Raw genomic sequence first — 53177 nt, 5'->3', positions numbered from 1 at the left:
CTTCCCGTCCGCACGGTCCGATGCCGGTACCCGGCCGCGCCGGGTCTGGTTGCGCATGTTCCTGACCGGTGCCCTCCTGTGGGTGCTCGCCGTCGTCGTCACCTTTGTCACCGGCAACCCGAACTTGGTGCCCACCGTGGTGCTGCTCGGCAGCTTCCTCGTGCCCGTCACCTTCGTCGCCTGGGCGTTCGGGCGCCGACGGAGTGGGGAGGTGACCTCCGAACTCCTCTTCAGCACCTTCGTCGCCGGCGGTGTGCTCGGGGTGCTCGCCGCGTCGCTGCTCGAGTCCTACCTGCTGCATCCCTCCCCGTGGCTGTTCGTCGGTGTCGGGCTGATCGAAGAAGCCGTCAAGCTCGCCGTCCTGGCCGTGCTCACCCGGCACCTGCGGGTGAAGTTCGCCTCCGACGGGCTCGTGCTGGGCGCCGCCGTCGGGTTCGGGTTCGCCGCCTTCGAGTCGGCCGGGTACGCCTTCACCGCGCTGTTCACCGAACGCGGCCTTTCGCTCATGGACCTCGTCCAGACCGAGCTGCTGCGCGGCGTCCTCGCGCCGGTGGGGCACGGCCTGTGGACCGCCATCCTCGGTGGCGTGCTCTTCTCCGCCAGCGACCACCGCCACTTCGCCCTGACGCTCCGCCTGCTGCTCAGCTACCTCGGTGTCGCCCTCCTCCACGCGCTGTGGGACGCCATGCACGGCATCGCCCTCGTGCTCACCCTCCTGCTCACCGGCACGCCGTGGCAGTACGTCCAGCTCGAACAGGGCTACCAGCCGCAGCCGACCGCCCTGCAAGCCGACGTCTTCACCGTGCTCTCCTGGGGCGGCCTCGCCCTGGTCTCGGTGATCGGCATCGCGTGGCTGCTCGCCGTCCGGGCCCGGGCCCGGCGCGGGGAACGGGAGGCCGCCGTGCTGTGGCGGATCCCGGCCTCCCGGCCACGCTGACGCCGGGACACCGGCCCTCAGCCGCCGCGCCCGGTCGCCTTCTGCAGTTCGTCGATGCGGGCGGACGCCTCGGCCTTCGTCAGGTTGTCCGGCACCTCTTCGCCGGCTTCCTGGGCGAGCGTCTGCAGGTACGACTTCTGCGGGCCGGTCATCGGCTCGTCACCGGTCGTCCAGTCGCTCGGGTCCTTCTCGGGGTTGGGTTCCACCTGATCAGTCATGACTCCTCCAATCGAACATCTGTTCGTCTGCGTTCGACTGTAGCGCAGGGGTCCGACAATCGCCGGTCACGAGCCGGCGGGCGGCCTGCTCGGCGCGCCCGCCTCGTGACCCGGCCTGCCGTGCGTGCGGCGGTCGTCCTTCATTTGCTGTTCGTGCAGGTGGCGGCGGCCGTCGGTGAGGGCGGCCAGCAACTCGCGCTCGAAGTCGCGGCACGTCTTGTAGTAGCCGTCGTCGTACTCTTCGACGACCTGGAATGTCCACCGATCGGGTAACACGTTGAGCCCGATCAGCTCTTCGGAGATCCGCCGCGCCCAGTCCGTGTGGCCGGCCTTCTCCAGCTTCTCCACGGCCGCGCCGAGCGCCAGGTCCGCGCTGCCGGTCAGCTGGTGGAACGAGTAGAGGTGCCCGCGGGCGCGTTCGATCGTCTCGAGCGCCTCGGTGACCTCGCCGACGGCCTCGACCGTCGCGGCGTCGTAGTTGTCGACCATGCGCGGAAAGTGCCCCGTTCCGGGATTTCTACACCTCCCGGACCGGGGCACCCGCGCGAACTCAGGCCGTCGGCCGGGTCGCGCCCGCGTACTCGCTCAGCAGCGGCGAGATCTTGACGACGTCGCCGCTCGTCGGCGCGTGCACCATCTTGCCGTCGCCGATGTACATCCCGATGTGGGACACGGGGGAGTAGTAGGCGACCAGGTCACCCGGCTGCAGCTGGTCCCGCGACACCGGCGTGCCGAAGCCGGCCTGCGCCGACGACGTGCGGGGCAGGTTGATGCCCGCCTGCTTGTACGCCCACTGCATGAGGCCGGAGCAGTCGAACGTGCTCGGCCCGGTGGCGCCCCAGACGTAGGCGCTGCCGAGCTTGCTCAGCGCCGCGTTGACCGCGGTCTGCGCGGCCGCGGTGGGTGCCTTGACGGTGGGCGCCGAACCGCCAGTGTCCCGCTGGGCGGCCCGGTCGGCGCTGCTCAGGTTGCGGCTCTGGGCCTCGATCTGGTCGATCTGGGCCTGCAGGTCCTTCTTCTTGGCCTGGATGTCCGAGGTCAGCTTCGCCGCCGCGTCCCGGGCGTCCTGCGCCCGCTTCGCCGCGTCGGCCGCCGTCTTCTCCGCGACCGCGGCCTTGTCGGCCGCGGTGGTGAGGTTGTCCATCGCGGCGTTCTTGTCGGTCGCGATGACCTCGAGTGCCGCCGAGCGGTCCAGGAAGTCCTGCGTCGACGTGCCGGCCAGCAGGGCCGACAGCTTGTTCATCTGGACGCCGCTGGTGAACGACGCGCCGGCGAACTCGTCCACTTCGGACTGGTACTTCCGCTTCGCCTCGATGGCCTGCGCGCCACTGTTCTTCGCGGCGGTGACGTCGGCGTTGGCCTTGTCGAGCTGGGCCTGCTTCGCGGTCAGGTCGTCCTGCGCGCGGAGCAGGTCTTCGTTGAGCTTTTCCGCCTGTGCCGCGAGGTCGCGGTACTTGGCGAGGGCGTCCGACCCGGTGGGCGGCGCCTGGAGGACGGGGACGGGGGCGGCGGTGGCCGTCGGCTGGGCCACGGTGACGAGGGTGATCACCGAAGCCGCGGCGAGGGCACCTGACACCACGCGCTTGATCGGATGCGAACGCATTCTCGCGCGGGTCTCCTTTGCTGATCGGCCGCCGACGGGTACCGGCAGGGCGAGTCGGGGGCCTCGCCCGTCCCCGGCGCGCGCTGGACCGCAACAGGTGAGAGCGCGCAGTGGGGTGCGGTACCCGGCAGGGGGTATCGGCGGCGATCTCGCGTCGCCGTCTCGTGACGACCGGGGGCCGCGAGATCTCGAACAGGTTACGAAACGAACACGACAACGTCCAGCTCGGGAGCGCCCGAACTCTCCGTGACACTCGATGACACGCTTGGACCAGCGGAAACGTCCAACCGGTGTGGGCGGCATTACTTCTCGCCACAACGCTCTGGTGTCACCTGGCGACCGAGGGTGACCCGACGTGTCCTTTGTGGACGTCTACAAGAATCCCGTTGGGGCGGATCCGGTTTGTACGTCCCTTGTATCCGGTTGCGTGATCCTTTTCCCCGTAAGCGAAATCCAAGCATGGAGGACAAGGATGTTCACGAAGGCCGCCGTCTTGACGGCGCTCACCGCAGCCACGTTTGCTGTGGCCGCACCGGCTCAGGCCGAGACCGCGGTCACGACGGCGCTGCCGACGGCGAACATGGAGTCCGTCCTGAAGGCGGCCCAGATCGACCCGCGCCGCGCGGACGACACCCTGACGCCGGGCGCGCACGACAGCGTCCTGCTCGTCGAGCAGGCGCTGCAGGCGAAGGGCTTGCTGGCGAGCCAGTACGTCGACGGCTACTTCGGCAGCAGCACCATCGAGGCGTATGCGAAGTACCAGAAGTCGCTGGGCTACACCGGGCTCGACGCGTCCGGCCTGCCGGGCAAGACGTCGCTGGAGAAGCTGGGCGAAGGCCGGTACACGGTCACGAACCCGATTTCCGCCGGCAGCCAGGTGACCTACCACAGCAAGACCCTCAACACCCGCACCAAGGCGATGCTCGTGGCCGCGGAAGGGATCTACGGCTCGCAGGTCACCCTCACGCAGGGCTCGTACAACCCCGGTGGTGTCGACGCTTCGGCCGGCACGCACGACGGTGGCGGCGCGATGGACATCTCGGTGTCCGGCATTTCGTCGGCGAACCGCACGAAGCTCCTGACGGCGCTGCGGAAGGTCGGCTTCGCGGCCTGGCTCCGCACGCCGCCGAGTTTCGAGTACCACATCCACGCGATGGCGATCTCCGACCCGGACCTGTCGCCGGGTGCGCAGAACCAGACCGGCGACTACTACCTGGGCATGAACGGCCTCGCGCACCGTGACCCCGACGACGGCCCGCAGGTCACCAAGGTCACCTGGGAGGAGTACCAGCGCGGCTGACGCCGGGCGCGCGCCCGGCCGTGGTGGCACGGCCGGGCGCACCGGTGGTTTGCTCGAAGGACCAACACACCGGGGGTGTTTTCGATGACGGACAAGGCGTTCCGGTTCGGCGTGGTCGCGGGCGCGACCGAAGGGGCCGCGAAATGGCTCGCCACCGCCCGCCGCGCCGAAGAGCTCGGCTATTCGACGTTGCTGTGCCCGGACAACCTGAACATGCCGACGCCGACCGCGGCGCTCGCGGCCGCCGCCGCGGCGACGACCGAGCTGCGCGTCGGCTCGTTCGTCCTGGCGAGCCCGCTGCGCACCGCGCGGGCCGCGGCTTGGGAAGCGCACAGCCTGACCGTCGTCACCGGCGGCCGGTTCGAGCTCGGCCTCGGCACCGGGCGGCCGGAAATGCGGCAGCAGGCCGAAGAGCTCGGGCTGCCCTACGGCACCGGCCAGGAACGCCTCGACTCGATCTCCGAGACGATCGACCACGTGCGCCGGCTCGACGGCGACGCGCACACGCCGGTCATGATCGCCGCCGGCGGGCCGAAGGTGCGCCGCCTCGCCGGGTTGAAGGCCGACATCGTCACGCTGGCCGGTGGTGTGCTGACGACCCGCGAAGAAATGGCGGAGTACGTGGCGGAAATCCGCGCGGCGGCCGGCGAGCGCGACCTCGAGTTCGCGATGAACATCTGGGTCGTCGGCGACGAGATCCCGCCGTGGATCCGCGGCTTCATCGGCGTCGACGCCGAGACGCTGATCGAGCGCGACTCGCTGGGGATGCTGCGGGGCGACGTCGACGCCATGGTCGAGGAACTCGAACGTCGCCGTGAAGCCTTCGGCGTGTCCTACATCAGCGTCAACGGCGCGTTCATCGAGCAGTTCGCCCCGGTGGTGGCGCGGCTGGCGGGGAAGTGAGCGTCGCGGGGTCGGTGTTGGCGCCGCAGAGCACGACGGCGACCCGTTCGCCCGGCGTCGGCCGGTAGGCGCCGCCGAGCAGGGCCGCGAACGCCGTCGCCCCACCGGGTTCGACGGCGAGGCGGTAGCGGTCCCACAGCGCCGCGCGCGCCTCGAGGACGGCGGTGTCGTCGACCAGCACGGAACCGGCGCCGGTGCGGGTGGCCACCGCGAACGCGATGTCGCCGAGCCGGGGTGCGCCCAGCGAGTCGGCGGCGACGCCGGAGACCTCGACCGGCACCGGCGCTCCCGCGGCCAGCGCCGCGTTCAGCGCCGGGCACGTGCGCGGCTCGACGCCGACCACCCGCGCCCGGCCCTCGACCGCGGCGGCGATGCCGGCCAGCAGCCCGCCACCGCCGACCGCCACGAGGATCGTGTCCAGCTCGCCGGCCTGCTCCAGCAGCTCACGGCCGAGAGTTCCTTGCCCGGCACAGATGTCCGGCTGGTCGTAGGGGTGGCAGAAGAGCGCGCCGGAGTCCGCCGCGTGCTTCACGGCGGCGTCGTGGGCTTCCGCGTACTTCTCGCCGACCAGTTCGACGGCCGCGCCCAGCTGCCGCAGTTTCGCCACCTTCACCACGGGGGCGGTCTCCGGCACGAAAACCCGCGCGGTCACGCCGAATTCGCGGGCGGCGTAGGCGACGGCGAGACCGGCGTTGCCGCCCGAGGCGGCCACCACTCCGGCCGCCGAGAGCTCACCCGCGGCGATGATCCGGTTGAAGGCGCCGCGCGCCTTGAACGACCCCGTGTGCTGCAGCTGCTCCAGCTTGAAGCACACGCCGTCGTCCGCGGTGAACACCGGGGTCCGGCGGACGCGGCCCCGGATCCGCGCGGCCGCCTGCTCGACATCGACAGTGCTGATCATGGCCCCAGCATGCGCGCCGCGAGCCGTAAGCACCAGCGGCGTCTCCTATGCTCGCGTTAGCGTTGCTTACGGCTGGAGGCTGACGTGCTCGACGCCCACCGCCTGACCCTGCTCGCCGAGGTCGCGCACGCCGGTTCGATCGCCGGGGCGGCCCAGCGGCTTTCGTTCACGCCGTCCGCGGTCTCGCAGCAGCTGGCGAAGCTGGAGCGGGACGTCGGCGCGCCGGTGGTGAACCGCAACCCGCGCGGAGTGTCGCTGACGCCGGTCGGCGAGGCACTGCTCGCCCACGCGGAAACGATCGCCGGGGAGCTGCGCACCGCCGAACGGACGGTCCGCGCGCTGCTCGGCGAGGAGCCGGCGCAGCTCACCGTCGGCACGTTCGCCAGCGCGGGCATGACGCTGGTGCCCGCCGCGCTCGCGCGGTTCCGCCGCGACCACCCCGCGGTGGCGCTGCGGCTGCTGGACCTCGAACCGCCCGACGGCTACGGCCTGGTCAGCTCGCGTGACCTCGACCTGCTGATCACCCACCGCTACCCGGGGGCGCCGCTGCCCGACCCGCGCGGGCTGACGCGGTCGCTGCTGCGCTCGGAGCGGTTCCGGCTGATCCTGCCGCAGGGGCACGCGAAGGCCCGCGTCCGCCGGCTCACGCTGCGGGCGCTGGCCGGGGAGGACTGGATCTCCGGCAGCCCGGGCGTGCCCAACCGCGCCTGCCTGGAGCAGCTGGCCGGCACCGCGGGGGTGGCGTTGCGGGTCGCCTACGAAACGCGGGACTACCAGGTGATCCTGGCGCTGGTCGAAGCCGGGCTGGGGATCGCGTTCGTGCCGGAGAGCGTGCTCGGCCGGGTGGGCGCGGCCCGCGTCGAGGTGCGGGACGCGGTGGACGCGCGGCCGGTGCGGGAGATCTTCCTGGTCCACCACCGGCGCCCGGGCAAGCTGGTGACCGAGATGGCCGAGCGGCTCAGCCGGCCACCGCAGACGCCGACGTCTTGAACGACTCGTTCCTGTCGCCTGACGACAGGAACGAGTCGTTCAAGACATCCGGGTGTGGCTGCAGAGCTGCGGGGGTCAGCTGATCGGGCGCCCCGCGCTCACGAACCGTGCGGACGCCGCCCGCAGCGCGTCCAGGCAGGCGCGCACCGCGCCGTGGTCTTCCTCGCCCGCCCGGCAGATCGCGTGGATCGTCCGGGTCAAAGCCGGGCGCGTGGCCAGGATGCGGACGCCTTCGGGCACCCGGTCACGGGCCAGGCGGGGCACGAGTGCCGCGCCGACGTTGCCCGCGACGAGCGCCAGCTGCGTCGGGTAACCGCCGACCGTGCAGCTGATCCGCGGCTCCAGCCGCTGCTTGCGCAGCACCTGGACCAGCCAGTCGTAGCAGCCGGACCCGGCGCTCCAGCCGATCCACGGCACATCGTCCACTTCGGACAGATCGACCGTCCGGCGGCGGGCGAGCCGGTGCCCGGCGGGCAGGGCGAGGTCCGCGACGTCGGAGAAGAGCTCGACGCGCGTGGTCGAGGGCGGGATCACCGTCGGGCGGTCCGTCCAGCTCTCCACCACCGCGACGTCGAGGTCGCCGGCCGGCACCCGGGGCATCGTCTGCTCCGCCTCGCCCTCGTGCAGCGTCACCTCCAGCCGCGGGTGCCGTTCGGCGAGGGTGGCCAGCGCGGGCGGCAGCAGCGCGTGCACCGTCGTCGGGATCGCGCCGATCCGCAGCGGCCCGATGACGTCTTCCCGCAGCAGCTCCAGGTCCGCTTTCGCGTCGGCGACCTGGGCGAGGATCCGCTCGGCGTGCCCGGCCAGCACCTGGCCCGCTTTCGTCAGCCGGACGCCGCGGCCGCGGGGCTCCAGCAGGGGCTGGCCCGCCTCCCGTTCCAGCTTCGCCAGCTGCTGCGACACCCCCGACGGTGTGACGTGCAGGGCCGCGGCCGCCGCGGCGACCGAGCCCTGGGTGGCGACGGCGTGCAGCGCGCGCATCCGCTCGAGTCCGAACACGGTAGCGATCCTACCGAATTCCGCGCAGAAACATTCGCTTGTCGTTGACAGTCGGGGCCACCAGGCTGAAGGGGTGACCACGACCGCGCCCCACCCGGCTCCCTCGTTGACCCGGCGCCTCGACCCGCGCCTGCTCGCCGCGCTCGGCAGCTTCTGCATCTCGCTGTCGTCGGTCTTCATCAAGGTCTCGCACACCAGCGGCGCCACGAGTGCGTTCTGGCGCTGCCTGCTGGCCCTGCCGGTCCTGATCGCGCTCGCCGCGCGCGAACGGCGGAAGGCGGGCCCGGGGCAGCGCCGCCGTGTGCTGTTCCCCCTGCTGGCCGGTACCGGCCTCGGCCTGGACTTCGTGCTCTGGGGGGAGGCGATCCCGCGGGTCGGTGCCGGCATCGCGACGGTGCTCCTCGCCGTGCAGGTGGTGATCGTGCCGCTGCTGGCGTTCGCGTTCCTGGCGGAACGGCCGTCGAAGCGGTTCCTCGTCACCGCACCCGTCCTGCTGGGCGGCGTCGTGCTGGCCGGCGGGTTCGCCGGCACCGGCTCGTTCGGCCCGGACCCGGTCACCGGCGCCGTCGCCGCGCTGCTCGCCGGCGCCGGGTACGCCGGTTACCTGTTCCTGATCCGGCTCAGCGGCGGTAGGGGCACACAGGCGCACTCGCTGGTGCTGGCGACGGTGTCGGCCGGCGTGGTCGCCGTCGTGCTCGGCCTCCCGAGCGGCACGCTCGACCTGGCCCCCGGCTGGCCCGCGTTCGGCTGGCTGCTCGCGCTCGCCGGGGTCGGCCAGCTCGCCGGCTGGCTGCTCATCTCCGCCGCGCTGCCGCGGATGTCCGCCACCACCGGTGCGACGCTCATGCTGCTGCAGCCGGTCGGCGCGGTGCTGCTGGGCGTCGGTCTGCTCGGGGAGACGCCCGGGTGGGCGCAGCTGATCGGCTGTGCGGTGGTCGTCGCCGCGGTCTGCTTCGCCGGCCGCGGACGGCCTGCGGGCGAAGGCCGTCCCGGCTAACGTCGGGGGCATGCGGGTGCTGGTGGCCGGGGCGTCGGGGTTCGTCGGCGCCCGGTTGTGCCCCGCGCTGGAAGCGGCGGGGCACGAGGTGCTCGCCATGACCCGCCGGCCCGCGAAGTACCGCGGTGCCGGGAAAGCCGTCCGCGGCGACGTCGCGGACGTCGGTTCCCTGCGTGACGCGCTCAGGGGCGCCGATGCCGCCTACTACCTCGTGCATTCACTCGACAGTGCGGACTTCAAGCGCCGCGACGCGGACGCCGCGCGCGCGTTCGCCCGCGCGGCGGCGGACGCGCGCCTGCGCCGGATCGTCTACCTCGGCGGTCTCGGGGACGACGACGACTCGCTGTCGGATCACCTGGCCAGCCGCCGCGAGGTCGAGCGGCTGCTGGGCGAGACCGGCGTCCCGGTCACGGTGCTGCGCGCCGGGATCGTGATCGGCCACGGCGGCACGTCGTGGGAGCTGACGCGCCAGCTGGTGGAGCACCTGCCGGCGATGGTCACCCCGCGCTGGGTCGGCACCCGCACCCAGCCCATCGCGGTCGCCGACGTCGTCCGCTACCTGGTCGGCGTCCTGGACCACCCGGAGGCCGCAGGGCGGACGTTCGACATCGGCGGCCCGGAGGTGCTGGCGTACCGGGACATGCTGCAGCGTGTCGCGGCGATCGAGGGCAGGCCGCTGCTGATCCTGCCGGTGCCGCTGCTTTCCCCGCGGCTGTCGTCGTACTGGCTTTCGCTGGTGACGAGCATCGACGTCACGACCGGCCGGGCGCTGATCGACTCGATGACCAACGAGGTCGTCGTCCGCGACGACGCGATCCGCCGGATCGTCGAGTTCGAGCCGACGGGCTACGACGACGCCGTGCTGCAGGCACTGGGCGAGCGGGCGAAGAGCAGGCGGACGGTGTGAAGGCGGTCCTCGCCGGCGTGACGGCCGCCGGGTCCGGGCTGCTCGGCGCGTCGCTGGCCAGCCGTCCCGGGTCGCGCCGGTTCCCCGTCCTCACCGCCTCGGTCGCGGCGACGTGGCTGGCCGGCGCCCGCGCGGCCGGGCCGGTGCCGCGGGGCCGGCGGGACGTCGTCCAGCCGGTCGCCGCGGCCGCGGGCGCGTTCGGCGTGTTCTACGGCTGCGCCCTGGTGGCCCGGCGCATCCCGCCGCTGCGCCGCGCGATCGCCGGCGTGCTCGACCACGCCCACCGCGGCCCGACGGTCTCCGTGGCGGTGGCGACACTCGTCACGGGCGCCGCGGAGGAGGTGTTCTTCCGCGGCCCGCTCTACGACGCTCTCGGCGCGCGGGGGTCCACCGTGGTGTACGTGCTTTCGACCACGGCGACGAGGAATCCCGCGCTGGTGCTGGCGTCGGCGGTGATGGGGACGCTCTTCGCCGCGCAACGCCACCGGTCGGGCGGAGTGCAGGCACCGCTGCTGACGCACGTGACCTGGTCGGCGCTGATGCTCGGGTTCCTGCCGCGGCTCTTCCCGCCGTCGGACTGAAGCTCAGCAGCCGTCGATGTTTTCCCGGCAGGCTTCCGTGCCGGTCCGGGTCGCCGCCTGCTGCAGGAGCGCGTAGAGCGTCTCGCGCTGGTCGTGGCTGAGCGTCTGGAAGACCTCGTCCTCGACCGCGGCGAGCGCGAACTCGGCGCGCGCGAGCAGCTTCGCGCCGACGTCGGTGAGCTCGACGAGGTGACGGCGGCGGTCGGTGGGGGAGCGGCGCCGCTCGACCAGGCCCTCGGCCTCGAGCTCGTTGAGCAGGGTGACGACGTTGGTGCCGTCCATTTCCAGGAACTTCGCCAGGTCCTGCTGCGCGCTGCCGCCCCGGTCGCGCAGGACGGTGAGCGGGATGAGGTGCCGCGGCCGCAGCCCGAGGGGGGCCAGCACGGATTCGCTGCGCAGCCGGAGCCGGCGGGCGAGGTGGTCGACCAGGGCACCGCACCGGTGGGGCGGCTGGTTGACGACCGGCAGCGAGCTCATCCGTCCAGTATATGGGCACGGCAATAGTCGATGTGCTATTAATAGTTTGCCCTACATCAACGATATATGGACGGCTAACGACATGGCGCATCTCCTCCACATCGACTCGAGCATCCAGGGCGACGGTTCGGTGAGCCGCCGGCTCACCGCGCGGGCCGCGGCGGCGTGGCGGGCCGCGCACCCGGACGGCACGGTCACCTACCGCGACCTGGGCGCGAACCCGTTGCCCCACCTCGACGCGGCCGGCGGCCTTGCCGACCGGATCCCGCCGGAGCAGCACACCCCGGAGCAGGCGGCGAGGTGGGCCCGGACCGTCGAGCTCGTCGGCGAGGTGAAGGCGGCCGACACGGTGCTGCTGGGCCTGCCGCTGTACAACTTCGGGGCGCCGAGCAGCGTCAAGACGTGGGTCGACCACCTCATCGCCCCGGGGCTGTCGGTCGACCACGAGACCTACACCGGCCTGCTCGGCGGCCGCGAGTTCATCGTGCTGGCCTCCCGCGGCGGCGGGTACGGCGACGGCACGCCCCGCGAAGGCTGGGACCACGCCCAGCAGTGGCTGCCCCACGGCGTCTCGCTGACCGGCCTGGAGCCGCGGTTCATCACGGCGGAGCTGACGCTGGCGCCGGTCCGCCCGGGGATGGCGGAACTCATCCCCCTGGCCGAGGAGAGCCTCGCGGCGGCGGAACGCGCCATCGACGAGCTGTGGGTCCCGGCCCGCGTCTGACCGGCTTCAAACGCCCCAATGTGGCGTTGGTTGCGTCCAACGCACCGAACGCCACATTGGGTGCGCTGGACGCACCGAACGCCACATTGGGGCGCTCGGGGCGCGGCGGTCAGGAGTCCGCGGCGCTCGGCCCGATGTCCAGGAGCTGCTCGAAGAACCCGCCGATGCCCAGCTCCCGGTCCACGAGGTGCACCTCGAGGATCCAGTGGGACGCGTGCCCGGCCGAGTCCGGGCGCCGCATCGGGCCGTCGCTGCCGGGGGCGATGTAGGACTCGATGCGGGCGCCGTCGATCGTCTCGTGCGGGAACTGCCCGACCAGGTGGCCCGCGATCTCGCCGCCGAACTCCCAGCCCGCCTCCCGCGCCAGCTCCACCATGTGCGCGTACAGCTCGGCACCCGTGATGTCCGGCCGCGCGGCGAAGTACGCGCGGCCGGCGTCGAACACCCGTGGCAAGGCGTCACGCAGCCGGTGCTTGACGGGGTCGCCGCCCAGCACGAACGTCCGGCCGAAGTCCGCTTCCCAGTCCTCGAAGATCGGGCCGAAGTCGGCGAACGCGATGTCGTCTTCGCCGAGGACGCGGTCCGGCGGGTTCTCGCGGTACGGCCGCAGCGTGTTGACCCCGGCCCGGACGATCCGCTTGTGCCAGTAGCGGCGGATGCCGAGCAGGTCACCGGCCAGGTCGCGGATCGCGTCGCTCGCCTCCGTCTCCCGGACACCCGGGGCGAGGATGCCGCGTTCGGCGACCTCCGCGAACAGCTCGACCGCCTTCGCCTGCGCGTCGAGCAGCCGTTCGGTGCGTAGTGCCTCGTCCTCGGCCGGCTCACCCATGGCCCCGACGGTAGCAACGCCCGGCCCGGGCGGTACCGTGCCGCGGCGGGCGGACTGACACGGCGCGGCACAGGCCGCACCTGGGCGAGGAAGGTCGGGTTTGAGCGCGCACACCTCCCAGATGGACGACATCCGGCTCGTCGCGCAGCCCAGCGCGCTGCCGGTGACGGAACTGTTCGTCCGCCTGATTCTCACCGACTGGTCACTCCTGCCGATGCTGGAGCAGGTGACCGGCACCGCGAAACGGCTGGTCGGGGCCGTGATCGAGGCCAGTGACCCGAAGGCGCCCGCGTTCGTCACGCTGCGGCTGCGGCTGCACGCCGAGGTGCTCTCGATCGAGGTCGACGACGACGTGCCCGGACGGCCGGAACCGCAGGCCCGGCTCGGCGAGCGGGTGGGCGTCTCGCCCGCCGACGGCGGCGGCCGCACCACGTGGTGCGAACTGCCGCTCCCGGGCGGGATGACCGCGCGGCAGGTGCGCCTGCCGCGGCGGCAGGACCGCCGGACCCTGGTCGACGAGCCGGTCTCCGGCGAGCCGGTGGCCGCGGACCCGCAGGTGCTCGAGCGCCTGCTGACCCGGCTGAGCGGCTGGTCCGCGGACAGCTGAACGGTTCCGTCCCCGCGTCCGTGCATCCAGGCAGGGGAGACCACGTGGACGCGAGGAGGCAGCCGCCGTGCGCATCGTGATCGCGGAGGACGACGCCCTGCTGCGGGAGGGGCTGGTGCTGCTCCTGAGCAGCGAGGGCTTCGACGTCGTCGCCGCTGTGGACCACCCCGGCGAGCTGGTGGCTTCGGTCGAGGCGGAGGCGCCGGACCTGGCCGTCGTCGACGTCCGGATGCCGCCGACGTTCACCGACGAAGGACTCCGCGCCGCCCTCGAGGCACGCCGCCGGATGCCGGGGCTGGCGATCCTCGCGCTTTCGGCGTTCGTCGAAGACGGCTACGCGGGTGACCTCCTGGCCGCCGGCGGCGGGGGAGCGGGTTACCTGCTGAAGGAGCGGGTCGGCAAGCCCGACGAGTTCCTCGACGCGCTGCGGCGCGTCGCCGCCGGAGGCACGGTGCTGGACCGGGACGTCGTCGCGGTCCAGCTGTCCCGGCCACGGCCCGGCGACCCGGTGGCGACGCTCACCGAGCGCGAACGCGAGGTCGTGGCGCTGCTGGCCGAAGGCCATTCGGTGCCGACGATCGGACGGCTGCTCGGCATCGGCACCGAAGCCGCGCGGCGGCACGCCGGGGACGTCAGCGCGAAGCTGCGCGTCCCCGACGAAACCCAGTCGATGCTCAGTTACCTGCGCGCGTGAGGAGTTCGGCCTGCCGCTCGCGGTACCGGGCCACGTTCGCCAGCTTGACGTCCTCGTAGCCGCGCACGACGTCCGGGAGTTCGGCGAGCGCCAGCACCCGCTCCCGGTCGACGTCCTTCAGGGCCTTCAGGACGACGCTGCGGTAGTCGTCGATCAGCTCGCGCTCGACCCGCCGCACGTGCGCCCGGCCGAACGGGTCGAAGCGGGTGCCGCGCAGCCGCCGCAGCGCGTGCAGCAGCCGGAAAGCCGGCCGGAACCACGGGCCGAGGCCGACCTTGCGCCGCATCCCGAGCGCCCGCAGCACCGGCGGGTGCAGCCGGAAGGCGTACCGCGTGCCGTCGCCGAACTCCTCCTCGAGCCCGGCGGTGAACGCCGGGTCCAGCGAAAGCCGGGCGACCTCGTACTCGTCCTTGTACGCCATCAGCTTGTACAGGTGCTTCGCGACGGCTTCGGTGATCTCCGTCGGCCCGTCCTCCAGCACTCGCACCTGCTCGACGAATTCGGCGTACGCGCGGGCGTAGGCCTCGTCCTGGTAGGTGACCAGGTCGGGGACCCGGATGTCGAGCAGCCGCGCCAGTTCGGAGCCGGCCTCGGCGTGCACCAGCGCCCGCGCGGCGGGCTGCGCGACCGGACGCGGTGGTGCGGGGCGGGTCGTCAGCGCTTCCGGGGCGGCGACGAGCTGACGCCCTCGGCGGAACGCCTGCAGGTTCGCCGCGACCGCGGTGCCGTTGAGCTCGATCGCCCGCTCGATGGCGGCGGCCGGGAGCGGGATGGCCCCGGTCTGGTAGGCGGCGCCCAGCTGCAGCACGTTGGCGAACTGGTCGTCGTCGAAGAGCGTCTCGGCCAGGCCGCGGGCGTCCAGCGAAACCGTGCGCGAGGCGGCGGCGTCGATGGGCGCGAGGACGCTGCCGGGGTCGGGGAAGGACACCGTCGTGTCGACGACCATGCGGCCGGTCGGGACCTCGGTGGTGGAGACGACCGCGGTCGTGCGGGCCGGATCGGCCACGGCGAGGTTCGCCGCGTCCGCCCCGACGAGCGCGTCGCACGCCAGGTAGAGGTCGCATTCCGCGGTGGCGAGCTTCGGGGCCTGCTCGAGGAGTTCCGCCGTCACCTTCAGGTCGGAGACGACCGCGCCGCCCTTCTGCGCGAGCCCGGTCTGGTCGAGCGTGCGGACGTGCCGTCCGTCGAGCACCGCGGCGGTGGCGAGGATCTGCGTCACGGTGACCACGCCCGTGCCGCCGATACCGGTGATCCGGACGGTGAAGTCCTGCTTCTCCATCGGCGGCGCCGGGACGGCGTCGGCGGCCAGGTCGGCGAGCTTCCGGCGCTGCTTGCGCCCGGTCGGCACGACGGTGACGAACGACGGGCAGTCGCCGGCGAGGCACGAGTAGTCGACGTTGCACGACGACTGGTGGATCGCGGTCTTGCGGCCGAACTCGGTCGTCACCGGCTGCACGGACAGGCAGTTCGACTTGGTGCCGCAGTCGCCGCAGCCCTCGCAGACGCGCTCGTTGATCACCACGCGCGTCGCGGGCGCGGCCTGCTTGCCGCGACGGCGTTTCCGGCGCTTCTCGGCCGCGCACTCCTGCTCGTGGATGAGCACGGTGACGCCCTTGATCGCGGCCAGTTCCTCTTGCGTGGCCAGCAGTTCCGAGCGGTCGCGGACCTCGACACCGGCGGGCAGCTTGCGGCGCTTCGCCGGGGCGTCGGTGGTGATCACGACCCGCTTCGCGCCTTCGACGAGCAGCAGTTCCGCGACCTTCTCGACCGGCAGCCCGCCGACGGCGTCCTGGCCGCCGGTCATCGCCACGGCGGAGTTGTAGAGCAGCTTGTACGTGACGTTGACCCCGGCGGCGACCGCCGCGCGCACGGCGAGACTGCCGGAGTGCGTGAACGTGCCGTCGCCGATGTTCTGGACGAAGTGCTCGGCCTCGACGAACGGCGCCATGCCGATCCACTGGGTGCCCTCGCCGCCCATCTGCGTCACGCCGAGGACGGTGCCGACCTGGTCCGGCTCCATGAACAAGGCCATGGTGTGGCAGCCGATGCCGCCGCCGACCAGCGTGCCTTCCGGGACCTTCGTCGACGAGTTGTGCGGGCAGCCCGAGCAGAAGTACGGCGTCCGCGCGAGCAGCGGCACCGAGATGCGCTCGCGGCGACGGCGTCCCCGGTACGCCTCGACCGGCGGAATGCCCGCGGGCAGGCGTTTGGCCAGGCCGGCGGCGATGCCGTCCGGGTCCAGCTCGCCGAGCTCGGTGAACAGCGTCCGGCCGTCGAGGTCCTTCTTGCCGGTGATCCTCGGCGCCCCGGGAACGCCGTAGAGGATCTCCTTGAGCGCGGTTTCGACGAACGCGCGCTTCTCCTCGACGACGACGATCTCCTCGAGGCCGTCGGCGAACTCGCGGACGATGGCCGGCTCGAGGGGGTGGATCGCACCGAGCTTGAGTACGCGGATGCCGTACTTCTTGAGCGTTTCCTCGTTCAGGCCGAGGGCGCGCAGGGCCTGCCGGACGTCCAAAAAGGACTTCCCGGCGGAGACGATGCCGATCCGGTCGGCGGGTCCGCGGGCGGTGATCCGGTTGATCTTGCTTGCCCGCAGGTACTCCGTGACCAGGGGCAGCCGGACGGTGAAGAGGCTGCGTTCCAGCTCGGCGAGGCTCTTGCCGAGCAGCCGCGACGTCGGCGTGTGCCGGTAGCCCTTGCCGATCTCCGGTGCGTTCCACTGTGGATTGACGGTCGCGGTGCCGGACGCGTCGGCGACGTTCGCGACGATCTTCAGTGACGTCCACAACCCGCTGGCCCGCGACAGCTCGACCGCGTGCATCCCGAGGTCGAGGACGTCGCTTGAGTCGGCGGGGAAGAAGACCGGGATCGCGAGATCGGCGAGGGCGAGCTCGGATGCGCAGGGCACGGTCGAGGACTTCGCGTTGGGGTCGTCGCCGACGAGCGCGACCGCGCCGCCGCGCGGGTCGGTGCCGGCCAGGTTGGCGTGGCGGAGGGCGTCGGTGGCCCGGTCGAGGCCGGGCGCCTTGCCGTACCAGAACCCGGTGACACCCCGTTTGCCGCCGGCGCCCGCGACGAGCTGGCTGCCCATGACCGACGTCGCGGCCAGCTCTTCGTTGAGCCCGGGCCGGTGCACGACGTCGTGCTTCTCGAGCAGCGTCGCGCGGCGGGCGAGTTCGAGGTCGTACCCGGCCAGCGGCGAGCCTTCGTAGCCCGAGACGAACACGGCGGGGTCGCCGCCGCGGGCGCGGTCGTGGCGGACGCGGTCGAACAGCAGCCGGACCAGGGCTTGGACCCCGGTCAGGTGCACGGTCCCCGCTTCCCGCAGGTAGCGGTCCTCCAGCGTGAACGTCTCCACGGCGCGGCTCCCTTCGCCTCGTTTCCGGCACGATGCGACGTGCGCCACAGCCGCGCAACAGGCCGTGTCGTTTTGGCGCTTCGGACGCAAACTTCTTTTGGCTACTATTGCGTTTGCCGCTTTTTTTTGCGTGCGACTACGCTGTGACGCATGCCTGAAGAGCTGCTCGACGCGACCGACCACGAGATCCTCGGCCTGCTACGTGAAGACGCCCGCCGGACGCTGTCCGACATCGCGGGCCGCGTCACGCTCTCGACGGCAGCGGTCAAGCGGCGCATCGACCGGCTTCGGGAGACCGGGGTGATCACCGGGTTCACGGTCCAGGTCGACCACGCGAAGCTGGGCTGGGGGATCGAGGCGTTCACCGAGCTGCGGTTCGTCGGCAACACGAAGGTCGACGAGATCCTGCACACGACCACCCGCATGCCGGAGGCGCAGGCGGTGTTCACGATCGCCGGCGACCCGGACGCGCTGGTGTGGCTGCGCGTCCGCGACATGGCGCACCTGCAGAAGACGATCGACGAGATCCGGCGGCACCACCAGGTGACCGGCACGAAGACGCTGATCGCCCTGGAATCCTGGTCGCGGGGGAGCTGACGTGCTCGTCACGCTGGCCCAGCGTCCTGACCTCGCCGAGGCCGTCTACGCGATCCCGTACCCGCCGGATTCCCCGCGGTTCATGGCAGGCAGCCTCACGAGCCTGCTGGTGCGCGGCCGCCGGGTGGCGCGCCGGTGGCCGCACCTGGTCGTGGCGTTGCTCGAGGGCGATGAGCCCGTCGCGCGGGGGATCATGGTGCCGTTCCGCTCGCGCTCGCCGTTCCCTGCCCGCGGGTGGGACGAGGTTGTCGTGTGGGCCGCCGAGGATGCGCTCGACGGTGTCGATCCGGATACGGCTTGTGCCTTGGAGATCGCCGTGCATCCGGACCATCTGGGTCGTGGGCACTCCCGCACTGTGCTCGAGGGGATGCGGCAGGCCGTCGCCGCTGCTGGGCTTGGGTCGCTCGTTATTCCCGTTCGGCCGCCGGACAAGGCTTCGGTGCCCTTGATGTCCATGTCTTCTTACGTCGCACGGACACGACCTGATGGCCTGCCTGTCGATCGCTGGCTGCGTACCCATGTCCGGGCCGGTGGGCGTATCTGTGGTGTTGCGCCTTGTTCGGCTACTGTTCAGGCGCCTCTCTCCGACTGGCGGCGGTGGACCGGGTTGCCCTTCGACCGTCCTGGTCCTGTCGAGGTCCCCGGGGCGCTGGCTCCTGTCCTCGTCTCTTCCGACTATGCCGTCTATGTCGAGGCCAACGTTTGGGTTTCGCATGCTGTTCCTGGGTTTTCAAGATGACGGCTTCGCTGTGGCGTGGGAAATCGGCGCTTTGCTGTGGTTGCTTGTGTTTGTGGTCGCCGGCGCCGATTCCCCACGCACCGAGTCTCTCTGCCGTCTTTCTCGTGGGGTGTTCTGTAGCGGTGGCGCTTCTGCTTGATTGGCACCTGATCGTGTGATGACAGGTGTTCGATTGTTGGTGATCATGGGGTTATGACCGGACGTGCGATGTGGCGGGACGAGGCGGTGGCTTTGGCTGACCGTGTCGGTTCGTTGCTGGCGGCTGTGCGGTCTGCGGAAGCGGAGTTGGGTGCGGTGTTGGTGGAGATTGAGCAGCGGGGTGTGTTGGAGTTGTTTGGTTACCGGTCCGTGCCTCGGTTGCTTGAGCATCTGGCGGATGTTCCGAGATCGTTGGCTGAGCGGATGGTGAGACGGGCCCGGGCGGTCAATCCCGGCCGCAATCTTGACGGCACCCCGATCCCGGCAGTGGCCGCGGCGACCGGGGTGGTGGCTCGGTCGGGGCGGCTGAGTAATCCGATGATCGATGTGATCGTCGGCGTGCTGCAAGACATCCCATCCGAACACCGCGACGGCGCCGAACAGCACCTGCTGGACTTCGCGGAGGAGGTCAGGCATCGGCAGGTCGCCGCCCTTGGGGCCCGGATCCTGGCCCACCTCGACCCCGATGGTCCCGAACCCGACGACACCGAACCCACCACCCCTGCCCTGGAACTCTCGCTGCGGCGTAAGCGGACCGGGATCTGGGAGGTCAGCGGCAGGCTGGATGACGAGGCCGGTGCCCGGGCCAGCGCTTTGCTGGACTCGCTTGCTCAGCGTCGCAGCAGCGGCGAGGGCCCGGATCTGCGGTCGCCGCGGGAACGCTACGGCGACGCCTTCTCCGACGCCATCGACCTGGCGTTGAAACACCCCGGACCTGCCCATGCAGGCCGGGGAACGAGCCCACGTCATGGTCGCGATCTCCCTCGCAGACTTGAAGTCGGGTCTCGGTACCGCGCTGCTGAGCGACACCGGAACGATCTCCGCGGCCGAAGCCGCAACAACCTCCACCAACCCCTGCCCTTCGCGGCATAACCGAACACGGGACAGGCCCGCAGCCACACGGCTACGGGCCTACACCCACGCCGGTCTGAACCTCCCCGAACCCGTCGAGGTTGAAGGGGACGGACTTCGTCTGCAGCATGGGAAGGGCGAAGAACACGTGCCGACCAACGAGGGGGGCTCGCCCGTGTCCAACCGCACCGTCGCTGACCCAAGCCCGGAAAACACCGGTCATCCGCCAGCCGGCACGGCAAGAGCCCTGATCAGCGGTGGAAAGTCCCCGGCATGACGGCGTCCGCTCCGCCGGCCCGCAAACCCGTCAACTCCCGGGTGGCCGCTCTGGCCGTCGGCGCCGGGGTGGCCGAGTTCGGCGATGTCCTGTTCTTCGTGGCGTTCGTCGCCGGCCTGTACGTCTCGACCGGGTCCGCTCGTACCGTCGGCTTCGTCCTCGTCGCCTTCAGCGTGGGGAACCTGGTCGGGGCGATCGCCGGTGGCACGCTGGTGGACTGGCTCCCCGCGCGGGCTTGGCTCGTCCTCGGCAACCTCGCCACCGCCGCGCTCGTCGTCGTCTTCGCCTACGCCACCGCGCTTCCGGCCGTTGCCGCGCTCGCGCTGGTCGTCGGGGCCAGCGGGCGGGCGCTGCTCGTCGGGCAGCAAGCCTGCATCCCGCTCACCGAACCCGGTTCGTTCCTGCGGGCCAACGCCGTCATCATGTCCACCCGGCGGCTCGGCCAGCTCGCCGCGCCCTTCCTCGCCGGCACTCTCGTCGCCCTCGGGCACACCCGTGGCGCCTACCTGATCGACGCCGCCACCTTCGTCTTTTCCGCCGCGGCGACGTTCGTGGCGCTGCCGGCGGGCAGCCGGGTTCATCGCGAGGAGACGGCGACGGCGACCGGCATCGTCGCCTACGCCCGGCGCACACCCGCCGTCCGCACGTCCTTCCTGGTGCAGTGCGTCATCGGCGTCATCCTCGGCACGAGCAACACCCTCGTGGTCGTCTACGCCACGGAATTCCTGCACAGCGGGCCGCGCGGCTACGGCATCCTCAGCACCTTCACCGCCGTCGGTGCCATTCTCGGCGGCTTCACCGTCGGCCTGCTCCGCCGCCGGGCCTCGGCGAAGTGGTCCACCGTCGCCTGCCACGCCGTCGCCGGGCTGGCGCTCGGCCTCCTGCCCGCCGTTCCCTGGCTCGCTCTCGCCGTCTTCCTGCGGGCCGCCGGGGGCTGGGCCTGGAACGTCCTCAACATCATCCTCCTGGCCACCCTCCACGAGGGCGCCCCACGCCACCTCCACGGCCGCCTCATCGGCGTCACCCGCAGCGGCCAGGACATCTGCATCATCGTCTTCACCGCACTCGCCGGCACCACCGCCGGCCTCATCGGCATCACCGGCGTCCTCCTCGGGGCCGGCGTCCTCGGCGTCGCGAGCGCCCTCGCCCTGGCGCTCGCTCGCCGCCCCTTCGACTGGCAGCCCGGCTAGCCGCGCAGCAGGACCCCGGACGTGCGTTCCCGCTCGAAGAACGTCTCCGGCCACTCCAGCGAGTCCGGCGGCGCGTCGATCGCGGTCGCCCGCCGGCGGAGTTCGTTCAGGTAATCGGTGTCGAGGAGCGTGCGGGCCGACATCGGTTCGCGCAGCAAGAGATCGACGGGACCTTGGTACAGGTACGCGTCCACGCCGGGGAAACCCTTGCTGCCGGGCGGGTACTCGCGGTTCGTCGGGAAGTACGCCGTGTCGAGCGTGCCCAGCCAGGAGCCCTTGATCGGCGTCAGCGACGGCCACGAACCCAGACGCTGTTCCAGGCGGGCGTTGTCCGAGGTGAACCCGTAGTGATCGGCGATGACGTACGCCGCACCCGGGTACTCGCGTTCCAGCTGCGCCACCGCGGCGCTGCCGCCGTCGTGCTTCAAGTGCCCCAGCCCGAACAACATCAGTGCCTTGCGGTGCTTCCGCAGCACCTGCGTCTTCACCACCGACGTGATCGACGCGTCGCGGTCGTGGAACGGTTCCATGTCCGCCGCGCTGTGGATCCGGCTCCAGTCGATGGGCGGGTCACCCGCCAGCACGCGGATCTTCCGCTCGGCCGGCAGCTTGGTGTCGACCTGCCGCACCAAAGCGAAGAGCTGTTCGTAGAACAGCGAGAACCCGCAGCTCGGCTGGGTCGTGTCCCGCCAGACGTGACTGATGTCCGGGACGTCGCCGCCCGCGATGTAGGTGTCCAGCATCGGCTGGAGAAGCGAATTCCCGCACTCCACGACGATGTCGTTCACGCGGCCCGGGAAGCGTGGGTCGCGGACGAGGTCGAAGACGAACGGCCCGGGGTCCGGGCTGGACTTCGCGACGATCGAATGGGTGTCGAAGGCGGCGAGCAGGGCGCCGACGGGATCGGATGGCGGTCGCGGTTGACCCGCGTCCGCGGGTGCGGCCACCAGCGTGGCGGCCGCGAGCACGGCCGGGACGGTCTTGACCAAGCGCATGACAGCTCCCCAGAGATAACCTATTGACCTACGACTATAGGACAACTCGGTCAGCATCCAGCCCCGCCCGGGCCGCTGTCAAGGGCGGGTCAGTGCCGGAACGCCTCCGCCAGCCACCACGAACCGCCGTCGTCGGCGATCTTCGCGTCGATCACCAGGGGCGCGGTGCGCGGTCTCGCGAGCCATTCGCGCACGGCGAAGAGGTCTTCGGCGGACCGGACCGTCACCCCGGCGCAGCCGAAACCGCGGCCGATGGCGGCGAAGTCGGAGTCGGGGAACCGGACCGTGGTCATGTCGGCGTCGCCGAAGTGGTGGATCTCCGCGCCGTAGGCGGCGTCGTTGTAGACGATCACGACCAGCGGCAGGCCGAGCCGGACTGCGGTGTCCAGTTCGGACAGTGCCATGTGGAGCCCGCCGTCGCCGGTGCCGAGCACCGGCAGCCGGTCCGGGCGCGCGAGTGCCGCGCCGATCGCCGTGCCCAGGCCCAGCCCGATGCTCTGGAACGCCTGTGTGAAGCAGAACCCCTGTTCGTCGGGCACCGAGAGGTACGCGCTCGGATAACCCATGAAGTTGCCCGAGTCGATCGAGACGATCCGTTCCGCGGGCAGCAGCTCGTCGAGGAGCTTGCTCAGCGTCCGCGGGTCGATCCGCCCGCCGCGGGAGAGGTCGTCGTGCTCGACGTCGTTCCAGCGCCCGGCCGCGATCCGGGCGGCGACGTCTTTCGTCCGGTAGCCCTCGCGCTCCTGAGCCACGGCGAGGACGTCCGACGCGGTGCAGGCGACGTCGCCGACGACGCCGAGGTCGATGGAGCGGTGTGCGCCGAGGGCTGCCTGCTCGACGTCGACCTGCGCGAGCTTCGCGTGCGGGCTGAGCAGCGACCCGTGGCGCGTGGTCCACATGTTCAGCGCGCACCCCCAGCCGACGACCAGGTCGGCGCCGGTGATCAGCTCGGCGGCCACCGGTGATGAGAACCCGCCCGAGATGCCCAGCGCGAACTCGTCACCGTGGAACAGCCCGTGCGCGACGGCGGACGTCGCCAGCAGCGCTCCGCACCGGGAAGCCAGCGCCCGCAACGGTTCCCGGCTCCCGCGGGCGCCGCGCCCGGCGATGAACACCGGCCGCTCGGCCGCGGCCAGCAGCGCCGCCAGTTCGGCGACCGAACCCGCGTCCGGACGCACGGGCGCGGGGTCCGGAACCGACGGCGGTGCGGGCTGCGCCGTCGCGGGCTGTGCCTGGACGTCGAGGGGCAGGTTCAGCACCACGGTCCGGCGCTGCTGCCGCGCGGTCCGGAAGGCCCGGACCGTGTCGGCGACCGCGCTCTCGGCCGAGTGCACGCGTTCCGGCACCGCGCCGACCGCCGCGGCCAGGCCGTCCTGGTCGACGCGGAAGTTCGACAGCACCGACGCCCCCGCGGAGTCGGCGGCGAGCACGAGCATCGGCGTCCGGCTCTTGGCCGCCTCGGCGATCCCGGTCATGGCGTTGGTCAGCCCGCAGCCCTGGTGCAGCGACAGCACCGACACCTTGCCGCTGACCCGGGCATAGGCGTCGGCCATGCTCGCCGCGCCGCCCTCGTGCCGGGCGGCGACGAACCGGACGCCACCCGCGCGCAGCGCGTTGGTCACCGCGAAGTTGCCGCTGCCCACCACGCCGAACGCCGTCCCGGCGCCGAGGCCGGCGAGGGTGCGGCCGACGACCTCGGCGACGTTCACCGCTCCACCAGCGCCAGCACGCGGGCCGGGCTGCCGGAGCCGCCGACGATCGGCAGCGGCGAGACGACCAGCAGCACGCCGGTCGGCGGCAGCGAAGCCAGGTTCTGCAGCTGGGTGAGGCCGTGCTTGCCCGCGCCCAGCAGGAGTTCGTGGCACGGGAACATCGGCTCGAGCCCGGGTGCCTGGCCCGCGTCGGTGCCGACGGTTTCGACGCCGAGGCCGGCGATCGGCGTTTCCTCGGCGAGCCACCGCGCGCACTCCGGCGAGACGCCCGGCGTGTGCGAGCCGGTTTCGTCGGCGTTGAGGAACTCCTCCTGGTCGCCGCTGCGCGCGTCCCAGCCGGTGCGGTAGAGCAGCCAGCCGCCGTCGGGCAGCGGCCCGTGTTCGGCCGTCCACGCCTGGACGTCGTCGATCGAGAGCAGGAAGTCCGGGTCCTGTGCCGCTTTCGCGGAGAAATCGAGCACGACGGCGGGCGCGACGAGCGACTTCAGTGGCACCTGCGAGACGTCGTGACCGTCCTTTCCGGACACCCAGTGCACCGGGACGTCGAGGTGGGTGCCGGTGTGCTCGCCGGTGTGGATGTCGTTCCAGTACCACCGCGGGCCGCGCTCGTCGTAACGGCTGATCTCCTCCAGCCGGAACGGGATGGTGTTGGCGAACGGCTCCGGCAGCCGCAGAACCGGCGTGCTCGAGCTCAGGGGAGCGGTGAGGTCGACGATCTCGATCGCGCCGCCGGCGATCGCCTTGCCGAGCCCGTCCAACAACGACATGCCTGCCTCCCGGTGCCGGTGTGAGTCCCGGACGAGACCCTATGCCCGCCCGCGCCTGCTTGACAGTCCCGCGTTCGAGGGTGTTGTCTTAATGTCGTAAGACAATAGGAGGGTGGGCAGGGTGATCGAGTTCGTCCTCGACGGCCGCTCGCGGGTAGCCACGTACATGCAGCTCGTCGTGCAGGTGAAGCAGGCGCTGCGGGTCGGCCTGCTGCGTCCCGGCGACCAGCTGCCGAAGGTGCGCGAAGTGGCCCAGCAGCTGGCGATCAACCCGAACACCGTGCTCAAGGCCTATCGCGAGCTGGTGCTGGAAGGGCTGGCCGAGGGCAGGCCGGGGGTGGGCACGTTCGTCACCGGCAGCCTGGCCGGCCCGTCCTTGGGCAATCAGGCGCGGCTGCGGGACGAGCTGGTGGCGTGGCTGGAGCGCGCCGAGGCCGCGGGCATGTCGGCCGACGACATCGCGGCACTGATCGAGACCACGATCCGCGGCACCCGGGTGCCGCACGAACTGGGGTAGGGAGTCCGGAAAATGGAGCTGGCGCTGGAAGCCCGCGCGCTGGGCAAGCGGTACGGGCGCGCCTGGGCGTTGCGGGACTGCGCGCTGGAGGTGCCCGCCGGGCGGATCGTCGCGCTGGTGGGCCCGAACGGGGCGGGCAAGACGACGTTGCTGCACCTGGCCGTCGGGCTGCTGCGGCCCGACGCGGGCGAGGTGCGCGTGTTCGGGCGTGACCCGCGGTCCGTGCTCGCCGACATCGGGTTCGTCGCGCAGGACACCCCGCTGTACCGGGACTTCACCGCGGCCGAGCTGATCACCATGGGCGGCAAGCTCAACCGCCGGCGCTGGGACGCCGCGCTGGCCCGCGAACGGCTCGCCCGGCTCGGCATCCCGCCGGACAGGCCGGTCGGCAAGCTGTCGGGCGGCCAGCGGGCCCAGGTCGCACTGGCGCTCGCCCTGGCCAAGCGCCCCCGGCTGCTCCTGCTCGACGAGCCCATCGCGAGCCTCGACCCCCTCGCCCGCCGTGAGTTCATGCAGGCACTGATGGGCGCGGTCGCCGACAGTGAGACGACGGTGCTGCTGTCCTCCCACCTGCTCGCCGACCTCGAACGGACCTGCGACCACCTGGTCGTCCTGCGGGCGTCGCGCGTCCGGCTGACCGGCGCGGTCGAGGACCTGCTCGACGCGCACCGCACGCTCGTCGGCCCGCGGGCGGGCAGCGAGTCCATCGCCGGGGTGGCGGACGTGGTCCGGGCGAGCCACACCGAACGCCAGTCGACGCTGCTGGTCCGCCGCGGCGACGGCCCGATCGATCCACTGTGGACGGAGCACGAAGTGACGCTGGAAGACGTGGTGCTGGCCCACCTCGACGACGCCGGCGCCCGGGTGAGCGCGGCCGCGTGGGAGGTGCCGGCATGATCTGGCTGACCTGGCGCCAGCACCGCAAGCAGGCGCTGTTCACCCTCGGCGCGCTGGTCGCGCTGGCCGCGGTCATGGTGCCCACCGGCCTGGCCATGCACGCGAAGTACGACAGCCTCGGCCTGCCCGCCTGCCGGGCCGCGCTCGGCAGCGCGTCGATGATCACGCAGACCGAAGCGGTGGCGCGCTGCGAAAGCCTGGGGCACCAGTTCGAGCAGCAGTTCAGCGGGCTGACCTTCGTCGCCGTCCTGTTCGTCGTCCTCCCGGTGCTGGTCGGCGTGTTCTTCGGCGCGCCGCTGGTCGCCCGCGAGGTCGAACAGGGCACCCACCGGCTCGTGTGGACCCAGGGCGTCAGCCGCCTGCACTGGGCGCTGGTGAAGTTCGGCCTGCTCGGCGCGATCACCGTCGTGCTGGCGATCGGGTACGCGCTGGGCGTGTCGTGGTGGTTCCAGCCACTGGTCACCGCGACCAGCGGACGGCTCGCGTACGTCGCGTTCGACGTCCAAGGGCTGGTCCCGGTCGCGTACACGCTCTTCGCGCTCGCTCTCGGCGTTTTCGCGGGGACGTACTGGCGGAAGATGCTGCCCGCCATGGGAATCGCGCTCGTCGGCTTCGCGGTGGTCCGCGTGGCGATCGAGGTCCTGGCCCGGCCGCGATACCTTGCGGCACGGACCCTCTCGTTCCCGCCGGGAGGACAGACGCCGAATCCGGCGGCGGGCGATTGGGTCCTCGAGAACGGCGTCCGCAACGCCGCGGGCGAGCTGGTGCTGCCGGGCGCGCAGATCGGCCCCTGTCCGGCCGGCGGCTGCGGCAACACCGGGGCCGGACCGGGCGCCTACAACTGGCTGCGGTACCAGCCGGGCGACCGGTTCTGGACCTTCCAGGGCATCGAGACCGGGATCTTCGTGCTCCTGACGGCGGCGCTGGTCTTCTTCGCCTTCCGCCGTCTCCGCACCATCGCCTGACCCGAACGCCCCAATGTGGCGTTGGTTGCGTTGGACGCACCCAATGTGGCGTTCGGTGCGTCCAACGCACCGAACGCCACATTGGGGCGCTTGGGGCCCTGCGGCGAACGGCGGATTTACAACGTTGTATCAGCCGGTGTAGAACTGGCTTTTACAACGTTGTAAAGACGAGCGGAGGCTGGTCGCCGTGTCGCTGAGCCGCAGGCAGTTCGTCGCCGGAGCCGTCGCCGCCAGCCTGTTGACCGGGGCGAACACCCCGGCAGCCGGGGCCGCCGTGCTGCGCTGCCGGAAGGTCGCGCCCGCGAAGGGCGGGCTGTACACGCCGAACGCCGCGCCGCTGAAACCGGCCGCCTTCCTCCGGCTCCCGCCCGGCGCGGTCACCGCCCGCGGCTGGCTCGCCGGGCAGCTGCGGCTGCAGCTCGACGGCCTGTGCGGGCACTACCCGGAGACGTCGCGCTACCTGAACTTCGCCACCAGCGGCTGGGTGCACCCCGAAGGCGAGGGCTGGGAAGAGGTGCCGTACTGGCTGCGCGGCTACGTCGACCTGGCGGTGGTGACCCGTGACGCGACGGCGCTGGCGACGGCCCGCCGCTGGATCGACGCCATCCTCGCCACCCAGCAGGCCGACGGGTTCTTCGGCCCGGTCATGCTGCGGACCAAGCTGAACGGCGGTCCGGACTTCTGGCCCTACCTGCCGCTGCTGCAAGCGCTGCGCTCCTGGCAGGAGTACACCGGCGACGCAAGGATCGTCCCGTTCATGACCCGGTTCCTCCGGTACATGAACGCCCAGGGCAAGAGCGCCTTCGACTCCAGCTGGGTGTCCGTCCGCTGGGGCGACGGGCTCGACAGCGTCTTCTGGCTCTACAACCGCACCGGCGACGCCTTCCTGCTCGCCCTCGCCGACAAGATCCACGCCTACGGCGCGAACTGGGTCGGGAACCTGCCGAGCCTGCACAACGTCAACGTCGCCCAGGGGTTCCGCGAGCCGGCGCAGTACGCGCTGCGCTCCGGCGCCGCGTCCCTGACCGAGGCCACCTACTCGGACTACGCCACGATCATGGCGGCCTACGGCCAGTTCGCCGGCGGCGGGTTCGCCGGCGACGAGAACGCGCGGCCCGGCTTCGGCGATCCGCGGCAGGGCTTCGAAACGTGCGGGATCGTCGAGTTCATGGCCAGCCACCAGCTGCTCACCCGGCTGACCGGCGACCCGGTGTGGGCCGACCGCTGCGAGGACCTCGCGTTCAACTCCCTGCCCGCCGCGCTCGACCCGGCCGGCCGCGCGGTGCACTACATCACCAGCGCGAACAGCGTCGACCTCGACGACGTGCCGAAGAGCGAAGGCCAGTTCCAGAACACCTTCCCGATGCAGGCCTACCTGCCGGGTGTGGAGCAGTACCGCTGCTGCCCGCACAACTACGGCATGGGCTGGCCGTACTTCACCGAAGAGCTGTGGCTCGCCACGCCGGACAACGGGCTCGCGGCGGCGATGTACGCGGCCAGCAGCGTGACGGCGAAGGTCGCGGGCGGTACCTCCGTGACCGTCACGGAGGACACCGACTACCCGTTCTCCGAGCGGATCACCTTCACCGTCCGCACGCCACGGCGGCTCGCGTTCCCGCTGTACCTGCGGATCCCGGCCTGGTGCACGGCGCCACGGCTCACCGTGGCCGGCGCGCCGGTGACGGCCCCGGCCGGGCCGTCCTTCACGAAGATCGACCGGACGTGGACGGACGGCGACGTCGTCACGCTCACGCTGCCGCAGCGCACGACGACGCGGACATGGCAGGCGAACCACGACTCGCTGTCCGTCGACCACGGCCCGCTGACGTACTCGCTGAAGATCGGCGAGAACTACGAGCGGCTCGGCGGAACCGCGCAGTTCCCGGAGTACGCCGTGCACGCGACGACGCCGTGGAACTACGGGCTGACCACCGATGCCGCGCTGACCTTCTCCGCGGCCAGTGGGCCGCTGCCGGCCAACCCGTTCACCCCGGACACCGTCCCGGTCAAGATCGCCGCGTCCGTACGGAAGATCGCCGAATGGACCACGGACGACCAGAACGTCGTGATGCCGCTGCAGCCCTCACCGGCCCGCAGCGAAGCCCCGGTCGAGACGGTCACACTGATCCCGATGGGCGCCGCCCGGCTCCGCGTGTCGTCGTTCCCGACGGCCGCGCCGGACGGGCACCCGTGGCTGCCGGGCGGTGGCGGCGCGGGCTTCCGGATCGTGAACCGCAACTCCGGCAAGGTGCTCGGCGTCGACGGGATGTCCACGACGGACAGTGCACGGGTGGTCCAGTTCGCCGACAACGGTACCGACGACCACCTCTGGCACCTGGTCCCGAACGGCGACGGCTGGTACCGGATCCGCAACCACCACTCCGGGAAGGTGCTCGGCGTGGACCGGATGTCCACCGCGGACAGTGCGCTGGTGGTGCAGTTCACCGACAACGGCACCGCGGACCACCTGTGGCAGCCGGTCGACAACGGCGACGGCTGGTGGCGGCTGAAGAACCGCAACTCCGGCAAGGTGCTGGGCGTCGACGGCATGTCCACAGCGGACAGTGCCCAGGTGGTGCAGTTCGCCGACAACGGGTCCGTGGACCACCTGTGGCGGCTGGTGCCGGACGGCCGGGTGCGGATCGAGAACCGGAACTCGGCCAAGGTCCTCGGTGTCGACCGGATGTCGACCGGCGACAGCGCCCGCGTCGTCCAGTTCGCCGACAACGGCACGGCCGACCACCTGTGGAGCTTCGAGCCGACGGCGGACGGCTGGTTCCTGATCCGCAACGCGAACTCGGGCAAGGTGCTGGGCGTGGACGGGATGTCCACTGCGGACAGTGCGCTGGTGGTGCAGTTCACCGACAACGGTTCCGCGGACCACGAGTGGCGGCTGCGTGACGACGGGAGTGGCTGGTTCCGGATCGTGAACCGCAACTCCGGCAAGGTGCTCGGCGTCGACGGGATGTCCACAGCGGACAGTGCGCAGGTCGTGCAGTTCGCCGACAGCGGGACCGCGGACCACCTGTGGCGGCTGCGGTAGCCTACGGCTTGCGGCCGACGACCCCGGCGACGCAGCGGGCCGAGCCGCTCAGCGGCGTCAGCCGGGGACCGTCCGGCCACCACTCGTCGCACACTGCCAGGCCCGGCTCGGACGTCGCGTTCGGCTGGATCAGCTCGAGGCCGTCCATCATCGCCTCGATCTCCGCGCGGGTGCGGAAGCGGCCGGCGCCGAGCGGACCCTGGACGAGGATCTGCTCGATGCGCTTGGCGATCTCGGTCAGCTCCGGCACCTCGGGGTCGAAGAAGTGCGACAGCACGACGTAGGAACCCGACGGCAGCGCGTCGATGTACTCGCGCATGACGTCGACCGCGCCGTCGCCTTCGAAGTGGTGCATCGTGCCGACGTGCAGCAGCGCGACCGGCTCCGTGAAGTCGATGTGCCGCACCACGTCGGGGTGACCCATGACCTCCTGCGGCTTGAAGATGTCCGCCTCGACCATGTGGGTGAAATCGTTTTCGACGAGCAGCGCGCGGCCGTGCGCGAGCACCACCGGGTCGTTGTCGATGTAGACGACCGTGTTGTCCTTGTCGATGCGCTGCACGATCTGGTGGGTGTTCTCCGCCGTCGGCAGCCCGGACCCGCAGTCGACGTACTGCCGGATCTTCGTCTGGTTCGCCAGCATCCGCAGCGCGCGGTTGTGGAACCCGCGATTGCCGCGCGCGATGTCCACCGCTTCCGGGACCGCCGTGCGGATCTTCTCCATCACCACGCGGTCGACTTCGTAGAAGTTGTTGCCGCCGAGGAACCCGTCGTAGATGCGCGCGATGCTCGGGCGGTCGGGGTCGACCCCCACCGGCTTCTGGCTCGGGGACAGCGCGGGCGGAGTGTCGGACATGGCGACCTCGCAGGACTTCGGCGTGCGGCGTTGGGCCACCCAGAGTAGTAGGCCGCGTCCGGGCGGTAAACGCGAGGTCGCCCGTTCAGCCGCTCGGGCGGAGCCGCTGGTCCGGAATGTCGTCATAGGCCCGGAGACGCTGGGCCCGTTCCCGGCGCAGGCGTTCCAGGTGCTGTTCGATCCGGCGGTCGAGGTCCCGCGCGGCTTCGGACAGCTCCGTCAGGTCGCGGCGGACCGCCGGGTGGCCGAAGGCCGGCGTGTCCGTTTCGTCCCCTGCCCTGTCCACTTGCCGCACCTCCCGGCTCGGTCCTCGGGTTCGCCTCTTCGGGTTACTGCCCCATCGGCCGCTCGCCAAAACCGTGCTCGCCGAAACACGGCTCCTGGTGAGAATTCCGACCAGGTGGTAGGAATTGAGGGACAGCCGTGGCGGGCGGCCGCCACCGTGACCTCAGGAGCCGGGATGAGCCTGCTTTCCGTGCAGCTGTATTCGGTCCGCGACGCCTTCGCGGCCGATCCCGCCGACACCCTGCGGCGGCTCGCCGCGATCGGCTTCACGCAGGTCGAGCCGTACGGCGTCGTCGAAAACCTCGAAGCCCTGCGCTCCGGCCTGCCCGCGAACGGCCTCACCGCGCCGACCGCGCACGCCCGGCTGATCGGCGCCGACCAGGCGGCCGTGTTCTCGGCCGCGGCCGAGCTGGGCATCGGCCTGGTGATCGACCCGCTGGTCCCGCCGGAGCGGTGGCAGGACCCGGCCGACATCGCGGCCACGGCGGAGGCGCTCAACGCCGCCGCCAAGCTCGCGGCCGAGCACGGCGTCCGCGTCGGCTACCACAACCACTGGTGGGAGCTGGCGTCCCGGATCGACGGCCGCAGCGCGTTCGAGGTGTTCGCCGACCGGCTCGACCCGGCCGTGGCCCTGGAGGTCGACACCTACTGGGCGACCGCCGGCGGCGAGGACGCGGCCGCCCTGCTGCGGCGCCTCGGCGACCGCGTCCGCGCGATCCACGTCAAGGACGGCGGGCTCGCCACCGACGCCACCGGCCAGGTCCCGGCCGGGCAGGGTCGGGTCCCGGTCGCCGAAGTGCTCGCCGCCGCGCCGGACGCGCTGCGCGTGGTCGAGTTCGACGCCTTCGACGGCGACCTCTTCGAAGCCCTCGCCGCCAGCCACGCCTTCCTGACCGGCGCCGTCCGGTGACCGGCGGTCCGGTCGGCGTGGGGATCGTCGGCGCCGGCACCATCAGCGGCACCTACCTCGAGAACCTCACGAGCTTCCCGGACGTCCGGGTGCTGCGGGTCGCCGACCTCGACACCGATCGCGCGGCGGCGCAGGCGGCGAAGTTCGGCGTGCCGCGTTCGGGCACGGTGGCCGAGCTGTTCGGCGACGCCGACGTCGAGCTGGTGGTCAACCTGACCCTCCCGGCGTCGCACGTCGAGGTCGGGCTCGCCGCGCTGGACGCGGGCAAGCACGTCTGGGCGGAGAAGCCCCTCGCGCTCGACCGCCAGACCGGCCGCAAGCTGCTGGATCGCGCGCGGGAGAAGAACCTGCGCGTGGCCAGTGCCCCCGACACCGTCCTCGGCGCGGGGCTGCAGACCGCGCGCCGAGCCGTCGACTCGGGCCGGGTCGGCCGCCCCCTGACCGCACTGGCTCTGTTCCAGGTCCCCGGTCCGGAGAACTGGCACCCGGCCCCGGAGTTCCTGTTCCAGGCCGGTGGTGGGCCGTTGCTCGACATGGGCCCGTACTACCTGACGACGCTGGTGCACCTGCTGGGCCCGATCCGGCGCGTCACCGGGGCCGGCGGGCGGGCGCGGGAAACCCGTGTCATCGGATCCGGTCCCCGCGCCGGGACCGCGTTTCCGGTGACGGTGCCGACCACGGTCACCGCGCTCGTGGAGTTCGAGGCGGGCAGCTCCGCCCAGCTCGTGCTGAGCTTCGATTCGGCGCTGCGGCGGGTCGGGTTCGTCGAGCTGACCGGCACGCTCGGCACCGCCGTGCTGCCGGACCCCAACCGGTTCGACGGCCCGACGCGGCTGTACCGGCCCGGGGACGACCAGCCGGAAGAGCTGCCGCCCGATGGGCACGCGGCTTCGCGGGGCACCGGCACGCTGGAACTGGCCAGGGCGATCCGGGCCGGCGTGCCCGAACGCGCGTCGGGCGAGCTGGCCTACCACGTGCTCGACGCGATGCTGGCGATCGAAGAGTCCTTGACCCGCCGGCAGTCCGTGGAGGTCGGCAGCACCACCGCCGTCCCGCCCGCCCTGCCGGCGGGCTGGGACCCGTACGCGAAGACCCTCTAGAGCGGGATGGTGAGCACGTTCTGCAGGTAACCGCGCAGGGAGCCGACCAGGTCCACGTCGCCGGGCGTGGTCAGCCATTGCACCTGCAGCCCGTCCATCAGCGCGATGAACGTCAGCGCCGCCATCCCGGGTTCGACGCCCGCCCGCAGCTCGCCGCGGGCGGCGAGGGCCGCGAACGACTCGTGCACGCCGTCGCGCGCCGCTCGGTAGTGGCGCACGAAGTATTCGTGCGCCGGGTGTTCCGGGGCGACCGCTTCGGCGGCCAGCCGCGAGTAGAGGTCGACGATGCCGGGGTGGCGGACGTTGTGCTCGGCGAGGGCGACGAAGTGGCGCAGGACGTCCAGCCCGGGCGGCACCGTCAGCTGTTCCCGCTCGGAGTCCTCGGCGTCCCGCCGTTCCAGGACGGCGGCGAGCAGGGCCTCCTTGGTGGGGAAGTGGTAGAGGAGGCCGGCGTGCGAAATCCCGACGCGCTTGGCGATCGCGCGGAGGGACGAGCCGTGGTAGCCGAGTTCGCCGTACGCCGCGGCGGCCGCCGTGATGATGTCCTCGCGGCGGATCCGGCCCTTCAGGTAGCCCCCGGTCACGGGGTCGCGATCGTCTCGGCGGCGCGCACGGCCCCATCATGCCGTACCGCGCGTTCGCACAATCTGCGTGATCGTACGAACAATTCGGTTGTGCGAAATGGTCCTGCTTGCGAGCATCGCGGGGTGAAGAGCGCGGAACGGCACCGGGTCATCGTCGAGCGGCTCCGCGCCGCCGACCAGGTCGGCGTCGCCGAGCTGGCGGAGGCGACCGGCGCGTCGGAGATGACCGTCCGGCGTGATCTCGACCAGCTGGCTTCCCGGGGCGTGCTCCGGCGCGTGCACGGTGGGGCCGTCCCGGCGTCGCCGTCGGGGATCGAACCGCCGTTCGCCGCCCGCGCGACGGCGGCGCTCGCGGCGAAGCGGGCGATCGCGGTGGCGGCGGCCGAGCTGATCCGCGACGGCGAGACGATCGTGCTCGACAGCGGCACCACCGCGCTGGAACTGGCGCGGCTGCTGCGCGGGCGCACGATCACGGTGATGCCGCTTTCCCTGCACGCGGCCCGCGAACTGGCCGACGCGCCCGGCGTCCGGCTGCTGCTGCCCGGCGGCGAGCCGCGGCCGGGGGAGCAGGCCCTGACGGGGCCGCTGACGCTGGCGTCGCTGCGGGCGCTGCGGTTCGACGTCGCGGTGCTGAGCCCGTGCGCGTTCGACGTCGAATCGGGGCTCACCGCCTTCGACCTGGGCGACGCCGAGGTCAAGCAGCAGGCCCTGGCCGTCGCGGCCCGCGCGATCGTGCTCGCCGACGGCGCCAAGTGGGGCCGCGCCGCGCTCGCCCACGTCTGCCCCGCCGACCGACCGGACGTGGTGATCACCGATCCGGGCGCGCCCGACGACCAGCGCGCCGCGCTGGCCGAACGCGGTGTGCTCGTGCACGTCGCCGTCCCCACCCCCACGGAGAGCCGATGACGACCGCTCCGCCCCGCCCGCGCGCCGCCCGGTTCGCGACCTTCATGTTCTTCGGCCTCAACGGGTTCGGCATGGGCATGTGGGTGGTGCACATCCCGAACGTCGAGCGCGCGACCGGCATCTCGCACAGCACACTGGGCGCGCTGCTGCTGGTGCTCGGCGGCGCCGCGTTCGCCGGCATGCAGGTGGCGGGGCCGCTCGTCGACCGGCTCGGTCACCGGCGGCTGGTGCCCGCCGCCGGGATCTTCCTCGGCCTCGCGCTGTGCGGCCCCGGGTTCGCGAACTCCTGGTGGACGCTGGGGCTCGCGCTCGCGCTGTTCGGCTTCGGCAACGGCGCCATCGACGTCGGCATGAACGCGCACGCCGTCGTGGTCGAGCGCGCCTACCCGCGCCCGATCATGGCGGCCTTCCACGCGATGTGGTCGATCGGCGGCGCGCTCGCCGCGGTCATCGGCGCGGCCACGCTCGGCGCGGGCGTGCCCACCGGCGTCACCCTCACCTGCACCGGCGCGCTGTGCCTGCTGCTTTCCCTGGCCTCCGCGCGGTTCCTGATGGAGTCGTCCGACGCGCCGGAGCCGGCGGACTCGCCCGAGACGCCGCAGCCGGTGCGCCGCCGTACCCCGGGCAAGACGGTGTGGCTGCTCGGCCTGCTGGCCCTGGCGCTGATGCTCTCGGAGGGCGTGGCGAACGACTGGGCCGCGCTGCACATGGAAAAGGTGCTCGGCACGTCGGCGTCCACCGCGGCCTTGGCGTACGGCGCGTTCGCCGTCGCGATGACGACCGGCCGGTTCCTGACCGACCGCGTCGCGGCCTGGGCCGGCCCGGCGGCGATCGTCCGCTACGGCGCGACCTTGGCGGCGCTCGGCCTGACGACGGCCGCGGCGGCCCCGTGGGTACCGCTTTCCCTGGTGGGCTGGGCACTGTTCGGCCTCGGCCTCTCGGGCGGCGTCCCGCAGCTGTTCACCGCGGCGGGCAACCTGGACACCCGGGCCTCGGGCGCGTTGATGGCCCGCGTCGTCGGCCTGGGCTACGTCGGCCTGCTGGCGGGTCCGGCCCTCATCGGCGGGCTGACGCGGTGGATGCCGCTGAACCTCACCTTCGCGGTGCCCGTGGTGCTGTGCGTGCTGGCCGCGGTGTTCGCCGGGGTGCTGAGCCCGAAGCCGGAGCCGGTGGAGCAGCCCGTCTGCTCGTGAAGGGCGTCGCTCACCGGTGGTGGGCGACGGTTTCGTGCGCCCGGTCGGCCCCGGTGGCCGGTTCGGTGTGGACCACGACGGCGGTCAAGCGGGGGATCGTGTGCAGCAGCCGGTGTTCCACCTCGTGGGCCAGCGCGTGGGCGGCTTCGACCGTCAGGTCCGCCGCGACCGTGACCGCGAGTTCGGCCCGCAGGTGGTGCCCGATCCAGCGCATCCGCAGGTCTCGGGCGGCCAGCACGCCTTCGACGTCGCGGGCCGTGCGCTCGGCCAGCTCGACCGACGCCGGGTCGACGGCGTCCAGCAGCCGCCGGAACACCTCCTTCGCCGCGTCGCGCAGGACGAAGAGGATGGCGGCGGTGATCCCGAGCCCGACGATCGGATCCGCGAATGGGAAGCCGAAGGCGACGCCGGCCGCGCCCGCGACGACGGCCAGCGACGTGAAGCCGTCCGTGCGGGCGTGCAGCCCGTCGGCGACCAGGGCGGCCGAGCCGATTTCGCGCCCGACCGAGATCCGGTACCGCGCGACGAGTTCGTTGCCGGCGAAGCCGATCAGCCCGGCCGCGGCGATCACCCACGGGTATCCGACCGGCCGCGGGTCGAACAGCCGCGCCACGGATTCGTACCCGGCGATCGCTCCCGAAGCCGCGACGACCAGCACGACGACCACGCCGGCGAGATCCTCGGCCCGGCCGAGCCCGTAGGTGTAGCGGCGGGTCGCCGCGCGTCGGCCGAGCAGGAAGGCGATGCCGAGCGGGACGGCGGTCAGCGCGTCGGCGAAGTTGTGGATCGTGTCGCCCAGCAGCGCCACCGACCCGGTCACCAGGACGAGCGCAAGCTGCGCGAGGGCGGTGACGAACAGCGCGGCGAAGGACCACACGAGGGCGCGCACCCCGCGCCGGCTGGTTTCGAGGGCGTGGTCGACGCGGTCGGCGCTGTCGTGGCTGTGCGGGCGCCACCGGGAGTGGCGGTGCCCGTGGCCGTGTCCGTGTCCGGTCATGGGAGTGAGTCTATCTGCGCAAGCACGCAGATACGCAAGTAGTAAGGTACGCCCATGCACGCCTCGCTGCCGGAGTTCGACATGCCCACCGAAGAGCAGGTCCACCTGGCCGCGGAGTCGTTCCGGCTGCTGGCCGACCCCACCCGGATCAAGGTGCTTTGGGCGCTGCTGCAGGGCGAGTCGTCGGTGGCCTGCCTGGCCGAGCTGGCGGGCGCGGCCCCGACGGCGGTCAGCCAGCACCTGGCGAAGCTCCGCCTGGCGGGCCTGGTGAGGGGCCGCCGCGAAGGCACGTTCGTCTACTATTCGGCGGCCGACGACCACGTGCGCGGCCTGCTGGCCCAGGCGCTGCACCACGCGGACCACGTGGACCGCGAGATCACCTCGGCCGAGCACTCGCACCACCCGCGGAGCAGCTGACCCGCGCAACCAAGTGCGAAGTTCAGATCATATGAGTTCCATATGATCTGGTGTACCGTCGAGGCATGACAACAGCGCAGAGCTACCGCCGGATGGTCAACGCCGGCAACAAGATCGTCGTGGGACTGCAGCGGCTCGGCGTCGCCTTCGGGCCGATGCGGCTGCTCACTGTGCCTGGACGGCGCACCGGCGTCCCGCGCACCTTCCCGATCGCGGTCGTCCCCGTCGACGGCGACCACTACATCGTCCAGGCCTATCCGAAGGCGGCCTGGGTGGCGAACGTGCGGGCCGCGGGCGAGGTGACGCTGACCCGTGGCCGGCGCTCGTCCACCGCGCGGCTGGTCGAGCTGCCGGTCGAGGAGCGGCGGCCCGTCCTGCGCAAGCTGGTGGAGACGAGCCCGCCGAGCGTGGGGAAGCGGTTCGTCACGACCGGCCTCGCGGAAGCGCCGACGCCGGACGGGGTCGCGGCGGCGGCCGGCCGCATCGCGGTCTTCCGCGTCGAACGAGCCTGAGTCAGTTTCGCGCCGGACGGGCTCCTTCGAGCGCGCGCAGCACCCGCTTGGCGGCACGACGCGCGAGCGGGCCGGGGCGGATCGCCCGGTCGCCGTCCGGCTGGGGCGCCGGTACGCCGGCGACCAGTTCGACCAGCGCGACGGCGAGCTCGCGCACCTTGACGTTGAACTCCTGGCTCGCCCGTCGCAGCGTGACCCAGGCTTCGTCGGAGCCGCAGCGGCGCAGGGCGATGACGATGCCCTTGGCCTCCTCCAGCGCGGCCCGCGACTGCAGGAGGTCCAGCATCTGTCCGGTCCGGTCCGGCCGGGCCGCTTCGGCGACGGCCAGTGCCATCGCGGCCAGCCTTTCGTGGCGCCGCAACACGTTCACCGTCTCCTGGGTAGCGGGACGGTCGAGCACCACGGACAGCACCAGGCTTCCCCCGGCGTCCCAGACCGTCGGCACGGCCGCGACACCGCGTACGCGGGGCCAGTCCGCCGCGAGGTCGGGGTGGTGCTCGATGAGGCCGCTCAACGTCAGTGCGGGCCAGCGTTCGTCGGCGAAGACGTCGGCGGTCACCACCGGCTCGCCCGTGCCGCCGGCGGTCGGGACCGGGCCGCCGAGGCCGTCCAGCTGGGCGGGGACGAAGGTGGCCGAAAGCCCGTGGCCGGCCGCCACGTGCAGCGGGCCGCCGCGGTGGTGCACGGACACCGCCGCGCCGAGGGCGCCCGGCACGTCGGCGGCGATCCGTTCCAGCAGCTCTTCCAGCAACGCGGTCACCGGGGCCGGCTCGCCGGTCATGGTTCTTCCGGTCAACGCAACCCTCCTCGGCGCCGTGCGGGTGGGGCCGCGCTCGCGGCCCCACCTCGGGCGGGTCAGGCCTTGATCTCCTTGCGTTCGCCGGTGCCGGCGATTTCGATGCGCCGCGGCTTGGCCTTTTCGGCGACCGGGATGCGCAGGGTCAGCACGCCGGCCTCGTAGCCGGCGGTGATGTGCTCGGTGTCCAGGGTGTCGCCGAGGAACAGCTGGCGGGAGAACACGCCCAGCGGCCGTTCGGAGACCTGCATCCGGACGTCGTCACCGGTCGGCAGGGGCCGTCGCTCGGCCTTGACGGTGAGGACGTTGCGCTCGACGTCCAGCTCGATCGCGCCGGGATCGACACCGGGCAGGTCGAAGCAGACCACGAACTCGTCGCCCGCGCGGTAGGCGTCCATGGGCATCACGGACGGCTTCGACCACGTACCGGGAGCGCCGAAGACCTGCTGGGCGAAGCGGTCGAGGTCGCGGAACGGGTCGGTGCGCATCAACATGGGGATCCACCTCCTGGTGCTCGACGACTCTGGTGTCAACACGCGGTTCTGTTCTAGCATGTCGTCAAAACGATGACAAGAGACAGGTCGTCGAAAGGATGACGTGATGGAAGGGACGGATCCCGCCGGCGCGCTGCGCCGGCTCCAGGAGGTGGTCGAGGCCGCCCGGGCGGGCTCGGCGGACCAGGCCCAGTTGCTGACCGCGTTGTCCGGGCTTCGCCTGCTGCGCGAGGAACTCGCGGGCTGGGAACCGGAGCTGATCACCGCCGCGAGGGCGGCCGGCGCGAGCTGGGTGGCGCTGGCGCCGGCGCTGGGCGTCGCGAGCCGCCAGGCCGCGGAACGGCGTTATCTGCGGCTGCAGCCGTCGCACACGGGTGAGAAAACGGGCGAGGCGCGGGTCGACGCGGAGCGTGACCGGCGGGCGGGCGACCGGGCCGTCGCGGACTGGGCGCGGCGCAACTCCGCCATCCTGCGCCAGCTCGCCGGCCGGGTGAGCGCGCTCGACGGCCTCGGGCCGGCGGCCCAGGAGAGCGCCGACCGCATCGGCGCGGCCCTCGGCCACGACGACCCGGCGAGGCTGCTCCCGCCGCTGGCCGCCGCGCGGCCGCACCTGACCGGCGCCCTGGCCGAGCAGCTCGGGGAAATCTCGGCCCACACCGACCGGCTCCGCCGCGACGCCGCCGGGAACCGCCGCTCGCGCGAGTGAGTTTGCCCGGCGCCCGGCCGGGCACCCGCCGTGACATGACTGCCGAACCGCCGGATCCGGACCCCCGCAGGACCCCCGACCTGGAAGCCGGCGGCGGTGTGCCGCCGGGCAGCACGCCGCCGGACTCGGCCCAGACGTCGGGGCTGTCGCACCCGCAGCCGATGCCGTCGAAGGCCATGCCGGTGTTGTGGCTGGTCCTCACCGGAGTGCTGGTGCTGATGGTCGCCGCGCTGGTCGTCGCGCTCGCCTTGGGCTGGCTGCGAGGTGTCTGAGACGGCGCCAGCGCGGGTATCCGGCGAGCATGGCACGTGACGAGATCGCCGAGCGGGCCGAGACCCGCGCCGAACTGCTGCCCGAAGAGCAGGCCGTCGACAGCGCGGACCCGGAAGGCCAGGCACGCGAGGTGCTGCGCGGCTCCGACCGCCGCACCGAGCACCCGGAAGCGACGCTGGGGCGCCGCCGCCCCGAGGAAACGACCTAGTCGCCGCCGCGGAAGTTCTCCTGCGAACCGGGATGGCCGGGTCGCGCTTTGGCGTCCTCGTCCTCGAGCGGCCCGTCGGGCTCGTCGCGCCGGGGCGGATCGTCGACGGTATTGCCGCTCGAGTCCTGCTCGCCGGTCTCGTGGTGGGGCTCCGACATGGTTCCTCCCGCGGGTAGCCGATCCCTGGCGGCTACCCGCGAGCGGCGGGCGTCAACCGCGGCGCCGCCGGATCAGACGACGTCGCAGCGGGCGTCGCCGAGGGTGAACCCGGTGGCCGGCGGGTTGCCGCGGTCGAAAGAGCCGTTGAAGCCGATGTCGATGGTCGCCCCCGGGGCGAAGGTGAGGTTGTAGGAGACGGCTTTCATGGTGACCCGTGAGCCGCTCTGCGAGAAGTCGCCGTTCCAGCTGTGCGTGACCCGCTGGCCGGCGGTGAAGGTCCACGCGGCAGTCCACGGCGAGAGCGCCTCGCTGCCGGTGTTGGTGACGTAGACGTTCGCGGTGAAGCCGTTGTTCCACTGGTCGGTCACGGCGTAGTGCACGGTGCACGAGGCGGTCCGAACGGGCGGAGGCGCGGCGGCCTGGCTGGAGGTCTTGGGCGGCGGCGCGGCCGACGACGTCGCCGAGGTCTCGCTCTGCCGCAGCACGGTCGGCACCGGCGCCGGGCTGGAACTGGACATCGGCGTGCTGGACACGGCCTGCGGAGTCGTGGTCGCGGGGGCGAGCGGATCGGGCGCGAGCGCGGTCTGCCGAGCGGGCGAGCTCTCGGAGGTGACGGCGATGATGACAAGACTGGCAAGAACGACAACGGCCCCACAGACGGCGGTGACCCACCGAATCCGCCGCCCGGCCCGCTGCTGAGCGGCGGCGGCCTCACGCGCCCGCTGTTCGAGCCGTTCCCGGTAACCCTCACCGGTGTCGTCTTCACGAACGCGCAGGGTGGGAACGGACCCCTCAAGTGAGCGAGGAACAGCCCCGGTCTCCCGAAGAAGCGCATCAACGGAGAACGGATCATCCTCCCGCCGGCCGGCGCGCGCCATACCGGAACCTCCAGTTCCCCTGAGGGCGCTCGAACGCGCTGGCTTGCCCGGCGAATCCTAGGAAGCGGAGGCGGTCTTGTAAACCGTTTGGACGGACGTGAAGGCCGGGCTGGTTCGCCCGCCCAGCCGAGCCCGCGGCGGCGACGCCCACCGCCGGGTCCGGCTGAGGCGTTCCAGGCGTGGGCTCGGGGTGTTTGCCGAGGTCAGGGCGCTGAATCGGTACGGGAGGCGGGAAGCCGGCCGATCTTGCCAGAGGAGCCGCAGACGTCGATCCGCACCCCCCTGAACGACGGGGTCGGGTGGCCGTATACTCTTTCTTCAGCAGGTCCGAGTGGCGGAATGGCAGACGCGCTAGCTTGAGGTGCTAGTGCCCTTAACGGGCGTGGGGGTTCAAGTCCCCCCTCGGACACACGCACTATCTACACCCGGGCTGGTCGTCGCATAGACGGCCAGCTCTTTTGGTTCGTAGCGTAACTCCAGGTTCAACGCGCGGTACAGGCGGCTCAGCCCGGCCGTGGTTCCATCGGCCAGCGTTCCGCAGACGTCGCCGAGCTGATCAATCCTCGCGTAGACCTCGGCGCGGCTTACCATCGAGTCGGCTGGAACGCTCTCGATCTGCGCTTTCGCGGCGGCTCGTTCGGCTTGTGCCTGGTTGATCGGGTCGACGAGTGCTTCGGGCTCGACGCCGGCCGCGATCGCGGCCTGGTATCGCTGAAGCCTCGCCTCTGCGTCCGCCAGCCGGTTTCGTGCAGCTTCGAGCGGACCACCGCCCGCCTGGCTGCCCTCCGACCCGAGTAGCGCGGCGGCCGTCCGGTCGCGGTTGTCCGGGTGGAACAACTCGTGAAGCCATCCGTTGAGCGCCTCGACGACCACGCCTTCGCGCAGATTGACCGTCTTCGGGTGATCCGCCAGCTTCATGGAGCCGGGCGCCATGGTCCGCGAGGTACAGCGGTAGTACGCGCCCTTCCTGATCGTCGCGCCTTGCATCTTCCGGCCGCACACTCCACATCGGACCAGCCCACGCAGCAGATACGACCGGGCGGTCTTCCGAGCGCCCCGTTCGGCATTACGCGCCGTCTTCAAGCCGCCCGCCGACTTCGATCGGCGCAAGAGCTGTGCCTGCGTGAAGGTCTCTACGGAGACGATCGCCGGATGTGCCTGCTCGCGTGACCGCACAATCCGATCCGGCGCCGCGCGCTTGAAGCGCACGACGTGACCCGCGGCAACGTCCTCCGGGTCAAGCAACGTCTCGTGCTTCGTCCAGCGCCCGAAGATGGCGTAGCCGGTGTATCGCGGGTTATCGAGGATCGCTCGTACGGAGCTTCCTTGCCAGCCGTCGGCAAGCCGGTGCCGATTCTGGTCCGGCCGATGCGCAGAGGGACAAGGAATGCCGTCCCGGTTGAGCAGGTTGGCGATCGCTCGATCGCCGTTGCCGTCAAGGTACTCGGCGAAGATCCGGCGCACCACGTCCGCCGTCGCATCGTCGATCGCCAGCGCTCGCAGCTTGAACCCTTCGGCCGCCTTCCGCGGATTCGGATGAGGCCCACTATCGACGACGACGTAGCCGTACGGCGCCCGGCCGCCCTGGTGACGCCCTTCGTTGATCACCTGCGCGTCCATTGCCGCCCGGACGCGCGCCTGAACGTGCTGCCGCTCGGACTCGCTCATCCCGCCGAGCACGCTCATGAGCATCTTGTGCGACGGGTTCCGCGGGTCGTACTTCCCACCCAGTTCCGGCACCCACAGATCAACCCCGTAGGCGGCGAACTTCGGCGCGATGAGTGAGAACTGGTTGCCGAACCAGCACCGCGTGCCCTCGCCGACGACGATCGCGTCCCATCCGCGGCGCGGGTTCTTCAGCTCGGCGAGCAGTCGCGCGCCGTCGGTTCGCCGTTCCCACGGGACGGACCGTGACTGCCCTACGTCGAAGAACTCCGCCACGATCTGCCCGCCGAGCGGTTCGACGAACTTGCGTGCGTTCCCGAACTGCCAGCCGCGGGACGTCTCCGGGTCCTGGTTGTCCTCGGTCGAGCACCGGCCGTAGCCCGCCAGGTTCCCGATTCCGTCGTCCACCACGTCGGCGACCTCAAGGCCCAGGATGTCGTCCAGCGTCGCCCACGGGTCGCTGATGATTTCAGCTGTCACGGTTTACCTCCTCCACCGGCGCGTCCAGCACCGGCACCTCAGTAACCTCGATCAGAACGGCCAGCAATGCGCGCGCGACGGCAGGCGTCAACTCAGGCAATCCCGCAGGTAGGATAACCCGGACCTGCGGCTCTTCGGAACGAGCGGCGCTCATGGCTCGCCGTCCTTGTCTGCCGCCTCCGTGCCAGTGGTAGCGCGGTCGACGGCGTTCCTGATTTCAGCCGTCAGGTATCCGCGTACCTGCCGAATCTCGCCGTCCTCGCTGGTCACCCGGTCGCGCGTCGGCCGGCATCCCAGGTCGGTCATCTCCTGCGAGAACGCCTTCCGGTCGATCTCCAGGGCGTCGAGTAGTTCGGCCGTCGGCACGAATTCCCGGCCGTCCGGGCCCAGGTCATCGCCCAGGTACTCGACAAGCGAGGCGAGCAACTGGGGCAGCTGAACCGAGTCAACAGGATGACTTGCACCGATTGCCTTGACGGCCGCAGCGTGGTCGAGCACCGGTGTCGCGTCCTGCCCGGCCGCGTGCCCGGTCAAGGTCCCGGCCGCCTCGCGCAGGGCCCGGCCCTGCTCGCAGATGGTCCTCCAGTCCTCGTTCGGCATGTAGTAGGTCCGGACCGTCATCGCCAGCACGTCGGCCCCGGCCGCCGTGTCGCCGTCCGGCCGCAGGATGCCCACGCCCTTGTGCGAGGGCAGCAGCCGGGACGAGTCGAACCCACGCGTGTTCATCTGCTCGCCGAGCACGATGTTCGAGTCGCGCCAGTCCATCACCCGCAGGGCGAACCGCGACCCGAGCACCGCCCGCAGCCCGGACGGGATGGTCTTCGAGTCCGGCCGCTGCGTGGCGAGCACGAGCACGATCCCGGCGGCTGGTCCCTTCTTCGCCAGCCACGTCAGCAGCTCGCCGACGTACTCACCCGCAGGAAGCTTCTTTCCTTGAACGTCAACGGGTGTGCGGTCTTCCAAGGGAACTTGGACCTCATCGATGAAGATCGCCGTAATCGGCATGTCCAGCGCCTTGTCGCGGGACATCTCCGGCGTGACCTTCGACTCCGGGCACGTCAGGTCGTCCAGGTCGCGCATCCGCCGGAACCGCGTCTGAACTTCGCCTACCAGCTCGATCAGCCAGTCCACGAGCGCCAGGACGTGTTCGGGCTCGTCGCCGGACATGAAGCGGTGAGCCACCAGGCCGGCCGCGTCCCAGTCCTTCCCGGCTTTGAAGTCCGCGACGTACAGCCGCACCCACGCGTCCAGGATGAGTCCAGCCGCCGCGAGCCGGGCGGCAAAGGTCTTGCCCTGTCGCGGAATCGCACCCACAAGCAGCGACGTCCACACCAGCGGAAGGTCGATCCGCCGGTCCCGGGCGTCCCGTCCGAAGGGGATCGGCCGCCAAGCGTCCCATTGCGTCACGCCGAGCAGCGGCGTCCGCAGCGGCGGCGAGCTGTACGGGTCTTCGTCGGCGACCCACATCGACACTCGGCCGGCGTGTCCGCCATTGCCCCGGACGCGTTCCACAATGAGCTGTACCTCATCGACGGCGAGCGCCGACGCGAGCGCGTCCCGGTTCTTCACCACGTCGGCCGCCTTGCGCGTGGCCGGAAGGTCGACGGTGACCGCCCAGCCGTCTCCGACGCGCGTCGCACGTTCGACGAGCCGCAACGTCTCGTCCTTGCCGATCAGCTTCGCGTCGCGGAACGCGTCAACCAGGACCTGCGGGTCCATCGTCCACGTCAACGTCCGTGGCCCGGCGAGCGCTGGCTTACGGCCAGGACTGCCATCCTTCCTGCGCCCGAGGATCGCGAGCGCCACTGAGGCAGCAGCTCCGCCGATCCACAAAGGATCGGTTCCGTAGACGAGATCGACGATCGCGACTGCCACGGCGACAACGACCACGACGGCACCGGTGACCTTCCACCGGAACAACGTCAGCGCCCGGATCTCCGTGAACTTGTCGGCAAGCTTCTCCGACTCCTCGGCGGCCGTCCGGTAGTCCCGGACGGTCACCCAACCGCGCCACCACCGCGCGCCGACCACGGCGCCACGCACCACGGCACCGAGGAACCGCAACGGCGAGAGGACCAGCCACACCACGGCATCCTTGAGTGCTTGCCTTGCCTGAGGCTTGCTCTTGAGCCACAACGGCACGCGCGGCGAGTGCAGCCACCACAACACGAAGCGATTCCTCTTCGGTGCGCGCGGACGCGGCTGCGGCAACGTGTCGTCGACCAGCTCGCCGTCGAGTACGGGATCGGCCTTGACCGGCAACGAGTCAGTCATGGGCCACCTCCGCCCGCAGCGCCCGCGCCAGCCGGGGCGACAGGCCACGCGAGCACCCGGTAGCCCGCCGCATCCACGCCGGCGTGATCTCGATATCCGGCGTCCAGCTCTCGCGGGCGATCGCGAGGTAATCAGCGAACAACACGCGCCGACCGGGTTTCACGGGCTCCTCGTGTGCGGGAGGCCGTTGAGCAGCAACCAGCACGGCATCGGTCAGCTTGTCCCGCAGATCGGTGATCGCCTCGACGGCGACGAACACGACCAGGGGCGGCACAGAGTGCAGCACGATCGATGCAGCCTCCCCGGCCGCGAACGACGTCCAGGTGTTCATGACGTAGGTGGCAGCAAGCGTGAACCACTTCGCCCGCCGCACCCACACGCCCGTCCGGACCTGGTACCGCGCGGTGACCTGCTCGGCCCGCAGGATCGCCAGCAGAACAAGCGAGACAGTCGGGTCCAGCACCCACGCGGCGAGCCAGGGCAGCGAGCCTGGCCGTGTCCCGGTAGCCGCGAAGCCCTGGACGTTGGTCATGGTGAAGGCGAGTCCGAGCACGATCCCGGACCAGCACATCCAATCGACCTGCCGCCGGACGCGCTCGATCCGCAGCGCCACGACGTCCGGATCGGTCTGATAGGCGCGCACCTCCGCGGCTTCAGCCGCGTCCTGCGCGAGCCGTTGCGCCCGATTCATCGCCGACCACCCCGCTTCGAGGTGTCGACAGTGGTCACGGTCATCGCGCGGGTCAGCGCATACGACGCGAAGAGCGCCGGGAGACCGAGCACGGCGAACAACAGCCACCGGTTGCCCGGATGAGCGATCACCACCCACTGAACGGCGACGATCAGCCCCGTGTTGAACAGCACCCGCCCGACCAGCGACACGAGCCGCGCGCCGCTCCGAGCGGCTTCGGCGGCGGCCTTCGCCCGGCGAGCCCCGGCCCGCCAGGCCCAGAACAGCACGAGCAGCACGCCGACACCGGCGAGAATCTGCGTGGGCGTCACGGTGAGTCCGTTCATCGCGCACCCCGCTCGAACCGCTCGCCGCGTCGGAGCCAGTGCGGGTGCAGCGCGCGCCGGTCGTCGTCGGTCATCGCGCCCCAGACGCCGACCGTCTCGACGCCGGCCGTCCGAAGCTCCAGTTCAAGGCACTCGTCCTGGACCGGGCAGCCGCCGCACAACAGTTTGGCGAACTCGCGGTCATCGCGAGCGTCCGGCGGACCGGCTTCCGACGGCGTCATGCAGGCTCCATCGCTGGTCACGACGTCGCGCAGGACATCAGTGGGCACCCACCGCAGGCGATCCAACCGCCATGCGACGCCGATCAGCCAGAGGTCGTCGGCTTCCATGCCGCACCTCCGTCCTGAAGGGCCTTGGCCAGCTCGGTGGACGAGACGCGCAACCCGGAGCGGCAGAGGGTGGCGCGGAGCATGCCAGTCCGGATCGCCCGGCTGACGGTGTTGCGGGAGACGCCGAGAATCCACGCGGACTCGGGAATGGTGTGAAAGGTCGTTTTGGTGTTCATGAGAGAACCGTTCTGTTGATTTCAATACTATGTTGTTGATTTCAGCTCTTCGTCGGACGTGTTTGTCCGACGCGCCGCAGGCAATGCGCTATGCGGCGTGGAGAAAGCTCGACGAACCGCTAATCTCGGCGCTGAGGCGGAGCGCGGAGGAATACGTGACGGAGGACTGGGCGGCAGTCGCCAAGGCGATCAACATGCGGGTGAACGAACTCGGCTGGCGACAACGCGAGCTGGCCGAGCGGTCGCACGTGTCGCAGGCGATCGTGCGCGAACTCCAGCACCACACGGTGGAGCGCCGTCGGAGCGCGCGGACGCTCGAAGCTTTGTCCACGACCCTGGGCTGGCACCCGCAACATCTGCTGGCCGTGCTGCAGAACCGCACGCCGCCGCACCCGGACGAGCCAGCCGACGACGGCCATGAACTGTGGTCCCGGCTGGACGCGCTCGAACAGCGATTGGCCGAGATCACCGACCGGCTGGAGGACGTCCAAACGAGCCTTGCGACCGTGGTCGAGCACGTGAAGCCGAAGCGTTAGCGACTTGGTGAGCGAGGTGTTTTCCATGCCTCTAATTCAAGGCCGGAACGGCGTCGCAACCCATGCACAAGCACCGCAGCACCACTGCACAACCACCGCAGATCAGCGACATTCGGGAGCGCGATGAGTCCGGCCGGGGGATGGACGGGACGAACAGCGGTCGCATTGCAGTCGGCATTGCGGCTCAGTCAAGAGCGCTTCGCCGAACACCTCGGAATCAGCGCGCGCACGGTCGCGTCCTGGCACAAGAAGCCGGATCTCCGGCCGCAGTCGGAGATGCAACAGGTTCTGGACACCGCCCATGAACGAGCGTCGGAGGCCGAGCGCGCCCGCTTCGATGAGCTGATTGGCGAGGGGCCGGCCGTCGACACGAGGGAGGCCGACCGGCGGCTCGCCGCGGACCCCCACATCGGCGCGGCTCTCGAATGGCTCGACCGGCACGCCCACTGGACGCCCGGCACCGCGCGCCGCGCCGTCGCCGAGCGAGTCGCGAGCGTCGATGTCCAAGACCTGCACGACCGCGGTACGCGACGCGGTTGGGTCAGCCAACGCAACGTAGCGGCCGCGCTGGCCACCTACTACGGCAGCCGGCTCGACGACCACGGCCTGTACATCGCGCGGTGTGGAGAGCTGGCCATGAACACCAGCGTCCTGACCTGCGCGGAGTGGCTGGACCTGGACTGCGAACTGCGCCCGCCGCACGACCGGTTCCGCGTTCCGAGCGCACAGCCTGAAGCCGACCTGGACCTGGACGACCACGCCGTCGGCCGCGCTGTTCAGCGGCTCGCCGAGACGCTGTCCATGAACACCCGGCTGACGGACAGCCCGATCTACCGGCTGACGAGCACGGACATCCGTGAACACCAGCTCGGCGGGACGTTCGGCATGTCCCAGTTCGTGCACTACGCGCTGACGGTCGACTTGCTCGAAGGTGAACTGGTGGACGCCGTGGCTACCGGCTCGAACGCCATGCCGCTCCGAGACCGCTACTTGCCGGATCTCCGGTCGGTCCTCGACATCGGCGACCGCCTGTGTGCTGGCGGCGTGCTGGCGCTCACCGCGATTGCCCGGCCCGCTGACCCGTACCGCGGTGACGCGGACTACCTGCTCCTGGTGCAGGAGCGATCCGGCCATGTACTCAACGCCGCGCGCCGGCTCGCGGTGATCCCGAAGGGCTTCCATCAGCCGCTCACCGACGTCCGCCGGGACGCCCAGGTCGGCATGACGCTTCGCCGCGAGATGGAAGAGGAGCTGTTCGGCCGCCCGGACATCGACAACACCCTGGGCGACATGCTGGCGGCCGACCCGCTGCACCCGACCAAGCTCACCGAGCCGATGAGCTGGCTCATGGCGGAGCCCGGCCGCCTGCGGATGGAGTGCACCGGGTTCGGCCTGAACCTTGTGAGCGGGAACTACGAGTTCGCCAGCCTGATCGTCATCGACGACGAAGAATTCTGGGCACGCTACGGCGGCGTGGTGGAAGCGAACTGGGAATCCGCGACTCTTCGTCAGTATTCGACTACGGACGCGGAACTCGTCACCGAGTTGCTGGGTGATGTAGCGTGGAGCAACGAAGGATTGTTCGCCATGACGCAAGGGCTGCGACGCCTTGCGGAAATCGGCGGAGAACGTGTGAAACTGCCCGCGATCGAATGGGAGATCAGCCAGTGAGCGACGGTTGGACCGCCGGCAACGCCAACGATGACGCGGCCGAGACACGCGGCTGGCTGGTCGGGCACTTCATCGACCCTTCGCAGGGTGTCCGCGCGTCCAAGGACGTGGAAGTCAAGTGGGCCAACCATCCTGCGGGCGACAAGCGTCCTGAGTGGACTTCCGATGACCAGCGGACCACGCTGGTGATGCTCGTCTCCGGTGAGTTCCGCGTCGAGGTCACCGGCGGCGGAAAGATCATGAATCGGCAGGGCGATTACGTGATGTGGGGTCCAGGCGTCGACCATTCCTGGGAAGCGTTGGCGGATTCGGTCGTCCTGACGGTCCGTTGGCCGTCAGCAACCTAATTCGACGGCGGGAATCCGCACTCGTTCACCGCCGATCTCGGCGAGTCGGCGCAATCCTTGGAGAAATGCGAACAATCCCTCATTGCTCCAGGTTTCGTCGCCGATTAGTTCGCTGATCAAGTCGCCGTCAAGTGTCGAGTACTGCCGCAGCCCGGCCGCCTCCCAGTTCGCTTCGACGTCGCCACCGAACCGCGGCCAGAACTCCTCGTCCTCGATCACGACCAGGCTGGCGAACTCGTAGTTCCCGCTGACCAGGTTGAACCCGAACCCCGTGCACTCCATCCGCAGCCGGCCGGACTGCTCGCTCAGCCACCGCATGGGAGCAGACAGCCTGCTCGGGTGCATCGGGTCGGCGGCGCGCTGCGTTCCGGTCGTTCGGTCGACGTCGAGCCGTCCGAACAGCTCTTCTTCCAGTTCGCGCCGCAGCGTGGCGCCGATCCGCGCGTCGGCACGGTGGTTGGCAAGGGGTGCGTGGAAGCTCTTCGGGATGACTGCCAGCCTCCGCGCGGTGTTCAGCACGCGTCCCGACCGCTCCTGGATCAACAGGAGGTAGTCCGCCTCTCCGCGGTACGGGTCGGCCGGCCGGGCGATCGCCGTCAACGCGAGGACTCCACCAGCGCAAAGCCGTTCTTGCAGGTCGAGCACGGCAGGAAGATCGGGTAGGTACCGGTCCCGGAGCGGCATCCGGTCGCGACCGGCCGCCAGGCTCTCGTGTAGCTCGCGTTCGAGAAGGTCAACGCTCAGCGCGTACTCGACGAACGGCACCACGCTGACCTTGCCGCGGACCGCTCCGGGCCGAACCTGCACGTCCGTGAGCCGGTAGAGCGGCACGTCGGCGATACGGACGTCATGGGTCGTGGCTTCAGCCAGCCTGCTAACCGCGGCGGCTGCGTCAACCTGCTCGCGCGACGCCTCGCCGTCGGCCGACAACGCCAGCTGGTCGCCCTCAAACGTCAAGGGGCAAGCCAAATCCAGCCACTCCGGCCGTGTCAGAACGCTCGTCGCTATCCGAACCGGGCCGCAGCGCGCGGAGTACTGCCCATGACCGGGAATCGAAGGGCCGTAGTAGCTCGCCAGGGCCTCAGCCGCGAGACTTCGCCGGGCCATAGCTCCACCATGCGACCTCGTCGGCGCGGACGCTGCGACTCGCGTGCGCGTAGTCCCTGGGGGCCACCCGACGTGCCGATCCAACCAGCCGAACGCGGGCTCAAGCCCCGACCGGAGCAACGGTGCTTCTTGGGGTAGGCGCAGGCCGATCAGCTCGCGCAGCTCGTCGGTGGAGCGGCCGAGCACCTTGGCCAGCTTTGGCCACTGGTAGGGCAGGGGTGCGTACTCGCCGGCTTCCCACCGGATGACGGTTGATCGGTCAACGCACATCACTTCGGCGAGCTTCTCCTGAGTCAGCCCGACCGCCTTGCGAGCTGAAACAAGCTCCTCGCGCCGTCGAACGCTGACCACCCCGAACACCTCACTCTGCTGACAGTGATCACAGCCTAGCAGGCATATCAGCTGGTAGAGACGACGACTGCCACATCTCCGCCCCGAAACACCGACGTTAGCGCTCTGGGCGTGGGCGGGTTCTCCGGCTTGGATGATTTCAACACATCCGGCGACCAGGGGAGCGAACGTGACCAGCGGCGAACGCGGCCTGCGGCCTTCGCGCTTGTACGTGACCTGGCACCGCAGTGTGGCCGACAACCTGGACCACGCCGTCACCGACGAAGACCTTGCCGACGGCATCGCACTCCAGACGGGCCGCTACTACTCGCTGTGCGGCCGCGAAGTGCTGTTCGACTCGTGCCTGGTGCCTCCGGGTCGTCGGTGCGGCGCGTGCAACGCGCTGGTCCGGCTTCGCCCGACCCCGCCGACGACCGAACGCACGTGCCACAGGAAGCCGTCGCGCTGGCGTCGCCTGTTCGGCCGCCTCCAGACTCCGGCCGTCCTGCCGCCGCGCCCGCCTCAACGCGTGCGGCTCATTCCTGAGCAGGGCGGCCGGACTACGACGTCGGCGGGAACGGGCGGCGCCCCGACCGCGCCAGTTCCCGCCGATCACGAGGTTCGGCGAGGTGCCCGATGACGATTCGCCTGGTCATCGCGCGCCCGTTGCCCGGCACGGTTGGCGAGTCTCGCCGCGTCGTTCACGTGTTCCCGGTCCCAGTAGAGGAGAGCACGCCGGAGCAATTGACCGCATACTGCGGCGAGACGTTCGGCCCCGGCGAACTCGAGTTGCTCGATCGCCCGGTCGGGATGCCCTGCGTGAACTGCCTCCGCAGCTCGCCAGGACCCAATACCGCCGAACTGCCGGCGGGGCAGCGATGACGCCCGCTGGACAGCCCGCCGTACTGACCGCTCATCGGGAAGTTGACCCGCTGCTGCTTCTGCCGGTCCGGCTGTTCATCGCATGTCTCCTGGCGGACATGCGCTGGTGCGAAGACGTCGCTGTTCGGGGCGCGCTCCATCTTGACGGGCGGGGCTTCGCGCCGCACGTCGAGAGTCTGCGCGCTGCCGGGTACCTGGATACCCGCACCGAGGGGCGCCGCGCGAAACTCCGCCTGACGACGCTCGGGCTCGATCGGCTGGCCGAGCACGTGACTGCACTCCAGGCGGTCGCGTGTACGGCCGCCGAACTCGTCGCCGCGCAACGTGACGACCTCCGGCTACCACTGCCGCCAGAGTCGTGAACGCCGCCGCCGGCGGCGGCCAGCCATGACCGACCGCGGCGCCTGGGGCCGCGCTCGCCTTGGTACAGGTCGACCCCGGTGCGACAACCCGCCCGCCGACCTCATGACGCAATGCACGCATCCGTAACGCCGTGACGTGCGCTCGCCGACGACTCAAAACCTCGTCCACGAGGTCTGGCTGTGACGGCTGTGACGGGTTCCCGTAGACCCGTCACAGCCGTCACAACTGACGTTTTCGCAGGTCGTACGGCACTTCCGGCCGTCACAGGATGCGTGACGGCGCGGTATCTCGGAGCACGGGCTGTGACGGCTAGATGTATGAGGCCATGACGTTGGTGACGCCGGTGTGGAGCCGGGTGACTGGTGGCTGGTTTCCGGCGGCGGTGTGTGGTCGATGGTAGTTGTAGTGGATGTTCCAGACGGCCAAGGCGGCGGTGCGGTGGGTTTCGCTGGTCCAGGCGTGGGCGTAGAGGAACTCTTCGGCCAGGATGCGGTTGTAGCGCTCGACTTTGCCGTTGTGGCGTGGGGTGTAGGGCGTGATTCGCTGGTGGCGGGCTCCGCGTAGGACGGTGGCGAAGTCGTTCGCGCGGTAGCAGGCGCCGTTGTCGGTGACCAGGCGGTGGATGTGGGTGATGCCGTGCGCGGCGAAGAACGCGCGAGCTCGGTGGACGAACCCGATCGCGGTCCGGGCCTTCTCGTCGGGTAGTGCTTCGGTGTAGGCCAGGCGTGAGTAGCCGTCGACGGCGGAGTGCAGGTAGGTGTAGCGGGCCCGCTGGCCTCGGGTCTTGCCGCGCCGGGCGCGTTTATCCTGGATACTGCCTTTGCCGTGGATCCGCCATCCGCCGCCGTCGGGAATCTGGCCGGTCTTCTTCACATCGAGGTGGACCATGTGCCCGGGCCAGCGGGCGATGATCCGCCGCGGCTGGCGGTTGCTGTCGCCGGTGGGGTCG

General features: G+C 71.1%; 61 protein-coding genes and 1 tRNA gene (2 of these 62 cut by a window edge). 34 read left to right on the top strand and 28 right to left on the bottom strand.

The genetic code is table 11. The features are described from left to right. Positions 1-937: the 3' portion of a PrsW family glutamic-type intramembrane protease gene (locus tag AB0G28_RS24505; protein ID WP_361093129.1), read on the top strand. 5 nt of this gene lie to the left of the window's left edge; the window shows 937 of its 942 coding nt (coding positions 6-942); its start codon lies beyond the left edge, outside the window; it ends in the stop codon at positions 935-937. Positions 938-954: 17 nt separating this feature from the next. On the opposite strand, the gene AB0G28_RS24500 is transcribed toward AB0G28_RS24505, so the two are convergent. The 3 genes from AB0G28_RS24500 to AB0G28_RS24490 form a co-directional block, all read right to left on the bottom strand. Then, on the bottom strand, positions 955-1155 hold the full coding sequence (locus AB0G28_RS24500; protein ID WP_361093126.1) for a DUF3072 domain-containing protein: 201 nt from the start codon (positions 1153-1155) through the stop codon (positions 955-957). Between the two features lie 66 nt (positions 1156-1221). After that, entirely contained in the window at positions 1222-1644 is a 423-nt protein-coding gene (locus AB0G28_RS24495) for a hypothetical protein (protein WP_361093123.1), read from the bottom strand. Positions 1645-1705: 61 nt separating this feature from the next. Further along, positions 1706-2758 carry an NlpC/P60 family protein gene (locus tag AB0G28_RS24490; protein ID WP_361093120.1) on the bottom strand — a complete coding sequence of 351 codons (1053 nt, stop codon included), beginning with the start codon at positions 2756-2758 and terminating at the stop codon, positions 1706-1708. 472 nt (positions 2759-3230) lie between these two features. On the opposite strand from AB0G28_RS24490, the gene AB0G28_RS24485 reads away from it, so the two are divergent. Both AB0G28_RS24485 and AB0G28_RS24480 read left to right on the top strand, forming a co-directional pair. Beyond that, a complete protein-coding gene (locus AB0G28_RS24485; protein WP_361093117.1) occupies positions 3231-4058 on the top strand; it encodes a peptidoglycan-binding protein in 828 nt (275 codons plus the stop codon). An 84-nt stretch (positions 4059-4142) separates the two neighbouring features. Beyond that, positions 4143-4961, top strand: a complete 819-nt coding sequence (locus tag AB0G28_RS24480; protein WP_361093114.1) for an LLM class flavin-dependent oxidoreductase — start codon at positions 4143-4145, stop codon at positions 4959-4961. On the opposite strand, the gene AB0G28_RS24475 is transcribed toward AB0G28_RS24480, so the two are convergent. Next, entirely contained in the window at positions 4915-5862 is a 948-nt protein-coding gene (locus AB0G28_RS24475) for a threonine/serine dehydratase (RefSeq protein ID WP_361093111.1), read from the bottom strand. The genes AB0G28_RS24480 and AB0G28_RS24475 overlap by 47 nt on opposite strands. Before the next feature lie 84 nt (positions 5863-5946). On the opposite strand from AB0G28_RS24475, the gene AB0G28_RS24470 reads away from it, so the two are divergent. Further along, on the top strand, positions 5947-6852 hold the full coding sequence (locus tag AB0G28_RS24470) for a LysR family transcriptional regulator (RefSeq protein ID WP_361093108.1): 906 nt from the start codon (positions 5947-5949) through the stop codon (positions 6850-6852). 75 nt (positions 6853-6927) lie between these two features. Here the strand turns inward: AB0G28_RS24470 and AB0G28_RS24465 are convergent, their stop codons facing one another. After that, positions 6928-7851, bottom strand: a complete 924-nt coding sequence (locus tag AB0G28_RS24465; protein WP_361093105.1) for a LysR substrate-binding domain-containing protein — start codon at positions 7849-7851, stop codon at positions 6928-6930. Between the two features lie 73 nt (positions 7852-7924). Between AB0G28_RS24465 and AB0G28_RS24460 the strand changes: the two genes are divergently transcribed. From AB0G28_RS24460 to AB0G28_RS24450, 3 genes are read left to right on the top strand one after another with little or no spacing between them, the layout of a single operon-like run. Next, the gene (locus tag AB0G28_RS24460) at positions 7925-8848 is read left to right on the top strand and encodes a DMT family transporter (protein WP_361093102.1); all 924 of its coding nucleotides are present in this window, start codon (positions 7925-7927) and stop codon (positions 8846-8848) included. Between the two features lie 10 nt (positions 8849-8858). Beyond that, positions 8859-9755, top strand: coding sequence for an NAD(P)H-binding protein (locus AB0G28_RS24455; RefSeq protein ID WP_361093099.1), 897 nt, complete (start codon positions 8859-8861; stop codon positions 9753-9755). Then, positions 9752-10336 (top strand): CPBP family intramembrane glutamic endopeptidase, encoded by a 585-nt coding sequence (locus AB0G28_RS24450; RefSeq protein WP_361093096.1) that lies wholly within the window; start codon positions 9752-9754, stop codon positions 10334-10336. The genes AB0G28_RS24455 and AB0G28_RS24450 overlap by 4 nt, the downstream gene beginning before the upstream one ends. A 3-nt stretch (positions 10337-10339) precedes the next feature. Here AB0G28_RS24450 and AB0G28_RS24445 read toward each other — a convergent pair whose 3' ends face one another. Continuing rightward, complete coding sequence (locus AB0G28_RS24445) at positions 10340-10813, bottom strand: MarR family winged helix-turn-helix transcriptional regulator (protein ID WP_361093093.1); 474 nt, start codon at positions 10811-10813, stop codon at positions 10340-10342. Between the two features lie 82 nt (positions 10814-10895). Here AB0G28_RS24445 and AB0G28_RS24440 point away from each other — a divergent pair, with 82 nt between their 5' ends. Beyond that, the gene (locus AB0G28_RS24440) at positions 10896-11537 is read left to right on the top strand and encodes an NAD(P)H-dependent oxidoreductase (RefSeq protein ID WP_361093090.1); all 642 of its coding nucleotides are present in this window, start codon (positions 10896-10898) and stop codon (positions 11535-11537) included. A gap of 109 nt (positions 11538-11646) precedes the next feature. Here AB0G28_RS24440 and AB0G28_RS24435 read toward each other — a convergent pair whose 3' ends face one another. Then, complete coding sequence (locus AB0G28_RS24435) at positions 11647-12366, bottom strand: M24 family metallopeptidase (RefSeq protein WP_361093087.1); 720 nt, start codon at positions 12364-12366, stop codon at positions 11647-11649. Between the two features lie 100 nt (positions 12367-12466). On the opposite strand from AB0G28_RS24435, the gene AB0G28_RS24430 reads away from it, so the two are divergent. Together AB0G28_RS24430 and AB0G28_RS24425 are read left to right on the top strand one after the other, a co-directional pair. Then, entirely contained in the window at positions 12467-12973 is a 507-nt protein-coding gene (locus tag AB0G28_RS24430) for an ATP-binding protein (RefSeq protein ID WP_361093084.1), read from the top strand. A gap of 67 nt (positions 12974-13040) precedes the next feature. Continuing rightward, positions 13041-13667 (top strand): response regulator, encoded by a 627-nt coding sequence (locus tag AB0G28_RS24425; RefSeq protein ID WP_361093081.1) that lies wholly within the window; start codon positions 13041-13043, stop codon positions 13665-13667. On the opposite strand, the gene AB0G28_RS24420 is transcribed toward AB0G28_RS24425, so the two are convergent. Next, positions 13648-17028, bottom strand: a complete 3381-nt coding sequence (locus AB0G28_RS24420) for an indolepyruvate ferredoxin oxidoreductase family protein (protein WP_361093078.1) — start codon at positions 17026-17028, stop codon at positions 13648-13650. The two genes, AB0G28_RS24425 and AB0G28_RS24420, sit on opposite strands and share 20 nt — an antisense overlap. Positions 17029-17178: 150 nt before the next feature. Between AB0G28_RS24420 and AB0G28_RS24415 the strand changes: the two genes are divergently transcribed. The 4 genes from AB0G28_RS24415 (at position 17179) to AB0G28_RS24400 (ending at position 20881) form a co-directional block, all read left to right on the top strand. Further along, complete coding sequence (locus AB0G28_RS24415) at positions 17179-17625, top strand: Lrp/AsnC family transcriptional regulator (protein ID WP_361093075.1); 447 nt, start codon at positions 17179-17181, stop codon at positions 17623-17625. A 1-nt stretch (position 17626) separates the two neighbouring features. Next, entirely contained in the window at positions 17627-18364 is a 738-nt protein-coding gene (locus tag AB0G28_RS24410; protein ID WP_361093072.1) for a hypothetical protein, read from the top strand. A 192-nt stretch (positions 18365-18556) separates the two neighbouring features. After that, the gene (locus tag AB0G28_RS24405) at positions 18557-19435 is read left to right on the top strand and encodes a DUF222 domain-containing protein (RefSeq protein ID WP_361093069.1); all 879 of its coding nucleotides are present in this window, start codon (positions 18557-18559) and stop codon (positions 19433-19435) included. Between the two features lie 252 nt (positions 19436-19687). After that, positions 19688-20881, top strand: a complete 1194-nt coding sequence (locus AB0G28_RS24400; RefSeq protein ID WP_361093066.1) for an MFS transporter — start codon at positions 19688-19690, stop codon at positions 20879-20881. On the opposite strand, the gene AB0G28_RS24395 is transcribed toward AB0G28_RS24400, so the two are convergent. The 3 genes from AB0G28_RS24395 to AB0G28_RS24385 all read right to left on the bottom strand — a co-directional run bounded on the left by AB0G28_RS24395 (position 20878) and on the right by AB0G28_RS24385 (position 24355). After that, a complete protein-coding gene (locus AB0G28_RS24395; RefSeq protein WP_361093063.1) occupies positions 20878-21876 on the bottom strand; it encodes a hypothetical protein in 999 nt (332 codons plus the stop codon). The two genes, AB0G28_RS24400 and AB0G28_RS24395, sit on opposite strands and share 4 nt — an antisense overlap. 89 nt (positions 21877-21965) lie before the next feature. Further along, positions 21966-23585, bottom strand: coding sequence for a thiamine pyrophosphate-binding protein (locus AB0G28_RS24390; protein WP_361093060.1), 1620 nt, complete (start codon positions 23583-23585; stop codon positions 21966-21968). Further along, on the bottom strand, positions 23582-24355 hold the full coding sequence (locus AB0G28_RS24385) for a cyclase family protein (RefSeq protein WP_361093057.1): 774 nt from the start codon (positions 24353-24355) through the stop codon (positions 23582-23584). Before AB0G28_RS24385 ends, AB0G28_RS24390 begins: the two co-directional genes overlap by 4 nt. Positions 24356-24476: 121 nt before the next feature. On the opposite strand from AB0G28_RS24385, the gene AB0G28_RS24380 reads away from it, so the two are divergent. The 4 genes from AB0G28_RS24380 (at position 24477) to AB0G28_RS24365 (ending at position 29777) form a co-directional block, all read left to right on the top strand. Next, positions 24477-24872 (top strand): GntR family transcriptional regulator, encoded by a 396-nt coding sequence (locus tag AB0G28_RS24380; RefSeq protein ID WP_361093200.1) that lies wholly within the window; start codon positions 24477-24479, stop codon positions 24870-24872. 12 nt (positions 24873-24884) lie between these two features. After that, positions 24885-25769 (top strand): ABC transporter ATP-binding protein, encoded by an 885-nt coding sequence (locus AB0G28_RS24375; RefSeq protein WP_361093054.1) that lies wholly within the window; start codon positions 24885-24887, stop codon positions 25767-25769. Then, complete coding sequence (locus AB0G28_RS24370; protein ID WP_361093051.1) at positions 25766-26734, top strand: transporter; 969 nt, start codon at positions 25766-25768, stop codon at positions 26732-26734. The genes AB0G28_RS24375 and AB0G28_RS24370 overlap by 4 nt, the downstream gene beginning before the upstream one ends. A 187-nt stretch (positions 26735-26921) precedes the next feature. Further along, a complete protein-coding gene (locus tag AB0G28_RS24365) occupies positions 26922-29777 on the top strand; it encodes an RICIN domain-containing protein (RefSeq protein ID WP_361093048.1) in 2856 nt (951 codons plus the stop codon). 1 nt (position 29778) lies between these two features. Here the strand turns inward: AB0G28_RS24365 and AB0G28_RS24360 are convergent, their stop codons facing one another. Both AB0G28_RS24360 and AB0G28_RS24355 read right to left on the bottom strand, forming a co-directional pair. Then, complete coding sequence (locus AB0G28_RS24360; RefSeq protein WP_361093045.1) at positions 29779-30633, bottom strand: SAM-dependent methyltransferase; 855 nt, start codon at positions 30631-30633, stop codon at positions 29779-29781. An 85-nt stretch (positions 30634-30718) separates the two neighbouring features. Next, a complete protein-coding gene (locus AB0G28_RS24355) occupies positions 30719-30919 on the bottom strand; it encodes a hypothetical protein (RefSeq protein ID WP_361093042.1) in 201 nt (66 codons plus the stop codon). A gap of 174 nt (positions 30920-31093) precedes the next feature. On the opposite strand from AB0G28_RS24355, the gene AB0G28_RS24350 reads away from it, so the two are divergent. Together AB0G28_RS24350 and AB0G28_RS24345 are read left to right on the top strand one after the other, a co-directional pair. Beyond that, positions 31094-31828 (top strand): TIM barrel protein, encoded by a 735-nt coding sequence (locus AB0G28_RS24350; RefSeq protein WP_361093039.1) that lies wholly within the window; start codon positions 31094-31096, stop codon positions 31826-31828. A gap of 17 nt (positions 31829-31845) precedes the next feature. Continuing rightward, a complete protein-coding gene (locus AB0G28_RS24345) occupies positions 31846-32928 on the top strand; it encodes a Gfo/Idh/MocA family oxidoreductase (RefSeq protein ID WP_361093036.1) in 1083 nt (360 codons plus the stop codon). On the opposite strand, the gene AB0G28_RS24340 is transcribed toward AB0G28_RS24345, so the two are convergent. Further along, positions 32925-33512: a TetR/AcrR family transcriptional regulator gene (locus tag AB0G28_RS24340; protein ID WP_361093033.1), complete on the bottom strand. Its 588-nt coding sequence runs from the start codon at positions 33510-33512 to the stop codon at positions 32925-32927. The genes AB0G28_RS24345 and AB0G28_RS24340 overlap by 4 nt on opposite strands. Before the next feature lie 123 nt (positions 33513-33635). On the opposite strand from AB0G28_RS24340, the gene AB0G28_RS24335 reads away from it, so the two are divergent. Together AB0G28_RS24335 and AB0G28_RS24330 are read left to right on the top strand one after the other, a co-directional pair. Next, positions 33636-34418, top strand: coding sequence for a DeoR/GlpR family DNA-binding transcription regulator (locus AB0G28_RS24335; protein ID WP_361093030.1), 783 nt, complete (start codon positions 33636-33638; stop codon positions 34416-34418). Beyond that, on the top strand, positions 34415-35611 hold the full coding sequence (locus AB0G28_RS24330; protein WP_361093027.1) for an MFS transporter: 1197 nt from the start codon (positions 34415-34417) through the stop codon (positions 35609-35611). The genes AB0G28_RS24335 and AB0G28_RS24330 overlap by 4 nt, the downstream gene beginning before the upstream one ends. Positions 35612-35621: 10 nt before the next feature. On the opposite strand, the gene AB0G28_RS24325 is transcribed toward AB0G28_RS24330, so the two are convergent. Continuing rightward, positions 35622-36608, bottom strand: coding sequence for a cation diffusion facilitator family transporter (locus AB0G28_RS24325; RefSeq protein WP_361093024.1), 987 nt, complete (start codon positions 36606-36608; stop codon positions 35622-35624). Between the two features lie 54 nt (positions 36609-36662). On the opposite strand from AB0G28_RS24325, the gene AB0G28_RS24320 reads away from it, so the two are divergent. Continuing rightward, complete coding sequence (locus AB0G28_RS24320) at positions 36663-37025, top strand: metalloregulator ArsR/SmtB family transcription factor (protein WP_361093021.1); 363 nt, start codon at positions 36663-36665, stop codon at positions 37023-37025. Positions 37026-37090: 65 nt separating this feature from the next. After that, positions 37091-37537 carry a nitroreductase family deazaflavin-dependent oxidoreductase gene (locus AB0G28_RS24315; protein WP_361093018.1) on the top strand — a complete coding sequence of 149 codons (447 nt, stop codon included), beginning with the start codon at positions 37091-37093 and terminating at the stop codon, positions 37535-37537. Position 37538: 1 nt separating this feature from the next. Here AB0G28_RS24315 and AB0G28_RS24310 read toward each other — a convergent pair whose 3' ends face one another. Together AB0G28_RS24310 and AB0G28_RS24305 are read right to left on the bottom strand one after the other, a co-directional pair. Further along, positions 37539-38333 carry an ANTAR domain-containing protein gene (locus tag AB0G28_RS24310; protein WP_361093015.1) on the bottom strand — a complete coding sequence of 265 codons (795 nt, stop codon included), beginning with the start codon at positions 38331-38333 and terminating at the stop codon, positions 37539-37541. A gap of 59 nt (positions 38334-38392) precedes the next feature. Next, on the bottom strand, positions 38393-38827 hold the full coding sequence (locus AB0G28_RS24305; protein WP_361093012.1) for an Hsp20/alpha crystallin family protein: 435 nt from the start codon (positions 38825-38827) through the stop codon (positions 38393-38395). Positions 38828-38933: 106 nt separating this feature from the next. On the opposite strand from AB0G28_RS24305, the gene AB0G28_RS24300 reads away from it, so the two are divergent. From AB0G28_RS24300 to AB0G28_RS24290, 3 genes are read left to right on the top strand one after another with little or no spacing between them, the layout of a single operon-like run. Beyond that, positions 38934-39533: an HSP18 transcriptional regulator gene (locus AB0G28_RS24300; RefSeq protein WP_361093009.1), complete on the top strand. Its 600-nt coding sequence runs from the start codon at positions 38934-38936 to the stop codon at positions 39531-39533. A 35-nt stretch (positions 39534-39568) separates the two neighbouring features. Then, positions 39569-39805, top strand: a complete 237-nt coding sequence (locus AB0G28_RS24295) for a DUF6480 family protein (RefSeq protein ID WP_361093006.1) — start codon at positions 39569-39571, stop codon at positions 39803-39805. A 29-nt stretch (positions 39806-39834) separates the two neighbouring features. Next, on the top strand, positions 39835-40014 hold the full coding sequence (locus tag AB0G28_RS24290) for a hypothetical protein (protein WP_361093003.1): 180 nt from the start codon (positions 39835-39837) through the stop codon (positions 40012-40014). Here the strand turns inward: AB0G28_RS24290 and AB0G28_RS24285 are convergent. After that, positions 40011-40172 carry a hypothetical protein gene (locus AB0G28_RS24285; protein ID WP_361093000.1) on the bottom strand — a complete coding sequence of 54 codons (162 nt, stop codon included), beginning with the start codon at positions 40170-40172 and terminating at the stop codon, positions 40011-40013. The genes AB0G28_RS24290 and AB0G28_RS24285 overlap by 4 nt on opposite strands. A 72-nt stretch (positions 40173-40244) precedes the next feature. Next, positions 40245-41051, bottom strand: coding sequence for a cellulose-binding domain-containing protein (locus AB0G28_RS24280; protein WP_361092997.1), 807 nt, complete (start codon positions 41049-41051; stop codon positions 40245-40247). 325 nt (positions 41052-41376) lie between these two features. Between AB0G28_RS24280 and AB0G28_RS24275 the strand changes: the two genes are divergently transcribed. Beyond that, a tRNA-Leu gene (locus AB0G28_RS24275) sits at positions 41377-41460 on the top strand. Here the strand turns inward: AB0G28_RS24275 and AB0G28_RS24270 are convergent. Genes AB0G28_RS24270 through AB0G28_RS24240 form a run of 7 tightly spaced genes read right to left on the bottom strand, consistent with a single transcriptional unit; the run spans position 41442 to position 46992 of the window. Further along, a complete protein-coding gene (locus AB0G28_RS24270) occupies positions 41442-43196 on the bottom strand; it encodes a recombinase family protein (protein ID WP_361092994.1) in 1755 nt (584 codons plus the stop codon). The two genes, AB0G28_RS24275 and AB0G28_RS24270, sit on opposite strands and share 19 nt — an antisense overlap. Continuing rightward, entirely contained in the window at positions 43186-43350 is a 165-nt protein-coding gene (locus tag AB0G28_RS24265) for a hypothetical protein (RefSeq protein ID WP_361092992.1), read from the bottom strand. The genes AB0G28_RS24270 and AB0G28_RS24265 overlap by 11 nt, the downstream gene beginning before the upstream one ends. Then, entirely contained in the window at positions 43347-45470 is a 2124-nt protein-coding gene (locus AB0G28_RS24260; protein ID WP_361093197.1) for a cell division protein FtsK, read from the bottom strand. Before AB0G28_RS24260 ends, AB0G28_RS24265 begins: the two co-directional genes overlap by 4 nt. Beyond that, entirely contained in the window at positions 45463-46161 is a 699-nt protein-coding gene (locus AB0G28_RS24255; RefSeq protein WP_361092989.1) for a hypothetical protein, read from the bottom strand. Before AB0G28_RS24255 ends, AB0G28_RS24260 begins: the two co-directional genes overlap by 8 nt. Then, a complete protein-coding gene (locus tag AB0G28_RS24250; protein WP_361092986.1) occupies positions 46158-46487 on the bottom strand; it encodes a hypothetical protein in 330 nt (109 codons plus the stop codon). Before AB0G28_RS24250 ends, AB0G28_RS24255 begins: the two co-directional genes overlap by 4 nt. Further along, on the bottom strand, positions 46484-46816 hold the full coding sequence (locus AB0G28_RS24245) for a WhiB family transcriptional regulator (protein ID WP_361092983.1): 333 nt from the start codon (positions 46814-46816) through the stop codon (positions 46484-46486). Before AB0G28_RS24245 ends, AB0G28_RS24250 begins: the two co-directional genes overlap by 4 nt. Then, positions 46792-46992, bottom strand: coding sequence for a helix-turn-helix domain-containing protein (locus AB0G28_RS24240; RefSeq protein WP_361092980.1), 201 nt, complete (start codon positions 46990-46992; stop codon positions 46792-46794). Before AB0G28_RS24240 ends, AB0G28_RS24245 begins: the two co-directional genes overlap by 25 nt. Positions 46993-47147: 155 nt before the next feature. Here AB0G28_RS24240 and AB0G28_RS24235 point away from each other — a divergent pair, with 155 nt between their 5' ends. The 3 genes from AB0G28_RS24235 (at position 47148) to AB0G28_RS24225 (ending at position 49546) form a co-directional block, all read left to right on the top strand. After that, positions 47148-47528 carry a helix-turn-helix transcriptional regulator gene (locus AB0G28_RS24235; protein WP_020640049.1) on the top strand — a complete coding sequence of 127 codons (381 nt, stop codon included), beginning with the start codon at positions 47148-47150 and terminating at the stop codon, positions 47526-47528. 123 nt (positions 47529-47651) lie between these two features. Further along, the gene (locus AB0G28_RS24230; RefSeq protein WP_361092978.1) at positions 47652-49199 is read left to right on the top strand and encodes a transcriptional regulator; all 1548 of its coding nucleotides are present in this window, start codon (positions 47652-47654) and stop codon (positions 49197-49199) included. Further along, positions 49196-49546, top strand: a complete 351-nt coding sequence (locus AB0G28_RS24225; protein WP_361092975.1) for a signal peptidase I — start codon at positions 49196-49198, stop codon at positions 49544-49546. Before AB0G28_RS24230 ends, AB0G28_RS24225 begins: the two co-directional genes overlap by 4 nt. Here the strand turns inward: AB0G28_RS24225 and AB0G28_RS24220 are convergent. Then, positions 49535-50923 (bottom strand): helix-turn-helix transcriptional regulator, encoded by a 1389-nt coding sequence (locus tag AB0G28_RS24220; protein WP_361093192.1) that lies wholly within the window; start codon positions 50921-50923, stop codon positions 49535-49537. The two genes, AB0G28_RS24225 and AB0G28_RS24220, sit on opposite strands and share 12 nt — an antisense overlap. A 250-nt stretch (positions 50924-51173) precedes the next feature. Here AB0G28_RS24220 and AB0G28_RS24215 point away from each other — a divergent pair, with 250 nt between their 5' ends. Genes AB0G28_RS24215 through AB0G28_RS24205 form a run of 3 tightly spaced genes read left to right on the top strand, consistent with a single transcriptional unit; the run spans position 51174 to position 52227 of the window. Beyond that, positions 51174-51623, top strand: coding sequence for a hypothetical protein (locus AB0G28_RS24215; RefSeq protein ID WP_361092972.1), 450 nt, complete (start codon positions 51174-51176; stop codon positions 51621-51623). Further along, positions 51620-51865 carry a hypothetical protein gene (locus AB0G28_RS24210; RefSeq protein ID WP_361092969.1) on the top strand — a complete coding sequence of 82 codons (246 nt, stop codon included), beginning with the start codon at positions 51620-51622 and terminating at the stop codon, positions 51863-51865. The genes AB0G28_RS24215 and AB0G28_RS24210 overlap by 4 nt, the downstream gene beginning before the upstream one ends. Continuing rightward, complete coding sequence (locus AB0G28_RS24205) at positions 51862-52227, top strand: MarR family transcriptional regulator (protein ID WP_361092966.1); 366 nt, start codon at positions 51862-51864, stop codon at positions 52225-52227. Before AB0G28_RS24210 ends, AB0G28_RS24205 begins: the two co-directional genes overlap by 4 nt. A 310-nt stretch (positions 52228-52537) precedes the next feature. Here AB0G28_RS24205 and AB0G28_RS24200 read toward each other — a convergent pair whose 3' ends face one another. Continuing rightward, positions 52538-53177, bottom strand: the 3' portion of a protein-coding gene (locus AB0G28_RS24200; RefSeq protein ID WP_361092963.1) for an IS481 family transposase. 362 nt of this gene lie beyond the right edge of the window; 640 of the gene's 1002 nt are visible here — the last part of the coding sequence; its start codon lies off the right edge, out of view — the gene reads right to left on this strand; it ends in the stop codon at positions 52538-52540.

The organism is Amycolatopsis sp. NPDC021455, assembly GCF_040640995.1.
Taxonomy (GTDB): Bacteria; Actinomycetota; Actinomycetes; order Mycobacteriales; family Pseudonocardiaceae; genus Amycolatopsis.
Note: the sequence above shows the minus strand (reverse complement) of the source record. Positions and strands in the feature narration are given on the sequence as shown.

Excerpts from the sequence above, each read along its gene's own strand:
- AB0G28_RS24265 (WP_361092992.1), bottom strand. The coding sequence starts at position 43,350 with ATGAGCGCCGCTCGTTCCGAAGAGCCGCAGGTCCGGGTTATCCTACCT.
- AB0G28_RS24360 (WP_361093045.1), bottom strand. The coding sequence starts at position 30,633 with ATGTCCGACACTCCGCCCGCGCTGTCCCCGAGCCAGAAGCCGGTGGGG.
- AB0G28_RS24320 (WP_361093021.1), top strand. The coding sequence starts at position 36,663 with ATGCACGCCTCGCTGCCGGAGTTCGACATGCCCACCGAAGAGCAGGTC.
- AB0G28_RS24435 (WP_361093087.1), bottom strand. The coding sequence starts at position 12,366 with ATGGGTGAGCCGGCCGAGGACGAGGCACTACGCACCGAACGGCTGCTC.
- AB0G28_RS24255 (WP_361092989.1), bottom strand. The coding sequence starts at position 46,161 with ATGAATCGGGCGCAACGGCTCGCGCAGGACGCGGCTGAAGCCGCGGAG.
- AB0G28_RS24250 (WP_361092986.1), bottom strand. The coding sequence starts at position 46,487 with ATGAACGGACTCACCGTGACGCCCACGCAGATTCTCGCCGGTGTCGGC.
- AB0G28_RS24370 (WP_361093051.1), top strand. The coding sequence starts at position 25,766 with ATGATCTGGCTGACCTGGCGCCAGCACCGCAAGCAGGCGCTGTTCACC.
- AB0G28_RS24240 (WP_361092980.1), bottom strand. The coding sequence starts at position 46,992 with ATGAACACCAAAACGACCTTTCACACCATTCCCGAGTCCGCGTGGATT.
- AB0G28_RS24400 (WP_361093066.1), top strand. The coding sequence starts at position 19,688 with ATGACGGCGTCCGCTCCGCCGGCCCGCAAACCCGTCAACTCCCGGGTG.
- AB0G28_RS24405 (WP_361093069.1), top strand. The coding sequence starts at position 18,557 with ATGACCGGACGTGCGATGTGGCGGGACGAGGCGGTGGCTTTGGCTGAC.
- AB0G28_RS24230 (WP_361092978.1), top strand. The coding sequence starts at position 47,652 with ATGAGTCCGGCCGGGGGATGGACGGGACGAACAGCGGTCGCATTGCAG.
- AB0G28_RS24490 (WP_361093120.1), bottom strand. The coding sequence starts at position 2,758 with ATGCGTTCGCATCCGATCAAGCGCGTGGTGTCAGGTGCCCTCGCCGCG.
- AB0G28_RS24325 (WP_361093024.1), bottom strand. The coding sequence starts at position 36,608 with ATGACCGGACACGGACACGGCCACGGGCACCGCCACTCCCGGTGGCGC.
- AB0G28_RS24260 (WP_361093197.1), bottom strand. The coding sequence starts at position 45,470 with ATGACTGACTCGTTGCCGGTCAAGGCCGATCCCGTACTCGACGGCGAG.
- AB0G28_RS24395 (WP_361093063.1), bottom strand. The coding sequence starts at position 21,876 with ATGCGCTTGGTCAAGACCGTCCCGGCCGTGCTCGCGGCCGCCACGCTG.
- AB0G28_RS24295 (WP_361093006.1), top strand. The coding sequence starts at position 39,569 with ATGACTGCCGAACCGCCGGATCCGGACCCCCGCAGGACCCCCGACCTG.
- AB0G28_RS24475 (WP_361093111.1), bottom strand. The coding sequence starts at position 5,862 with ATGATCAGCACTGTCGATGTCGAGCAGGCGGCCGCGCGGATCCGGGGC.
- AB0G28_RS24500 (WP_361093126.1), bottom strand. The coding sequence starts at position 1,155 with ATGACTGATCAGGTGGAACCCAACCCCGAGAAGGACCCGAGCGACTGG.
- AB0G28_RS24220 (WP_361093192.1), bottom strand. The coding sequence starts at position 50,923 with ATGTGCGTTGACCGATCAACCGTCATCCGGTGGGAAGCCGGCGAGTAC.
- AB0G28_RS24415 (WP_361093075.1), top strand. The coding sequence starts at position 17,179 with ATGCCTGAAGAGCTGCTCGACGCGACCGACCACGAGATCCTCGGCCTG.
- AB0G28_RS24455 (WP_361093099.1), top strand. The coding sequence starts at position 8,859 with ATGCGGGTGCTGGTGGCCGGGGCGTCGGGGTTCGTCGGCGCCCGGTTG.
- AB0G28_RS24245 (WP_361092983.1), bottom strand. The coding sequence starts at position 46,816 with ATGGAAGCCGACGACCTCTGGCTGATCGGCGTCGCATGGCGGTTGGAT.
- AB0G28_RS24305 (WP_361093012.1), bottom strand. The coding sequence starts at position 38,827 with ATGTTGATGCGCACCGACCCGTTCCGCGACCTCGACCGCTTCGCCCAG.
- AB0G28_RS24330 (WP_361093027.1), top strand. The coding sequence starts at position 34,415 with ATGACGACCGCTCCGCCCCGCCCGCGCGCCGCCCGGTTCGCGACCTTC.
- AB0G28_RS24485 (WP_361093117.1), top strand. The coding sequence starts at position 3,231 with ATGTTCACGAAGGCCGCCGTCTTGACGGCGCTCACCGCAGCCACGTTT.
- AB0G28_RS24445 (WP_361093093.1), bottom strand. The coding sequence starts at position 10,813 with ATGAGCTCGCTGCCGGTCGTCAACCAGCCGCCCCACCGGTGCGGTGCC.
- AB0G28_RS24385 (WP_361093057.1), bottom strand. The coding sequence starts at position 24,355 with ATGTCGTTGTTGGACGGGCTCGGCAAGGCGATCGCCGGCGGCGCGATC.
- AB0G28_RS24300 (WP_361093009.1), top strand. The coding sequence starts at position 38,934 with ATGGAAGGGACGGATCCCGCCGGCGCGCTGCGCCGGCTCCAGGAGGTG.
- AB0G28_RS24205 (WP_361092966.1), top strand. The coding sequence starts at position 51,862 with ATGACGCCCGCTGGACAGCCCGCCGTACTGACCGCTCATCGGGAAGTT.
- AB0G28_RS24285 (WP_361093000.1), bottom strand. The coding sequence starts at position 40,172 with ATGTCGGAGCCCCACCACGAGACCGGCGAGCAGGACTCGAGCGGCAAT.
- AB0G28_RS24280 (WP_361092997.1), bottom strand. The coding sequence starts at position 41,051 with ATGGCGCGCGCCGGCCGGCGGGAGGATGATCCGTTCTCCGTTGATGCG.
- AB0G28_RS24440 (WP_361093090.1), top strand. The coding sequence starts at position 10,896 with ATGGCGCATCTCCTCCACATCGACTCGAGCATCCAGGGCGACGGTTCG.
- AB0G28_RS24495 (WP_361093123.1), bottom strand. The coding sequence starts at position 1,644 with ATGGTCGACAACTACGACGCCGCGACGGTCGAGGCCGTCGGCGAGGTC.
- AB0G28_RS24290 (WP_361093003.1), top strand. The coding sequence starts at position 39,835 with ATGGCACGTGACGAGATCGCCGAGCGGGCCGAGACCCGCGCCGAACTG.
- AB0G28_RS24315 (WP_361093018.1), top strand. The coding sequence starts at position 37,091 with ATGACAACAGCGCAGAGCTACCGCCGGATGGTCAACGCCGGCAACAAG.
- AB0G28_RS24375 (WP_361093054.1), top strand. The coding sequence starts at position 24,885 with ATGGAGCTGGCGCTGGAAGCCCGCGCGCTGGGCAAGCGGTACGGGCGC.
- AB0G28_RS24210 (WP_361092969.1), top strand. The coding sequence starts at position 51,620 with ATGACGATTCGCCTGGTCATCGCGCGCCCGTTGCCCGGCACGGTTGGC.
- AB0G28_RS24350 (WP_361093039.1), top strand. The coding sequence starts at position 31,094 with ATGAGCCTGCTTTCCGTGCAGCTGTATTCGGTCCGCGACGCCTTCGCG.
- AB0G28_RS24480 (WP_361093114.1), top strand. The coding sequence starts at position 4,143 with ATGACGGACAAGGCGTTCCGGTTCGGCGTGGTCGCGGGCGCGACCGAA.